This window comes from Stenotrophomonas sp. YJH_SMC_33, assembly GCF_059372295.1.
Genome location: NZ_JCAFVJ010000003.1, coordinates 55,862 through 113,532 on the forward strand (window position 1 = coordinate 55,862; position 57,671 = coordinate 113,532).

At 65.5% G+C, this 57,671-nt stretch carries 44 protein-coding genes and 2 pseudogenes (2 of these 46 running past the window's edge); 25 read left to right on the forward strand and 21 right to left on the reverse strand.

The window, feature by feature from the left end; all coding sequences use genetic code 11:
* Nucleotides 1-339: the 5' portion of a WG repeat-containing protein gene (locus AC5P9W_RS06935; protein ID WP_021203387.1), read on the reverse strand. 207 nt of this gene lie to the left of the window's left edge; only the first 339 of its 546 coding nucleotides appear in the window; the start codon lies at nucleotides 337-339; its stop codon lies beyond the left edge, outside the window.
* Complete coding sequence (locus tag AC5P9W_RS06940; protein ID WP_111102212.1) at nucleotides 336-2,042, reverse strand: alkaline phosphatase; 1,707 nt, start codon at nucleotides 2,040-2,042, stop codon at nucleotides 336-338. The genes AC5P9W_RS06935 and AC5P9W_RS06940 overlap by 4 nt, the downstream gene beginning before the upstream one ends.
* Before the next feature lie 153 nt (nucleotides 2,043-2,195).
* Between AC5P9W_RS06940 and AC5P9W_RS06945 the strand changes: the two genes are divergently transcribed.
* Nucleotides 2,196-3,530, forward strand: a complete 1,335-nt coding sequence (locus AC5P9W_RS06945) for a dicarboxylate/amino acid:cation symporter (protein ID WP_019660634.1) — start codon at nucleotides 2,196-2,198, stop codon at nucleotides 3,528-3,530.
* Nucleotides 3,531-3,750: 220 nt separating this feature from the next.
* Here AC5P9W_RS06945 and AC5P9W_RS06950 read toward each other — a convergent pair whose 3' ends face one another.
* Nucleotides 3,751-4,524 carry a C40 family peptidase gene (locus tag AC5P9W_RS06950; protein ID WP_005414115.1) on the reverse strand — a complete coding sequence of 258 codons (774 nt, stop codon included), beginning with the start codon at nucleotides 4,522-4,524 and terminating at the stop codon, nucleotides 3,751-3,753.
* Nucleotides 4,525-4,655: 131 nt separating this feature from the next.
* Entirely contained in the window at nucleotides 4,656-5,195 is a 540-nt protein-coding gene (locus tag AC5P9W_RS06955) for a C40 family peptidase (RefSeq protein WP_031270212.1), read from the reverse strand.
* A gap of 111 nt (nucleotides 5,196-5,306) precedes the next feature.
* On the opposite strand from AC5P9W_RS06955, the gene AC5P9W_RS06960 reads away from it, so the two are divergent.
* The 7 genes and pseudogenes from AC5P9W_RS06960 to AC5P9W_RS06990 all read left to right on the forward strand — a co-directional run bounded on the left by AC5P9W_RS06960 (nucleotide 5,307) and on the right by AC5P9W_RS06990 (nucleotide 10,830).
* The gene (locus tag AC5P9W_RS06960) at nucleotides 5,307-5,789 is read left to right on the forward strand and encodes an FKBP-type peptidyl-prolyl cis-trans isomerase (protein WP_031270214.1); all 483 of its coding nucleotides are present in this window, start codon (nucleotides 5,307-5,309) and stop codon (nucleotides 5,787-5,789) included.
* 99 nt (nucleotides 5,790-5,888) lie between these two features.
* Nucleotides 5,889-7,133, forward strand: a complete 1,245-nt coding sequence (locus tag AC5P9W_RS06965) for a DUF418 domain-containing protein (RefSeq protein ID WP_021203391.1) — start codon at nucleotides 5,889-5,891, stop codon at nucleotides 7,131-7,133.
* A gap of 15 nt (nucleotides 7,134-7,148) precedes the next feature.
* Nucleotides 7,149-7,292: pseudogene (locus AC5P9W_RS06970) on the forward strand (amino acid dehydrogenase); the annotation flags it as partial.
* Complete coding sequence (gene gorA / locus AC5P9W_RS06975; RefSeq protein ID WP_019660629.1) at nucleotides 7,289-8,647, forward strand: glutathione-disulfide reductase; 1,359 nt, start codon at nucleotides 7,289-7,291, stop codon at nucleotides 8,645-8,647. The pseudogene AC5P9W_RS06970 and the gene gorA, both read left to right, overlap by 4 nt.
* Before the next feature lie 159 nt (nucleotides 8,648-8,806).
* Nucleotides 8,807-9,727: a DMT family transporter gene (locus AC5P9W_RS06980; RefSeq protein WP_019660628.1), complete on the forward strand. Its 921-nt coding sequence runs from the start codon at nucleotides 8,807-8,809 to the stop codon at nucleotides 9,725-9,727.
* A complete protein-coding gene (locus tag AC5P9W_RS06985; protein ID WP_425605136.1) occupies nucleotides 9,634-10,062 on the forward strand; it encodes an MGMT family protein in 429 nt (142 codons plus the stop codon). Before AC5P9W_RS06980 ends, AC5P9W_RS06985 begins: the two co-directional genes overlap by 94 nt.
* 93 nt (nucleotides 10,063-10,155) lie before the next feature.
* A complete protein-coding gene (locus tag AC5P9W_RS06990) occupies nucleotides 10,156-10,830 on the forward strand; it encodes a rhomboid family intramembrane serine protease (protein WP_005410509.1) in 675 nt (224 codons plus the stop codon).
* 104 nt (nucleotides 10,831-10,934) lie between these two features.
* Here AC5P9W_RS06990 and AC5P9W_RS06995 read toward each other — a convergent pair whose 3' ends face one another.
* Nucleotides 10,935-12,518, reverse strand: coding sequence for a phytoene desaturase family protein (locus AC5P9W_RS06995; RefSeq protein ID WP_111098604.1), 1,584 nt, complete (start codon nucleotides 12,516-12,518; stop codon nucleotides 10,935-10,937).
* A gap of 76 nt (nucleotides 12,519-12,594) precedes the next feature.
* Nucleotides 12,595-13,089: a VOC family protein gene (locus tag AC5P9W_RS07000; protein ID WP_021203393.1), complete on the reverse strand. Its 495-nt coding sequence runs from the start codon at nucleotides 13,087-13,089 to the stop codon at nucleotides 12,595-12,597.
* An 842-nt stretch (nucleotides 13,090-13,931) separates the two neighbouring features.
* Here AC5P9W_RS07000 and AC5P9W_RS07005 point away from each other — a divergent pair.
* Nucleotides 13,932-16,961 (forward strand): TonB-dependent receptor, encoded by a 3,030-nt coding sequence (locus tag AC5P9W_RS07005; RefSeq protein ID WP_111098591.1) that lies wholly within the window; start codon nucleotides 13,932-13,934, stop codon nucleotides 16,959-16,961.
* Between the two features lie 132 nt (nucleotides 16,962-17,093).
* On the opposite strand, the gene AC5P9W_RS07010 is transcribed toward AC5P9W_RS07005, so the two are convergent.
* From AC5P9W_RS07010 to AC5P9W_RS07040, 7 genes are all read right to left on the reverse strand, one after another.
* Entirely contained in the window at nucleotides 17,094-19,100 is a 2,007-nt protein-coding gene (locus AC5P9W_RS07010) for a M13 family metallopeptidase (RefSeq protein ID WP_111102211.1), read from the reverse strand.
* A 222-nt stretch (nucleotides 19,101-19,322) separates the two neighbouring features.
* Nucleotides 19,323-21,425 (reverse strand): M13 family metallopeptidase, encoded by a 2,103-nt coding sequence (locus tag AC5P9W_RS07015; protein ID WP_111102210.1) that lies wholly within the window; start codon nucleotides 21,423-21,425, stop codon nucleotides 19,323-19,325.
* Nucleotides 21,426-21,613: 188 nt separating this feature from the next.
* Nucleotides 21,614-24,475: a TonB-dependent receptor domain-containing protein gene (locus AC5P9W_RS07020; protein WP_019660622.1), complete on the reverse strand. Its 2,862-nt coding sequence runs from the start codon at nucleotides 24,473-24,475 to the stop codon at nucleotides 21,614-21,616.
* A 180-nt stretch (nucleotides 24,476-24,655) separates the two neighbouring features.
* The gene (locus AC5P9W_RS07025) at nucleotides 24,656-26,689 is read right to left on the reverse strand and encodes an alpha/beta hydrolase family protein (RefSeq protein WP_134734790.1); all 2,034 of its coding nucleotides are present in this window, start codon (nucleotides 26,687-26,689) and stop codon (nucleotides 24,656-24,658) included.
* Nucleotides 26,690-26,858: 169 nt separating this feature from the next.
* Nucleotides 26,859-29,666, reverse strand: coding sequence for a TonB-dependent receptor domain-containing protein (locus AC5P9W_RS07030; RefSeq protein WP_058981090.1), 2,808 nt, complete (start codon nucleotides 29,664-29,666; stop codon nucleotides 26,859-26,861).
* 381 nt (nucleotides 29,667-30,047) lie between these two features.
* Nucleotides 30,048-32,855 (reverse strand): TonB-dependent receptor domain-containing protein, encoded by a 2,808-nt coding sequence (locus AC5P9W_RS07035; protein ID WP_111102208.1) that lies wholly within the window; start codon nucleotides 32,853-32,855, stop codon nucleotides 30,048-30,050.
* Between the two features lie 353 nt (nucleotides 32,856-33,208).
* On the reverse strand, nucleotides 33,209-36,004 hold the full coding sequence (locus AC5P9W_RS07040; RefSeq protein WP_111102207.1) for a TonB-dependent receptor domain-containing protein: 2,796 nt from the start codon (nucleotides 36,002-36,004) through the stop codon (nucleotides 33,209-33,211).
* A 213-nt stretch (nucleotides 36,005-36,217) separates the two neighbouring features.
* On the opposite strand from AC5P9W_RS07040, the gene apbC reads away from it, so the two are divergent.
* Both apbC and dcd read left to right on the forward strand, forming a co-directional pair.
* Nucleotides 36,218-37,072 carry an iron-sulfur cluster carrier protein ApbC gene (gene apbC / locus AC5P9W_RS07045; protein WP_031270225.1) on the forward strand — a complete coding sequence of 285 codons (855 nt, stop codon included), beginning with the start codon at nucleotides 36,218-36,220 and terminating at the stop codon, nucleotides 37,070-37,072.
* Nucleotides 37,073-37,147: 75 nt separating this feature from the next.
* Nucleotides 37,148-37,720, forward strand: coding sequence for a dCTP deaminase (gene dcd, locus AC5P9W_RS07050; RefSeq protein WP_005410499.1), 573 nt, complete (start codon nucleotides 37,148-37,150; stop codon nucleotides 37,718-37,720).
* A gap of 95 nt (nucleotides 37,721-37,815) precedes the next feature.
* Here the strand turns inward: dcd and AC5P9W_RS07055 are convergent, their stop codons facing one another.
* From AC5P9W_RS07055 to AC5P9W_RS07065, 3 genes are read right to left on the reverse strand one after another with little or no spacing between them, the layout of a single operon-like run.
* Nucleotides 37,816-37,983, reverse strand: a complete 168-nt coding sequence (locus AC5P9W_RS07055) for a LiaI-LiaF-like domain-containing protein (protein ID WP_005410498.1) — start codon at nucleotides 37,981-37,983, stop codon at nucleotides 37,816-37,818.
* A gap of 15 nt (nucleotides 37,984-37,998) precedes the next feature.
* Complete coding sequence (locus tag AC5P9W_RS07060) at nucleotides 37,999-38,421, reverse strand: HIT domain-containing protein (RefSeq protein ID WP_019660615.1); 423 nt, start codon at nucleotides 38,419-38,421, stop codon at nucleotides 37,999-38,001.
* Nucleotides 38,418-39,089: a dienelactone hydrolase family protein gene (locus tag AC5P9W_RS07065; RefSeq protein ID WP_021203402.1), complete on the reverse strand. Its 672-nt coding sequence runs from the start codon at nucleotides 39,087-39,089 to the stop codon at nucleotides 38,418-38,420. Before AC5P9W_RS07065 ends, AC5P9W_RS07060 begins: the two co-directional genes overlap by 4 nt.
* A gap of 228 nt (nucleotides 39,090-39,317) precedes the next feature.
* Between AC5P9W_RS07065 and AC5P9W_RS07070 the strand changes: the two genes are divergently transcribed.
* From AC5P9W_RS07070 to AC5P9W_RS07080, 3 genes are all read left to right on the forward strand, one after another.
* Complete coding sequence (locus tag AC5P9W_RS07070) at nucleotides 39,318-39,620, forward strand: hypothetical protein (RefSeq protein WP_021203403.1); 303 nt, start codon at nucleotides 39,318-39,320, stop codon at nucleotides 39,618-39,620.
* A 218-nt stretch (nucleotides 39,621-39,838) separates the two neighbouring features.
* Nucleotides 39,839-41,200 (forward strand): 30S ribosomal protein S12 methylthiotransferase RimO, encoded by a 1,362-nt coding sequence (gene rimO, locus AC5P9W_RS07075; RefSeq protein WP_111102206.1) that lies wholly within the window; start codon nucleotides 39,839-39,841, stop codon nucleotides 41,198-41,200.
* The gene (locus tag AC5P9W_RS07080; RefSeq protein ID WP_111102213.1) at nucleotides 41,200-42,030 is read left to right on the forward strand and encodes a DUF3025 domain-containing protein; all 831 of its coding nucleotides are present in this window, start codon (nucleotides 41,200-41,202) and stop codon (nucleotides 42,028-42,030) included. The genes rimO and AC5P9W_RS07080 overlap by 1 nt, the downstream gene beginning before the upstream one ends.
* A gap of 157 nt (nucleotides 42,031-42,187) precedes the next feature.
* Here AC5P9W_RS07080 and greB read toward each other — a convergent pair whose 3' ends face one another.
* Together greB and AC5P9W_RS07090 are read right to left on the reverse strand one after the other, a co-directional pair.
* The gene (greB, locus tag AC5P9W_RS07085; protein ID WP_019660611.1) at nucleotides 42,188-42,694 is read right to left on the reverse strand and encodes a transcription elongation factor GreB; all 507 of its coding nucleotides are present in this window, start codon (nucleotides 42,692-42,694) and stop codon (nucleotides 42,188-42,190) included.
* A 93-nt stretch (nucleotides 42,695-42,787) separates the two neighbouring features.
* A complete protein-coding gene (locus AC5P9W_RS07090; protein WP_019660610.1) occupies nucleotides 42,788-44,293 on the reverse strand; it encodes a helicase HerA-like domain-containing protein in 1,506 nt (501 codons plus the stop codon).
* 122 nt (nucleotides 44,294-44,415) lie between these two features.
* On the opposite strand from AC5P9W_RS07090, the gene AC5P9W_RS07095 reads away from it, so the two are divergent.
* Together AC5P9W_RS07095 and AC5P9W_RS07100 are read left to right on the forward strand one after the other, a co-directional pair.
* Nucleotides 44,416-46,020 carry a transglycosylase SLT domain-containing protein gene (locus AC5P9W_RS07095; RefSeq protein ID WP_111102205.1) on the forward strand — a complete coding sequence of 535 codons (1,605 nt, stop codon included), beginning with the start codon at nucleotides 44,416-44,418 and terminating at the stop codon, nucleotides 46,018-46,020.
* Nucleotides 46,021-46,044: 24 nt separating this feature from the next.
* Nucleotides 46,045-46,392: a ribonuclease E inhibitor RraB gene (locus AC5P9W_RS07100; protein ID WP_019660608.1), complete on the forward strand. Its 348-nt coding sequence runs from the start codon at nucleotides 46,045-46,047 to the stop codon at nucleotides 46,390-46,392.
* 107 nt (nucleotides 46,393-46,499) lie between these two features.
* On the opposite strand, the gene asd is transcribed toward AC5P9W_RS07100, so the two are convergent.
* Both asd and AC5P9W_RS07110 read right to left on the reverse strand, forming a co-directional pair.
* A complete protein-coding gene (gene asd / locus AC5P9W_RS07105; RefSeq protein ID WP_021203408.1) occupies nucleotides 46,500-47,342 on the reverse strand; it encodes an archaetidylserine decarboxylase in 843 nt (280 codons plus the stop codon).
* Nucleotides 47,339-47,989 (reverse strand): SCO family protein, encoded by a 651-nt coding sequence (locus tag AC5P9W_RS07110; RefSeq protein WP_197575128.1) that lies wholly within the window; start codon nucleotides 47,987-47,989, stop codon nucleotides 47,339-47,341. Before AC5P9W_RS07110 ends, asd begins: the two co-directional genes overlap by 4 nt.
* 122 nt (nucleotides 47,990-48,111) lie before the next feature.
* Here AC5P9W_RS07110 and prmB point away from each other — a divergent pair, with 122 nt between their 5' ends.
* From prmB to AC5P9W_RS07155, 9 genes and pseudogenes are all read left to right on the forward strand, one after another.
* Nucleotides 48,112-49,041: a 50S ribosomal protein L3 N(5)-glutamine methyltransferase gene (prmB, locus tag AC5P9W_RS07115; protein WP_021203410.1), complete on the forward strand. Its 930-nt coding sequence runs from the start codon at nucleotides 48,112-48,114 to the stop codon at nucleotides 49,039-49,041.
* A complete protein-coding gene (gene aroC, locus AC5P9W_RS07120) occupies nucleotides 49,038-50,141 on the forward strand; it encodes a chorismate synthase (RefSeq protein WP_111102204.1) in 1,104 nt (367 codons plus the stop codon). The genes prmB and aroC overlap by 4 nt, the downstream gene beginning before the upstream one ends.
* Complete coding sequence (locus AC5P9W_RS07125) at nucleotides 50,134-51,171, forward strand: 2-hydroxyacid dehydrogenase (protein WP_206621212.1); 1,038 nt, start codon at nucleotides 50,134-50,136, stop codon at nucleotides 51,169-51,171. Before aroC ends, AC5P9W_RS07125 begins: the two co-directional genes overlap by 8 nt.
* A 90-nt stretch (nucleotides 51,172-51,261) precedes the next feature.
* On the forward strand, nucleotides 51,262-52,290 hold the full coding sequence (locus AC5P9W_RS07130) for an aspartate-semialdehyde dehydrogenase (RefSeq protein WP_019660602.1): 1,029 nt from the start codon (nucleotides 51,262-51,264) through the stop codon (nucleotides 52,288-52,290).
* A 130-nt stretch (nucleotides 52,291-52,420) separates the two neighbouring features.
* The gene (locus tag AC5P9W_RS07135; protein WP_111102202.1) at nucleotides 52,421-54,481 is read left to right on the forward strand and encodes a FimV/HubP family polar landmark protein; all 2,061 of its coding nucleotides are present in this window, start codon (nucleotides 52,421-52,423) and stop codon (nucleotides 54,479-54,481) included.
* A 26-nt stretch (nucleotides 54,482-54,507) separates the two neighbouring features.
* Nucleotides 54,508-54,870, forward strand: coding sequence for a VOC family protein (locus tag AC5P9W_RS07140; protein ID WP_021203413.1), 363 nt, complete (start codon nucleotides 54,508-54,510; stop codon nucleotides 54,868-54,870).
* Nucleotides 54,871-54,902: 32 nt separating this feature from the next.
* Complete coding sequence (truA, locus tag AC5P9W_RS07145; protein WP_019660599.1) at nucleotides 54,903-55,673, forward strand: tRNA pseudouridine(38-40) synthase TruA; 771 nt, start codon at nucleotides 54,903-54,905, stop codon at nucleotides 55,671-55,673.
* Entirely contained in the window at nucleotides 55,670-56,326 is a 657-nt protein-coding gene (locus tag AC5P9W_RS07150; protein WP_019660598.1) for a phosphoribosylanthranilate isomerase, read from the forward strand. The genes truA and AC5P9W_RS07150 overlap by 4 nt, the downstream gene beginning before the upstream one ends.
* Before the next feature lie 68 nt (nucleotides 56,327-56,394).
* Nucleotides 56,395-56,823, forward strand: a pseudogene (locus tag AC5P9W_RS07155) (peptidoglycan-binding protein); the annotation flags it as partial.
* Between the two features lie 48 nt (nucleotides 56,824-56,871).
* Here the strand turns inward: AC5P9W_RS07155 and AC5P9W_RS07160 are convergent.
* Nucleotides 56,872-57,671, reverse strand: the 3' portion of a protein-coding gene (locus AC5P9W_RS07160) for a LysR family transcriptional regulator (protein ID WP_111102201.1). 88 nt of this gene lie beyond the right edge of the window; only the last 800 of its 888 coding nucleotides appear in the window; the start codon falls outside the window, past its right edge — the gene reads right to left on this strand; it ends in the stop codon at nucleotides 56,872-56,874.

Consider the following 57,671-nt stretch of genomic DNA (forward strand, 5'->3'; position numbering starts at 1 on the left):
GCGCAACAGGCCTTCCTGCGGCGTCTCCGGGCCGTTGTCCCAGGTCAGCACCGGCAGGCTGCGGCCCTTGCGGTCGACGTAGTGGAAACCCTGGTCGGCGTACACCACCGCCAGACCGTGGTCGTCGTAGTTCAGGCCCTTCAACGTCTCGGTACTGATCTTCGGCCGGTGATCGATCACCTCGCAGTTGGGCAGCGGCCACAACCCGTGTTCGTCGGTCAGCAGCTTGCATGCCGGTGCCTGTGCCGCTGCAGTGGCGCTGACCAGCATGCCAAGCAGGGCCAGCGACCGCGCGAAGCAGCCGCTGGCAGCGTCAGGGCGGGCCTGCCGTGCGATCACTTGGCCTCGGCCTTGCGCTCGAACGCGGTCGGTGCCGGCAGCTGCACCGGCACGCCCTTGTCATCGCAGGTGCCGGCCTGGCACAGGCGCTCGCGCAGGGCCGGGGTGGCCTGCACGATCATGTGATAGATCGCGTTCTGTTCCAGCGTGCCGCGGATCGCCTTGCTGCCCGGGCCGCGTGCCCAGATGCCGACGTCCTCGCCACCGTGCGATTCGGACTTCATCGGCACCAGCGCTTCCTGCATGTAGTCCGGATGCTCGGTGTCGACTTCGCGCAGGTTCGGGCGGCCGTCGGCCGGTTCGAAGCTGCTCGGGTTGTGCGGATAGCGCTTCGGGCCGGCCGGTTGCTGGTTGCTGCTGCCGGTGTGGCCCGGGCCATTGGCGTAGCTCAGCGTGGTGTACGGCTGGCCGGTGCCGTCCAGTGCGTAGTCCAGCTTGCCGGCGCCATCTTCGCCGCCCTTGTCCTTCACCTTGCCCAGGATCGGGTTGCCGCGCGCCGGGTAGCCGACGAAGTTCAGCGTGTGCGAGTGGTCGGCGGTAACGATGATCAGGGTGTCGTCGGCCGAGGTCAGCTCGCTGGCCACGCGCACCGCATCGGACAGCGCCACGGTTTCGGTCAGTGCACGGTAGGCGTTGCCGCTGTGGTTGGCGTGGTCGATGCGTGCGCCTTCGATCATCAGCACGTAGCCTTCCGGGTGCCTCGACAGATTCTTGATCGCCGCTGCGGTCAGTTCGGCCAGGCTCGGCTCACCGCCCGGATCCTGCGGGCGCTCGTACTCGTAGCGCATGTGGTCCGGTTCAAACAGGCCGAGGATCGCCGGTGCGTTGGCGGCGGCGGCCAGCTGCTTGCTGTTCCACACGTAGGCGCCGTGCGGATGGGCCTGCTGCCATTCCTGCACCAGGCTGCGCCCATCCAGTCGCTGGCCGACCTTGTCGTCGTACTCCGGGTCGCGCTCTTCCACGGTGGTGAATTCCCCGCGCCCGCCGCCGAGGGCGACCAGCGGGCCGCGCCCGTAGCGCGAAGTCGACAGCAGCTGCTGGGCGATGTCCTTGCAGCCGGCCGCCTTCGCCGCTTCAGTCAGGTCGGTATCGTTTTCCCAGTTGCGCTCGGGCGAGTGCGCGTAGGTCGCGGCCGGGGTGGCATGGGTCAGGCGCGCGGTGGACACCACGCCGGTGGCCAGGCCGGCGCTGTCGGCCAGCTGAAGCCAGGTCAGCAGGCCCTTGGACAGGCTGTCGGCACAGTCGGTGCGGCTGCCGGCGCTGACGCCGATCGCACCCATGTGGGTCTTCACACCGGTGGTGATGGCGGTCATGGTGCCGGCCGAATCCGGGGTCTGCGAATCGGTGTTGTAGGTCTTGCTGAACGCCGTGGCCGGGAAGCGCTCCCAGGACAGCAGGTTCTCTTCACCGGAGCCACCCTTGCGCTGGCCCTCGTAGATGCGCGAGGCGGCCACGGTGGTCAGGCTCATGCCGTCGCCGAGGAACAGGATGACGTTCTTGGCCTTGCCGGACATCGCGCCGTTGGCGGCGGCCTGGGCAGCGCCGCTGCGGTACCACCACTGCGGGGTTTCGCCGGCCGGGTGGGCGACGGGATCGACGGCGACCTTCAGGCCGGCCGGGGCAGAGGCGGGGGTGGTGCTGGCGCAGGCGCCCAGCAGCAGGGTGGTGGCGCAGGCGGCCAACAGGGAGACGGAACGGCGCATGGACGCTGGGATCTCACAAACTGTAACGGGACATTCATTATGCCCGCCCCAGCAAGGCACGCCGATGACACACTGATTTGCCGGCCCGGCGGTCGTTCCGCAGGCCGCTTTGGACTATCGTGCCAGCATCCCTTCCTTCCCTCTGGATTGCCTATGAAGCTGGTCTCTGCCTGGCTGCGGATTCCATTCTGGCAGCGCGTGGTCGGTGGCTTCGTGCTCGGTGCGCTGGCCGGCTGGGCGCTTGGCCCGGCCGCAGAAACGTGGTTTGGCCCGCTGGGTGAGCTGTATGTCACCCTGATCAAGATGATCGCCGTGCCGCTGGTGTTCTTCGCGGTCATCAACGCTATCTCATCGCTGCACGGGCAGAAGTCGGTCGCCGCGCTCAGTGGCCGCACCTTCCTGTGGTTCGTGATCACCGCCGCGTTGGCGGTATGCGTCGGCCTGGGCGTGGGTACCGTGCTGCAGCCCGGCGCCGGTGGCCTGCAGCTGACCATGGCCAGCAACTACGTGCCGCGCGAGGTCCCCAGCGTGGTGCAGGTGCTGCTGGACGTGGTGCCGGCCAATGTCTTCTACGCGCTGTCCGGTATCGGCACCAAGGTCAACGCGGCCGGCGAAACTGTGCTGGCCGCCGGCCGTGGCTCGATCCTGCCAGTCATCTTCTTCGCTGGCCTGGTCGGCTTCGCCATCGTCAAGCTCGGCGAGAAGGTGACCGAGGCGCGCAAGCTGGTCGGCCAGATGAGCGACATCATGATCCAGGTGACCCGCTTCGTGCTGGAAGTCACCCCGATCGGCACCTTTGGCCTGATCGCCGGTCTGGTCGGCAGCTACGGGTTCGAGAAGCTGCTGCCGCTGGGGCATTTCGTGCTGGCGCTGTACGTGGCCTGCGCCCTGCACATCGTGGTGGTCTACAGCGCACTGCTGCTGGCGCACGGACTGAACCCGCTGAAGTTCTTCCGTGGTGCGGCGCCGGGCATGCAGGTTGCGTTCGTCAGCTCGTCCAGCTTCGCGGCGATGCCGGTGGCACTGCGTTCGATCACCCACAACCTGGGCGTGAACAAGGATTACGGTTCGTTTGCGGTGCCGCTGGGCGCCAGCATCAAGATGGACGGCTGCGGCGCGATCTACCCGGCGCTGTGCGCGGTGTTCATCGCGCAGTACAGCGGTGTGCCGCTGACTCCGGAGCAGTACGTGGTGGTGCTGATCGCCTCGGTGCTGGGCAGCTTCGGTACCGCCGGCGTGCCGGGTACTGCGGTGATCATGGCCACGGTGGTGCTGAGTGCGGCCAACCTGCCGCTGGAGACCATCGGCTACCTGTATGCCATTGATCGCATCCTGGACATGATGCGCACGATGACGAACGTGACGGGCCAGATGCTGGTACCGGTGATCGTGGCCAAGGAGACCGGGCTGCTTGACCAGGCGGTGTACGACAACCCGTCCAGCAACGTGGGCGTGGATGATCCCGACCCGACACCACCACGCGCCTGAGGTGGTGTGCTGAATTGAAAGGCCCGCCCTGACCGTCGGGCCTTTTGTTTGGGGATGGCCGAGGCGGTGTCGGCCAAGGCGGCCTCCGCTTGATCCACACCATGCATGGATGGAGCCGGTGGCGACCAAGGTCGGCAGCCACCCACCATTACGGGCCCAACAAAAAAGCCGCTGCAGGGCAGCGGCTTCTCGCATCAGGCGGCGCTGTAGCGCCAGCGGGTCAGAGATCCACCCGGCGGGCCTGCATGAACTTGTTGCCCCAGTAGCCACTGAGCAGGGTGTCCACGCGCACATCCTTGCCCGAGCTGGGGGCGTGCAGGAAGCGGCCGTCGCCGACATAGATGCCGACGTGGTCGACGCGGCCCTTGCGGCCGAAGAAGACCAGGTCGCCCGCCGCCAGCGCGGTGCGGTCGTTGATCAGTTCGGCGTTGTCATCGTGCGCCATCTCGCGCGAGACGCGCGGCAACTCGATGCCCAGCGCCGAACGGAACACATAGCCGACCAAGCCGCTGCAGTCGAAACCGCTGTCCGGGTTGCTGCCACCCCAACGGTACGGGGTGCCCAGCAGGGTCATCGCGCGGCGCAGCAGCGACTGCACCTTGCCGTTGTCGGCGGCGGTGCCGACGACGCTGCCATTGGCGGCGCTGCTGGTGTCGTAGTTGGCGAGCAGGCGGCTGAGGTCACCGGCCACCACGGCCGAGCGATCCATCAGCGGAATGGTGTCGTTGGCGGCCAGGTGCGGCAGCAGGGCGGCCAGCGTGGCACTGGCGGCGGCATCGACGCGGCTGCGCTGCGGAGCGGCAGCCTCGGCCTTGGCGGCCGGTCGGGCGGTGCTCTCGGCCACCGGGGCCGGGGTCACATCGGAACGGTTTGGAGCAGTCTGCGACCAGGCCGGAAGGCTGGTCAGGCACAGTGCCAGGCCAAGCAACAGCGGGCGGGCACTACGTGAAGATACGGAAGTCTGGCCTTCGCTTTTCAGGTCGTCAGTCGTCACGCGTCGGTCACAGGAAAAAAACGATGGGGCATCATGCCCTGTAAAAGCGCGGATAAGTTAAAAATTCCGTTATAAAATCGTTATTTATATAGTGACGCATGTCACAGTTTTAGACATATCGCCTGTTCAGCTTAGCGAAGGACACGTTTCGCGCCCGTGTAGTGGTCTTTCCAGTAGGGGCCACTGAGCGAGTCCAGGCGAACCGTACCGCCGGTACTCGGCGCGTGCACAAAACGCCCTTCACCTACATAGATGCCCACGTGGGTGACGCTGCCGCGGCTGCCGAAGAACACCAGGTCGCCGGTGGCCAGGCGTTGCGGATCGATCCTGGGGCCCTGTACCGCCGCCAGGTCGCGCGAGGTGCGCGGCAACCGCAGGTCCAGCATCTCGCGATAGACATAGGCGACCAGGCCGCTGCAGTCGAAGCCCGAGTCCGGGGTGTTGCCGCCATAGCGGTAGGGCGTGCCGACCAGGCTGATGGCCCGCATCAGCACCGAGTTGGCGGCCTCGGGGTTGTCCGGCACGGTCTTGGGCCAGTTCGCCGTCGGCGGGGGCGGCGCCGGGCGGGTGGCCTTGCCGCCGCCACAGGCGGTCATCAACACGGGCAGGGCCAGCAGCAGGGCCGGGGCGAGAAACCGGCGCGGGCCGGACGAAACTGGCGTGATGTGCATGATCTCCGGATAATGCGCCACCTTGGAATGGCCGTCATGATGGCGGCGTCCCCGTCGGGCGACAACCCGCCCCAACCCGCCTGCCTCCGGCAGATCCAGACAGAGTTGCGCATGAAGATCGAAAAAGACCGCGTTGTCCACTTCCACTACACCGTTTCCGAAGTCGGCCAGGAGCCGATTGAATCGTCCAAGGACCGCGGCGAGCCGCTGGCGATCCTGATCGGCCATGGCAACATCATCCCGGGCCTGGAAAACGCCATGATGGACAAGGAAGCCGGCGCGACCTTCAGCGTCGACGTCAAGGCGGCCGATGCCTACGGCGAGCGCCGCGAGGGCCTGTCCCAGCGCGTGCCGAAGAAGCACTTCGGCAACACCAAGCTGGCCCCGGGCCAGCAGGTGGTGCTGCAGACCAACTTCGGCCCGCGTGCGGTGACCGTGCAGAAGGTCGGCATGAGCGTCGTGGACGTCGACCTGAACCACCCGATGGCCGGCAAGGACCTGCACTTCGACGTGGAAATCGTCGATGTGCGCGAAGCCGGCAAGGAAGAGATCGACCACGGCCACGTCCACGGCGACGGTGGTCACCAGCACTGATCGCAGCGCGATCGTGATGGATGCGACGGCCCGCTTCGGCGGGCCGTTGCGTTTCTGGAACATGGCGCGGCCATCCATGGCGCGCGGGCCGGCGGCATAATGGCGGACCTGCCTGACGGACGCCCCGTGAACGCTGTCTCTCCTTCCCTGCAGCCGGTGGCTTCCGGCGAACGCATCGCCGTGCTGGACGTGCTGCGTGGTGCCGCGCTGCTGGGCATCCTGCTGATGAACATCGAGGCCGTCAGCGGTCCGCTGGACCTGGCCTTCACCGGCATTGACGTGCACTGGCGGGGCATCGATTACTGGGCCGACGCCTTCGTCTATGTGTTCGTGCAGGGCAAGTTCTTCACCCTGTTCTCGCTGCTGTTCGGTGCCGGCTTTGCGGTGATGGCGCAACGCGCCGAGGTGGCCGGGCGCGACTTCACCCCGTTCTACCTGCGCCGCAGCGCCGGCCTGCTGCTGATCGGCCTGTGCCATGCACTGCTGGTCTGGTCCGGCGACATCCTGGTGATGTATGCACTGGTCTCGTTGCCGTTGCTGGCCTGCCGCGAGGCGCCGCGCAGCTGGCTGCCGTGGATGGGCGTGATCGTCTACCTCGGCGGTGTAGCGATGATGTTGCTGGTGGGTGCGATGGTGTCGATGGCTTCGGCCGAAGACATTCAGAAGATGCTTGCCGAAGCACAGCAGGCCATCGCGCAGCAGCGCCTGGTGTACGGGCACGGCAGCTGGATGCAGGCCACCGCGCAGCGCCTGCACGAGTTCGGATCGTCGATGGGCGCGCTGCTGATTACCGGTCCGGAAGTGCTGGGCATGTTCCTGATCGGCAGCTGGTTCGCCAGCAGCGGTGCACTGGTATCACCCGAGCGCTTCCCACGGCTGTACGTGCTGTTGCGTTGGGTGGCGCTGCCGCTGGGCCTGGCGGTCACGCTGCTCGGCGTTGCCTGGAAGCCGTATCTGGCACCGGGCGCCTACGACCTGCCGGTGACCGCAGCGATGGCACTGGTGACGATCGGCGGGCTGCCGATGTGCCTGGGTTACCTGGCGTGGATCGTGCGTTGGCGCGCGCGGCTGGGATGGCTGGCGCCGGTGGGGCGCATGGCATTGACCCACTACCTGGCCCAGTCGTTGCTGTGTACCTGGCTGTTCTACCACTATGGCCTGGGCGGGTTCGAGCGGATGCCGCGCAGCGTGCAGTTGCTGTTCGCGCTGCTGGTATTCGCAGCGCAGGTGGCTGTTTCGCACGCGTGGCTGGCGCGCTTCCGCTTTGGTCCGGTGGAATGGCTATGGCGTGCAATGACCTATCGCCAGTGGCCACCGATGCGGCGTGGAGCCGGGCAGGGCTGATCGATGCAGGGCGCGCATCCTCACGTCTGGCTTGCAGCTGGGCATGGCATGCTCGGCATCAGCATGAGCGCCGGCAACGGCCAGCTGATCGCCGATCTCGTCTGCGTCCGTACGCCGGTGATCGACCCTGCCCCCTACCGACCCGAGCGATTCCGATGAGCACTGCACCCTATGACTACGACCTGATCGTCCTCGGCGGCGGCTCCGCCGGCCTGGCCGGTGCGATCCGCGCCGCGCAGCACGGCAAGCGCGTGGCGCTGCTGGAGCCGGGCGAACTGGGTGGGACCTGCGTCAACGTCGGTTGCGTGCCGAAGAAGGCCATGTGGCTGGCAGCTGACCTGCATGAGCGCATCGGCCTGGCCAGTGCGATGGGCTTCGATGTCCAAGCGCGCCCGGCGCTGTCGTGGAAGGAACTGGTGATACATCGCCAGGCCTACATCAGCAATATCCATACCAGCTACCACAAGCGCCTGGACGAAACCGGCGTGGTGCGCATTCCGGCGCGCGGCCATCTGCTCGATGCGCACACCGTGGCCTGCAGCGATGGCGTGCGCTACAGCGCCGAACACATCCTGATCGCCACCGGCGCGCACCCGCTGCGCCCGGACATTCCCGGCGCGGAACTGGGCCTGGTTTCCGATGATTTCTTCGATCTGCGCGCGGCACCGGCCGAGGTGGCGATCATCGGTGGCGGTTACATCGCGGTGGAGCTGGCTGGCCTGCTGCAGGCACTGGGCAGCAGGGTGAGCCTGCTGGTGCGCGGTCAGCGGCTGCTGGATCGCTTCGACTACGAGCTGACCGATCAGCTGGCCGAGAACCTGAAGCAGCAGGGCGTGCGCATCCATTTCGGCTATCGCCTGCGCGAACTGCAGCGCGATGGTGAGCGCGTACGTGCATTCGGCCATGATGGCCCGCTCGACAGCGTGTTCGATGCGGTGTTCTTCGCTGCCGGCCGCCGCGGCAACAGCCGTGGCCTGGGTCTGGAAGCGCTCGGCATCGACATCGGCGAGCACGAGCAGGTGCAGGTGGACGAGTGGCAGACCACCCGTGTGCCGAGCGTGCATGCGGTCGGCGACATCGCCGGCAAGGTCGGCCTGACCCCGGTGGCGGTGGCCGCGTCGCGGCGGCTGATGGACCGGCTGTTCGGGGGCCGCCCGCAGTCGAAGATGGATTACGAGAACGTGGCCAGCGTGGTGTTCTCGCATCCGCCGCTGGGCGCGGTGGGCATGAGCGAGGAGGAAGCGCGCCGGCGTTTCGACCAGGTGAGCGTCTACCACAGCCGCTTTCGCCCGATGCTGCAGGCGCTGGCCAACGGCCCCCAGCGCAGCCTGTTCAAGATGGTCTGTGCCGGCCCGGAAGAACGCGTGGTGGGCATCCACCTGCTGGGCGAAGCGGCCGACGAGATCCTGCAGGGCTTTGCCGTGGCGGTGAAGATGGGCGCGACCAAGGCCCAGTTCGACGACACTGTGGCGATCCACCCGACCTCGGCCGAAGAAGTGGTGCTGATGCGCTGAGCCGGGCCGTTGTGGCGCCGAGCCCTGCTCGGCTGCCTTTCGCCCCGGCCTGGCGAAGCCGAGCGCGGGCTCGGCTCTACAGGGCAGCGGGCGCCCCCATGCGACAATGGGCGTCCCCACGTCTTACCGGGCCGCCCTGCGCGGCCCGCCGTCCTCCTGATGTCCACTCCCGCTTCCCGCATCGCCACTGCTTCCCCGCGCATTGCGCTGGGCGGCATCGGCCTCGCCGCGATCGGCGCCATTGCCGCGTCGGGCAAGGCGATCATCGTCAAGCTCGGCCTGCGCCATGGCGTCGATGCCACCACGCTGCTCGCGTTGCGCATGCTGATGGCGCTGCCGCTGTTCGTACTGATGGCCCTGTGGGCCGCGCGCCGGGCCGAGCCGCTGTCCTGGGCTGATCGCGCCCGCGTGCTGTGGCTGGGCTTCACCGGCTATTACCTGTCCAGCCTGCTCGACTTCCAGGGCCTGCAGTACATCAGCGTGACCCTGGAGCGGCTGATCCTGTACTTGAACCCGACCCTGGTACTGCTGATCAACGTGCTGCTGGCGCGCCAGCGGCCGGGACGCTGGCAGATCGGCGCGCTGGTGCTGAGTTACCTCGGCGTGCTGCTGGCCTTCGGGCACGACCTGCAGCGCGAGGGCGGCCAGATCATCGTCGGCAGCCTGCTGGTGCTGGGCAGTGCGCTCAGCTACGCGCTGTACCTGTTCGGCAGCGGGCAGGTGGTCGCGCGCATCGGTGCAGTGCGGCTGACCGCCTATGCCAGCTGCGTGGCCAGCGTGCTGGTGCTGCTGCATTTCGCGGTGACCCATCCGCTGCCACTGCTGTGGCAGGCACCGGCGCCGGTACAGTGGCTGTCGCTGGTCAATGCCACTGTCTGTACGGTGCTGCCGGTGCTGGCGATCATGTTGGCGGTGCAGCGCGTGGGTTCGTCGCTTGCCGCGCAGGTCGGTATGCTGGGCCCTGTTTCCACCATCGTGATGAGCCTATGGCTGCTCGACGAACCGATGGGGCCGGCGCAGATCGCCGGCACCGTACTGGTGCTGATCGGCGTTCTGCTGGTGACCCGCCTGCGACGCTGACCCCGGAGCAGGCGCGTGCGCGCATCCTGGCGGTGATCCGCGCGATCCCGGCAGGGCAGGTGATGGGCTACGGCCAGGTGGCGATGCGCGCGGGCCTGCCCGGGCGTGCACGCCTGACCGCGCGCATTCTGGGCCAGAACGACGACCCGGGCCTGCCCTGGCACCGCGTGCTGCGTTCGGATGGCCGCATCGCCATGGCAGAAGGCTCGGCCGGCTGGCGCGAGCAGTCGCAGCGCTTGCGTGCCGAGGGCGTGCAGGTGGAAAACGGCCGGGTGCGGATGCCGGCGGCCGATCCGGCGGCGGCGCTGGATGCTGCTGTGTGGGGGCCCGGCTGAGCATCGCTGGCGACTGAACAGGGCATCCCGGGGGCGCGCCAACATCACACGGTGCTGCGGCTATGATGGAGGCCGTTCCATGCCGGTGCTCCCATGTTCCCGCGACTGCCTACCGTCACCAAGGCCCTGCTGATCGCCAACGCGATCCTGTTCCTGCTGCAGCAGCCGTTCCTGCTCGGCATGCAGACCTTCGAGCCGTTCATGCTGCAACCGCTGCAGCAGGGCTTCGATGCGTTCTCGCCGGGCGGCAACTTCCAGCCGTGGCAGCTGCTGACCTATGGCTTCCTGCATGGCAGCTTCGGCCACCTGTTCTTCAACATGCTGGCGGTCTTCATGTTCGGCGCACCACTGGAGCAGACCTGGGGCGAGAAGCGATTCCTGCTGTACTACCTGGTCTGCGTGGCCGGTGCCGGTGTCTGCCAGCTGCTGGTGGGAACGCTGCTGGAGAATCCGGCCACGGTGCTGGGCGCCTCCGGCGGCGTGTTCGGCCTGCTGCTGGCCTACGGCATGCTGTTCCCGAACCAGCGGGTGATGCTGCTGTTCCCGCCGATCCCGATGAAGGCACGCACCTTCGTGATCCTGTTCGGTGTGGGCGAACTGGTGCTGGGCATGACCGGCTGGCAGCCAGGCGTGGCCCACTTCGCGCACCTGGGCGGCATGCTGTTCGGGTGGTTGCTGATCCGCTACTGGCGCGGGCAGCCGCCGTTCAACAAGCGTCGCCCGCCCGGCCCGCCGAAGCGCCCGAACCATCTGCGCAGCGTGAAGTGAGGCGCGATGCGCCTCGCTTCACGCGGGTAGGTGCCAACCTCGGTTGGCACACCTTGGCCAGGATCATCTGACGCGGTAGGTGCCGACCGTTGGTCGGCACGCCTCTAGAGATCCTGCAGCACTACCTGTGCCGCGTTGTGCCCCGGCGCACCGGTGACGCCACCGCCGGGGTGTGTGCCCGAACCGCACAGGTACAGCCCGGGCAGGGCGCCGCGATAGCCGGCCTGGCCGACCATCGGCCGTGCCGAGAACAGCTGGTTGGCGCTCAGTGCGCCGTGGAAGATGTCACCCCCGACCAGGCCAAAGGTGCGTTCCAGGTCCAGCGGTGACAGCACCTGTCGGCCAAGCACGCTGTCGGCGAAGCCCGGTGCATACCGGTCGACGGTCGCGATCATCAGATCGGCCACCGTGTCACGGTGATCATCCCAGTGACGTCCATCGGACAGCACCGGTGCCACGTGCTGGCAGAACAGACTGGCCACATGCCGGCCGGGCGGCGCCAGCGAAGCGTCCAGCGTGCTGGGAATCAGCATCTCCACAATCGGTTCGCGCGACCAGCCGTCGCGTCGCGCATCCAGCCAGGCGCGGTCCATGTACTCCAGGCTGGGCGCCATGATGATGCCGGCGCTGAGGTGATCGCCGGGCCCGGGCAGGGCGCGGAAGTCCGGCAGCCGCGACAGCGCCACGTTCATCCGGAACGTGCCGGAACCGCAGCGCCAGTTCGCCATGCGTTCGCGGGTCGCGTCTGGTACCTGTGCCGGGGCCAGCATCTGCTCGTACAACAGCTTCGGGTTGACGTTGGCGATCACCGCGCGTGCACGCAGGATTTCACCGTTGGCCAGTTCCACTCCCACGGCACTGCCGTGTTCAACCAGTACGCGTCGCACGCCGGCGTCCACGTGCAGTTCCGCGCCAGCCGCGCGTGCAGCGGCGGCGATGGCCTGGCTGATTGCGCCCATCCCGCCGATCGCATGGCCCCACGCACCTTTCACGCCATTGCACTGGCCGAACACATGGTGCAGCAGTACGTAGGCGCTGCCCGGTGTATACGGGCTTGCATAGTTGCCGACAATGCCATCAAAGCCGAACAGGGCCTTGATCGGCTCGCTCTCGAACCAGCGGTCCAGGTACTCGGCCGCCGACAGCGTGAACAGGTCCAGCAGTTCCTGGCGTAGCGAAGCATCCAGCGTTGCCAGTTCGCGGCCGAGGCGGCCCATCTGCCAGAGCGCGGGCAGCGCACGCCAACCGCCTGCTACACCCAGGTCCGGCGGCGCGCGCAGGGCCCATGCGCGCAGTACGTCGGCGAAGATCCCCAGGCGTGCTTCATACGCTGGCAGCGCCTGCGCATCGCGTTCGGAGAATTTCGCGACTTCGGCCTGGGCGCGGCCAGGTGCCGACAACAGGTAGCGGTCGTCGGGCAATGGCAGGAAGTTGTTGACCGGGCGCGCGACAATGCGCAGCCCATGCGCATGCAGTTGCAGGTCGTCGATCACCTTCGGTTGCAACAGCGATACCGTGTACGACGCCACAGAGTTGCGGAAGCCGGGATGGAACTCCTCGGTGACCGCAGCGCCGCCGAGCACACCGCGCCGTTCAAGGACCAGCACTTTCTTCCCGGTCTTCGCCAGATAGGCCGCGCAGACCAGGCCGTTGTGGCCACCACCGATGATGATCGCATCCCAGGACATCAGCACCTCGGGAAAAGGGGACGGAGGGAATTAAGTCGCAATTCGCATTGGGTCACAGACAATGGGGAATAACGACTTAATCCCCTCCGTCCCCTTTTTTGATTGCCGCTTCGATGGTGGCGATGTCGATCTTCTTCATCGGCATCATCGCGTTGAAGGCGCGCTTGGCCAGTGCCTTGTCCTGGCTGGTCACCGCTTCGATCAGCATGCGTGGGCTGATCTGCCAGGAAACGCCCCATCGGTCCTTGCACCAACCGCACTGGCTCTCCTGTCCACCGTTGCCGACGATCGCGTTCCACAGGCGGTCGGTCTCGGCTTGGTCCTCGGTCTGGATCTGGAAAGAAAATGCTTCGCTGTGCTTGAACGCGGTGCCGCCGTTGAGGCCGACGCAGGGAATACCGCAGACGGTGAATTCAACGGTCAGTATGTTGCCCTCCTTGCCGTCCGGGTAGTCGCCCGGGGCGTGGTGGACAGCGGTCACCGCGCTGTCGGGAAAGGTGTTGGCATAGAAGGTGGCGGCCTCCAGCGCTTCCTTGTCGTACCACACGCAGATGGTGTTCTTGTGTGCCATGGTCGGGCTCCGCAGCGGACGAAGGCGCAGCGATAGCACGCCTGGTGTTAATGCGGCATCGTGCTGCAGCGCAGGGGAAAGCAGTTCCCGTCAACGGCAGCACGAAGGACGAAGCGTGCAGCCCCTGATCCTGGATGGATTGGGGTGCTTGGTGGGCGGCTGATCCACCTGCTGACGGACCTGCCGGAGCTGGAGCTGTTGGTGGCCTGGCGTACTCTGGCGCCGGCGCTGCAGGCCGAGCGGCCCGACCCTGCAGACCAAGGGCCGTGGTCGTGGTGACGCGCCGCTGGTCGAGCGTTTCGGCGCGGTCTCGGTCGGCCTTGCGCTGGTGGTGGGTGGGGGCGCCTGCAGTTGATGCCACGATGCTGGCCGCTGCTGGGCATCGCGCTGCCACGCGCACTGCTGCCTGGCGACATCAGCTTCGAGTACGACGTGGACGGGCAGTTCGTGTTCGATGTAGAAAATCGGCGCGCCGCTGGTCAGGTGCATCGTGCCTTACCGGGGCACGCTGCAGCCTGCGTGACGGGTGACGCAGGCGAGCATGTCTGCAGTGGGTGTGTCGGAATCGGAACGACATGCTGTCGCTTTGGACGCTGCATGTTGTGCGTCAGCACTCTGGCGTGACGTATGTTGTCTGTCGTGGCGTGCGTCGTGCATCCGTACCTGTCGTTGCTTGGTCCACTGAATATCCAGGCTTTTCAAGTGCATGGATTGAACCATGGGCCGCGTCGAGGCTTGCATCGTGGCGTATTCCACCCGATTCATCGCCGGTTGCAGCACTGCCTTGCGCGGCAGACCCGTGCCTATAACTCCCCGGTAGTTCCATCAACGGAGAGGAATTCATGGCAGTTGCATCCATACATCGCGTGCTAAAGCGCAGCGCACTTTCGGCAATATTGTTTTCCATCGTTGGCAGCGTTGCCGCGCAGAGCACGACCGGCACGCTGTACGGCAATGCTAGCGGCTCCGAAGGCGCGACCGTCGTTGCGCAGAGCGACAGTGGCCTCAAGCGCAGGGCAGTCATCGACGCCCAGGGGCGCTACAGCTTCGGTGCGTTGCCGGTGGGGCGCTACAGCATCAGCCTGCAGCGCGACGGGCGCATCATCGAACAGCGCGATGATGTGCAGCTGCGCGTGGGCAGCGGTACCGAAGTGAGCTTCGCCGCACAAGGCCCGGCGACCACGCTTGATGCGGTCAATGTCACGGTCGCCCACATGCCGAAGATCGATGTGACCCACACCGTCTCTAAGTCGGTCATCACCTCCGAGCAGCTGGATGTGTTGCCGCTGGGGCGAAGCGCTGAATCCATCGCGCTGCTGGCGCCGGGCGTGGTCGCTGGTAGTGGCTCCTTCAGCAATGGCTCGCGCTCGGTGCTGTCGTTTGGCGGCGCCAGCGTCACCGAGAATGCGTACTACCTCAATGGCTTCAACGTCACCAACCCGCTCAACTATCTGGGCGGCATCAGCCTGCCGTACGGCTCCATCGACCAGCAGGAAACTTTCACCGGCGGCTACGGCGCGGCGTATGGCCGTTCCACCGGTGGTGTCATCAATCAGGTAGGCAAGCGTGGCACCAACGCGTGGCGGTTCGGTGCGCAGGTCACCTGGTCGCCGGCCGGGCTGGCCGAGTCTCCGGCATCGGTGAACTACCCGGACATGACCCTTCCTGAAGGATATGCCTTCGAGAATCCGTCCAAGCCGGGCACGTTGTACCGCTACCGGCGCGGTGACAAGGCAACCACGACGACCTACAGCGGCTATGCCAGTGGCCCGTTGATCGAAGACAGGCTGTTCATCCACCTTGCTGCCGAATCGAACCGTCGCGAAGGCGTTGCAACCGCCAACGAAGCCGCCGCGCAGCAGGTGCGCAACCACTACCGCGTTGACACGCCGAAGTTCTACGGCAAGATCGATTGGAACATCAACGACGGCAATACGCTGGAGTACACCCGCTTCCAGGACACAGATCGTACCGCTGGCTACTACCGGGAGTTCGACTACAAGACACTGTCCGAGGGGGATCGCACCGGTACGTTCCCCAACCTGGTCAAGTCCAGTACCGACGTCGATATCTTCAAGTACACCGGTTACCTCAACGATGCATTGACTTTCAGTGCCGTGTGGGGGCGCGCGCGTACCAGCAACCTTGAATTCAATCCGCTGGACTCGGGCAACCCCTATATCAGTGGTGCCGGCAACCAGGATCCCTCGTTGAACGGTGGCACGCCGATCCGCAACGATCAGCCCGATCTCTACAGCAAGGCACCTGATGCGGGCAGCACGACCCACGGGCTGCGCATGGACCTGCAATACCGCATCGGCAACCACGAGTTGACTGCCGGCGTCGACAACATGACCTACCGGGCCAACAACGAAGGGCAGTCCATGACAGGCCCCGGTCATGCCTGGATCTATTCGCGTGGCAATCCGGGCGCATCGCCCAGCCCGGGCTTCGGCATCGCCCCGCCGGGGGGCGAGGGCTATTTCGTGCAGAAGTACATTTTCTCCACTACCACCAGCATGTCGGTGAAGCAGCGGGCCTACTACCTGGAAGACCGCTGGCAGCTGACACCCGATTGGCTGCTGACGCTTGGCCTTCGCAACGACCGCTTCACCAACTTCAACAGCGACGGCCGCGCCTACGTGGAGAGCGGCGACCAGTGGGCGCCACGCCTGGGCGCCAGCTGGGATGTATTCGGCGATGCTTCGTTGAAGCTGTTTGCCAACCTGGGCCGCTACTACCTGGCGCTGCCCAACAGCGTGGCTATCCGCGGCGCCTCCGCATCGACCTACACGCGCGAATACTTCGCCTATACCGGCATCGACGCCAACGGCAACCCGACCGGCCTCACACCACTGGGGCCGGGTCCGGTGTCGGCCAACGGCGAGTACGGGCAGGCGCCCGATCCGCTGGCCGTCGCGCCGACCGACCTGAAGTCGCAGTACCAGGACGAGCTGATCCTGGGCTTCGAGAAAACCCTGGGCAGCCGTTGGAACAGCGGTGCCAAGGTCACCTACCGCAAGCTGCAGTCGGCCATTGACGATACCTGCGATTCAGACCGCTTCGTCGACAGACTTGCAGGCATGGGTCTGGATGCCGACACTTTCGATCTGCCCGGTTGCGTGATCTTCAATCCGGGTGCCACCAACACTTTCCAGCTACGGCACCGTGATGGCTCCGGCTACACGCCGGTCAGCATGAGTTCGACAGACTGGGGCTACGACGGCAAGAAGGCGAAGCGCCAGTACGTGGCACTGGATCTGTTCATCGAACGTCCGATGTCCGACGGCTGGTCCGGCCGCCTGGACTACACCTGGTCGCGTAGCTTCGGCAACACCGAAGGGCAGGTGAGATCGGATATCGGCCAGAGCGATGTGTCCAAGACCCAAGACTGGGATGCGGCGGCGTTGATGGAGTACGCCGGCGGCTACCTCGCCAATGATCGCCGGCACCAGTTCAAGGCGTTCGGTGCCTACCAGATCGATGACGAATGGACAGCCTCTGCCACGGTTCGGGTGATGTCGGGCATGCCGAAAAGCTGTCTGGGCTACTACGGCAGTGATCAGACCGATCCACTCAATGGCTACGGCTCGGCCTACCACTACTGCAATGGCAAGCCTTCGCGTCCCGGCGACGCGGGCCGGCAGCCGTGGACGGCGCAGCTGGACATGGGCGTGATGTATCGCCCCGGGTTTGCTGACAACCGGCTTGGCCTGGGACTGAACATCTTCAACGTGCTCAACCAGCGGCGCCAGCTGCAGTCCACTGCCAAGTACCAGACCGGACCCGACACGGTCTCCAACATCTACGGTATGGGCAGCTACTTCACACCACCGCGGACAGTGCGCCTGAGCGCCTCATACGACTTCTGACCTGCGCGAACAGCGGTTCTCTCTCGCCGCAAGGGTTGGTTTGGCCCTGATCCGTCAGGGCCTTTTTCCCTCCGTTTCCGCAAAAGAAAGGGCGCCGGAGGCGCCCTTTCATCAATAACAAACCATCAGACCTCAGCGCCAGACCTTGATCTGGTCGGCTTCGCTGCGCTGCATCGGCTGCCCGGCCTTGCAACTGAAGGTAGCACCGAACGCCGGCAGGTTCGCCAGCGTGCCGTTGCTGCGCCACAGGCCCGGCGCGCGGATGTCGGCGGTCAGGCGGCGCGCGGCCTCGTTCGGCGACAGCTGCTGCGCCCACAACGTCGACCAGGCGCGGAAGAAGCCCTGCTGCTGTGCCGGCTTGGCCTTCGGCTCCTGCGCGGTGTATGCGGCCCAGGCCAGTTCCAGGCCGGCGATGTCGGCCAGGTTCTCTTCCTGGGTGAGCGTGCCGTTGACCTTGGCACCCTTCACGCCCGGGAAGTCGTAGGCGCTGTACTGCGCTGCCACGCGATTGCCGAGCAGGGTCCAGGCGGTCTTGTCGGCCGGAGTCCACCAGCTGCGCAGCTCACCCTTGGCATCGACCAGCGCGCCCTTGGCATCGATCGCACGGGTCAGTTCATGGCCGACCAGACCACCGAAGCTGCCGAACTTGTCGGCGGCGTCGGCCTTGGCGTTGAACACCGGGCCCTGCAGGATCGCGGCGGTGACGATCAGGCGGTTCTGCGCCAGGTCATAGGCCAGCGACGGCTGCTGCGGCAGCACGTCCCAGCGACGGTCGGCGTTGCCCTTGCCGATGCGCTTCATTTCCTCGCGATGGCGCCAGGTCGACGCGATCAGCATATTGCCACCGAACGAGCCGCGGCCCATCGGCTGCACGCTGTAGTCCAGGTCGCGCAGTGGAGTGCCGATCTCGATCTTCAGCGCAGCCAGCTTGGCCTGCGCTTCGGTCTTGGCTTCGGCACTCATCCAGCTGCTGTTCTTTACCGCCTCGATCTGTACTTCGCGCACCTTGTCGACGATCCATGCGGCCTGGCGACGATCTTCGGCCGACAGGTAGCGGGCGGCGTACTCGCGGCCGACCATCGGGCCGGCGGCCACATTGATTGCATCCAGCACGGATTCCCAGCGCTGCGGCGGCAGGGTCTGGCCACGCAGCACACGGCCACGGAATTCGAACTCGGCGTCGCGGTAGGCCTTGGACAGGTACGGCGCCATCGAGTCGCCCACGCGCCAGCGCAGGTACGCCTTCCACTGCTCCGGCTTGAGCTTGGTGACCATGCCATCGAGCTGCTTGAACAGGCCCGGGTCGGCCAGCGAGACCAGGTCATCGTCCACGCCCTGTGCCTTCAGGAAGGCATCCAGCTGCAGGTTGCGGTAGCGGCTGTTGAGCTCCTTGGTGGAGATGGGCGCGTAGTTGTTGAACGGGTTGTTGATGCCGGCCAGCGACTGCGCATTGCGTGCCAGTTCGGTTTCCAGCGCGATCACCGCCTGCGACTCGGCATCCAGCTTGGCGGCCGGGGTACCGGTCAGCGCCAGGATCTGCTTGACGTAGTTGCGGTAGCGGCCCATCAGCGCCACGGTGTCGGCGTCGGTGCGGGTATAGAACGCCGGATCCGGCAGGCCCATGCCGCCCTGCATGAAGTAGCCGATGTGACGATCCAGCGCCTTCAGGTCGACGTCCGGGCCGAAGTTGAAGGCCACCGGGATGCCGACCTGGTGCAGCGCGGCGATCGAGGCCGGCACATCCTTGGCCTTCTTGATGGCGTTGATGCGGGTCAGCAGCGGCGCAATCGGATTGGAGCCGTCTGCTTCCACGGCGGCTTCGTCCAGGCCACTGGCCCAGAAGTCGCCCAGCAGCTTCTGCACATTGCCCTGCGGCGACTTCATCGCGGCGTCGAGCAGTTCACGCTGCTGCTGGCGGCTGCGGTCAACCAGCTGTCCCAGCGCGGTGACGGCGCCGGTCTGCGGCACCGGGTTGGCCTTCAGCCAGCCTGCATTGGTGGCGTCGTAGAAGTCGCTGCACTGGGCGCTGACGGCCGGAGCGCGTGCGGCCTTCTTCTTGGCGGCGAACGCATCGTGAGTCGGGACCAGGGTCGCCAGGCAGATGCCCAGGGCGATGGCAAGCGGACGGAAGTTGGGCATGTGGAACGAATCCGTGATGGATTGAGGGCGCGCGCACTATAGCAAGCCAGGCATGGGCGCGGGATGCACGCGTCGCGGTGCATTCGCCGACCAAGGTCGGCAGCTACCGGGGAGCGCCGGGATCAGTAGATCCACGCCATGCGTGGATGAAAGACACCCCGGAAAAACAAAGGCCCGGGAATTCCCGGGCCTTTGCAGGTCTGCAACAGCGTCAGCCAGGACTTACCAGATCACCACCTGCTGCTCGCCGGTGCGGGCCATCGGCGAACCGGCCTTGCACTGGAACGCGGCCGCGAAGGTCGGCAGGTTCGACGGTGCACCCATGGCGCGGAACTGTGCCGGGGCGTGCGGGTCGGTCGCCAGGCGGACCTTGGCGTTCTCCGGGGTGTACTTGGTGCGCCACACGGTGGCCCAGTTGAAGAAGAAGCGCTGGTCGCGGGTGAAGCCGTCCACCTTCGGGTCTTCCTTGCCGGCGCTGGCCTTCTGCAGGGCATCGTAGGCGGTAGCAAGGCCGCCCAGGTCGGCGATGTTCTCACCCAGGGTCAGGTGGCCGTTCACCGCCTGGCCGTCGACCTTGTACTGGTCGAACTGCTTGACCAGCTTGCCGGTCAGGCCTTCGAAGTTCTTCTTGTCAGCGGCGGTCCACCAGTCTTCCATGTTGCCGGTCGGCCCGAAGCGCGCGCCCTGGTCGTCGTAACCATGGGTCATTTCGTGGCCGATCACCGCGCCGATGCCGCCGTAGTTCAATGCGTCGTCGGCCTTCGGGTCGAAGAACGGCGGCTGCAGGATGGCGGCCGGGAACACGATCTCGTTCTGCAGCGGGTTGTAGTAGGCATTGACCGTCTGCGGGGTCATGCCCCACTCGGTCTTGTCCACCGGCTTGCCGATCTTGGACAGGTTGAACTTGTAGTTGAACTCGTTGGCCGCGCGCACGTTGCCCAGGAAGCTGTCGCGCTGGGTCTGCAGGCCCGACCAGTCACGCCACTTGTCCGGGTAGCCGATCTTCGGGGTGAAGGTTTCCCACTTGGCGATGGCCTTGGCCTTGGTCTCCTCGCTCATCCAGCTCAAGCCCTGGATGCGCTCCTTCAGCGCGGCGGCCAGGTTCTTCACCAGTTCTTCCATCTTCGCCTTGGCTTCCGGCGAGAAGGCAACCTTCACGTACAGCTGGCCGAAGGCTTCACCCGCATCGTTTTCGATGGTGCCCAGCACGCGCTTCCAGCGCGGCTTCTGTTCCTTCTGGCCGTTGAGGGTCTTGCCGTAGAACTCGTAGTTTTCCTGCACGAAGGCATCGGCCAGGTACGGCGAGGCGCTGTCCACGGTGTGGAAGCGCAGGTAGGCGCGCCACACCGACGGGTCGGTATCGCCCAGCGCCTTGTTCACTTCCTCATGGAAGGCCGGCATGGCCAGCGAGAACTTCTCCGGCGCGGCCACGCCCTGCGATTTGAAGAACTCGGTCCAGCTGAAGTTCGGGGTCAGCTTGTCGGCATCGGCCAGGGTGACCGGGTTGTAGTACAGCTCGACGTTGCGCGACAGCTCCACGCGCGACTTGGAGGCCTTGGCCAGGCGGGTCTCGAACTTGACCACGTCCTCGGCCTGCTTGGCGGCGTCGGCAGCGGCGACACCGGACAGCTCCAGCACCTTGGCGACGTGCGCCTGGTAGGCCTTCAGCTTGTCGGCATTCTTGGCGTCGGTGTAATAGGTGCTGTCCGGCAGGCCCAGGCCGCCCTGGCTGGCGTAGGCCATGTTCACGGCCGAGTTCTTGAAGTCGGCTTCGGCACCGAAGCCGAACAGGACGTTGTCGCCCCTGGCCGCGCTGGTGCGCAGGTAATCGGCGATGGCCGCCTTGTCCTGCAGGCCGTCGATGGCGGCCAGGTCGGCCTTCAGCGGCTCGATGCCCTGGGCATTGATCTTGGCCTCGTCCATGCCGGTGGCCCACAGGTCGCCGACGATTTTCTCGATGTGGTTCGGATTCTTGACCTGCGCCACCTGTTCGGCCAGCTGGTGCTGCACGGCCACCGAGCGCTCGTCGAGGATGGTGAACGCACCCCAGCTGGTGCGGTCGCCCGGAATTTCATTGGCGGCCAGCCACTTGCTGTTCACATAGTCGCCGAAGGCGCCGCAGGCGTCCTTGGTGGTATCCAGATCGCTGGGCTGGAAAGCGTTGTAGGCCGGCAGCTTGCTTTCGTCCAGCGTGTAGTTGGTGGCTTCGGCCGCGGCCGGCGTGGAGGCGGTGGCGTCCTTGGCCGGGGTTTCAGTCTTGCCGCAGCCGACCAGCGCGGCCGAAACGGCCAGGGTCAGCAGCACGATCTTGGGAGTACGGGTCACTTTGATGGCCTCCAGGCCGAGTGAGTCAGGGAAAGGCCGTGGGACGGCCGTGGGCCGAACGATACGCCGCCGGCCAGACCTGCAAGGGTGTCGAAGGTCATGGCCGGGTGCAAGGGGGCCGCTTGGTGGCCCGGAAAAGACAGACCCGGCAAAAGCCGGGTCTGTCGGGTGTTGCGGTCAGCGGTGGATCAGAACTTGTACTTCAGGCGCACGAACGGGGTGCGACCGTAGTAGTCGTACTGGGTGGCGAACGGGTGGGTGTTGCCGTAGCGCGAAGAGTAGACGCTGCTGGAGATCAGCGGCGGCTTGGCATCGAACACGTTGGAGACGCCCACCAGAATCTGCCAATCGGCCTGCTCGTAGCTCACCGAGGCGGTGTGATACCAGCGGCTGCCAGCGGTGATGTCGCGGTAGGAATTCGGACGGCCCTGATAGGTGAACGTCTCCAGCAGGTCCGGGTCCTTGGTCGACGCGATGTACTGGGTCATCCAGTTGTAGGTCCAGTCGCCACGCTCCAGGCTCAGGCCCAGGTTGCCGACCAGGTCCGGGCGACCGAAATCACCCAGCTGGTCCGACGAGGACAGGCCGCTGGCCGCTGCGCTGTCGAACAGCTCGGCGGTGTCTTCAACCGTGTAGGTGACCTGCGAGTCCAGCGAGAACTTGCCGAAGCTGAACTCGTGTTCCCAGTTCAGGGTCAGATCCCAGCCGCGGGTGCGCTGGCGGTTGATGTTCAGGTACTGCGCATACACCTCGGTGATCATGTTCGCGTTGGTACCCGAATTCGGATTACGACGCATCAGGTCGCAGTAGCGGTTCGGATAGGTGGTCGACTCGTAGCAGCCTTCCAGGATGGACGCTGCACTCAGCGCGGTGATCTGGTCGCTGACTTCGTAGTCGAAGTAGTCGATCGCAACGCTCAGGTCAGCAAATTCCGGGGTGAACACCAGGCCGATGCTGCGTGCACGCGAGGTCTCCGGCTTCAGGTCGCCGCCAGCGCCGCCACGAGTGAAGACGGTGGCGCTGCTGTTGCCTGCGGCGGTGTAGTCGCCCGGGATACCGGCAGCGGCGCAGTTGGCAGCAGCGTTGCTGTTGTTGCCTTCAGCCCAGCGGATGCAGGGATCGATCGCGGTCTGCGCCTGGAAGCCGGTCTGATTGCCAAGGTACAGCTCATACAGGCCCGGTGCACGGTAGGAGGTACCGATGGTGCCGCGCAGGCGCAGCGACGGGATGATCTGCCAGTTGACACCGAACTTCCACACCTTGTCCGAACCGGACACCGTGTCGTACTTGAAGACGCGGGCCGAGCCGTTCAGCGACAGCGACTCGATGCCCGGAACTCCCTTGAAGACCGGCACATCCAGTTCGACGAACGCTTCCTTCACCTTCTCGTCGCCCTTGGTGCGACCGGCGGTGGTCGAACCCCAGATGTCGGCAAAATCGGCACCCGGCTGGTCGTCGATCTTGTAGTTGCGGTACTCCACACCGACTGCGGAAGCCACGGCACCGGCCGGAAGATCGAACAGCTCACCGCTGAACACGGCGTTGACCGTGGTCTGATCGTAGGTGGTCTTGCCCTTGGCCCAGACGCCGAGGATCGAGACCAGCTCGTCGACCTTCGAGCCATTCAGATAGCCCGGGTCGAAGTAGTTCGCAGCTGCAGTGCCGGTACCCGGACGGCCGATGTCGCCGCTGATCGAGTTGCGGATGCCAAGGTTGCTGTACTTGCCACTGGAGTGGCTGTAGTTGGCATTGACTTCCCAGCCCCAGGTGCTGCTGCCGAAGCCGCCATCGAACTTGTTGGCGAAGTAGTAGTAATCAACTTCGGTCTCGGAAGCAGACTTGAACGGCAGCACCGGCTGAGCGCGGGTGGTGGTGCCGGGGATCAGCACTGTCGGGAAGAACTGGCGCCACGAGAAGTTGTCCGTGGTGCGGTTGTTGTAGAGGAACTGGGTCTTCCAGTTGAACGAATCAAAGCCGAAGTCAGTGGCAAAGTAGACCGTCTTGCGCTCTTGGCGGTTGATGATCTGGGCTTGGCCGTAAGCCTGGAAGTTGTACGGCTCCTGATACGTCGCCACGGGGTTGCCGTTGGCATAGGTCTGGTTGGCGCGCGGACGATAGCCCGGGAACGGGCCAACCGTGCTGCCATCGGTGCTCGGCACGTAACGGACGGAACCGACGTCGATGACGTTGTGCAGCATGTTCTGGCAGTTGGCCAGGTTGGTGCCGGCCAGGATGGAGCGGTCGACGCGGTCGATGCGGTTGCCCTTGTCGTCCCAGACGATATCTTCGGCGCACTTGAAGAAATCGCGGTCACCGCGGGTCAGTTCGTTCTGGCGGTACCATTCCACGGCGGCGACGATGCTGCCATTGTCGAAGTTCCAGCCGTTGGCCAGCGACGCCGAGAATACTTCACCGCCGCCTTCGGTCGGAACGCGACCGCTGACGGTCAGCTCGGGACGGTCGAAGTTCTTCTTGGTGATCAGATTGACCACGCCGGCGACGGCATCGGAGCCATAGATGGAGGACGAACCGTCCTTCACGATCTCGGCACGCTGCAGGACGGCGGTGGGCAGCACGTTCAGGTCGAACGCGCCGACCGCGCCGCGGGTACCGGCCGGGCCCGGACGCTGGCCATCAAGCAGGATAAGCGTGCGATTGGCACCCAGGCCGCGTAGCGAGAACGTCTGTACGCCGGTACCACCATTGGTGGTGAAGCCGCCGAACTGATTGGTGATCTGCGTTTCGGCGGCGCCGATCGCCGACTTCTGCAGGAATTCACTGACGCTGGTCTGGCCCTGGGCGGCATTGCGCTCGGTGTCGATGGTGAACACCGGCGAGGTGGTTTCATAGTCCGCGCGACGGATCAGGGAGCCGGTGACCGTAACCTTGTCAAGATCAGTGGCCTTCTTGTCAGACGTCGAAGCACTTGACGCCGCTGCTTCCTCGCGGGTGGATTCCTGGGCCAGCACCGGGGCTGCCTGCAGGCAGGCAATCACTGCCAGGGCGAGCGGCAGGCGGCTGGGCGTAATAAGGCGGTTGGTCTTGCGCATTGTGTCGGATCCCCACTTGTTATGCTTCGGTTAACGGAGTGTATGTACGGCGTAAAGTAAATGCAACATGAACATTCCCCGTATGTACCGCGCTTTTGCTAATGGCGTATTCATGTACCGGTGGGGAGCTGCAGAGCTCCCCAGCTGCGTGGACGACGGCAGGGTGCCTCCCTGGGCGGCCTACAGGCCGCCTGGGCCGCAGTCCTTGGCCAGGAAGTCGGCCATCAGCGGCAGCGTGGCCCGGTAGTGGCTCGGGTACCACGGCATGCTGTGCGGCATGTCGGCGATCAACTCGAACTTCGCCGGAACCTTGCCTTGAACTGCGTTGTAGAACGATCGGGCGTGGAACGCCGGAGTGCGTACGTCACGATCTCCGACGTAAAGCAGTACCGGGATGGTCGCCTTGGCCGTGTTCTGTATCGGGTCCATTCCCTTGACGGTCTGCCCCTGCAGGATGCGCTGCAGGCGGTTCTCGCTCCATGACATGCCGACTCTGCCGAGATCGGTGACGGGCGCTCCGGCAATGGCACACTGGAAAGGCGAGGGGCTGCGGACCGTGGCTGCAGCGGCTGCGAAGCCGCCATAGGAGTACCCGAAGATGGCCAGGCGGTCCTTTGCGGCGATGCCCTGCTGCACCAGCCACGCAGCCGCATCGTCATTGTCGTCCTGCATGGTCAGCCCCCACTGCCTGTCACCCGCGAGCCAGTGGTCGCGTCCAAAGCCGGTTGAGCCTCGATACTGGGGGCGGATGACAGCGTAGCCACGCGAGGTGAAGTAAGGCACCCAGCCAGATGCATCCCAGCCGGCATAGTCACGAGCCCATGGGCCACCGTGCGGGTGCACGAGCGCTGGAAGTGGTTCTCCCCCTTCCTTCCAGCCCGCGGGCAGATCAAGGATGGCGGGAATCTTTCGTCCGTCGCGGGCGGTATAGGTGACCCAGCGTTGCTGGCCGATCTGCCTGCCATCGATCCAGGGTCGCTCACTGCCCAGGGTGGTCACCTGTTTGCGGTCGCTGAGTATGTGATAGGTCGTCGGCGTGTCGGCACTGTTGGTGGTAAAGAGCACGCGGGAGAGATCGTCGTTGTAGCCGGTGATGGCGACGTACTTCCCCGGATAGGCCTGTTTGAGGCCGTCGAAGAGGGCCTTCATCTGCGGGTCGACATAGATCGCTTCGCGCCGCGGCCCATCCACATAGAAGCCCAGAACCTGATTGAAGTTGCTGGGTTTGCTGCCGAGGATGAGGCCGCTGATCGGATACTGCGGGTGGGCGGCCAGCGGCTCCTTGTCGAAGGTCCGGGTTGCTGGGTCGTACAGGCGGGCCTGCACCTGCTCGGAAAATCTGTCGGTGAGGATGTAGAGCTTGCCGGTCTGGTCATCGATGCCGGCCACGTCCATCGTGTAGCGTTCGCTGAGCTTGGTTGTCAGCGCATCGTGCTTCTCGAACTTTCCGCTTGCCTTGTCCTTGATCAGGATCTGCTGTTCGTACTCGCTCGACCCGGCCGGTTCGATCTGGGTCCTTGTCAGGAGTTCGCCGCTGCGGGGATGGAACAACCCGGGCGTCGAGCGCGCGTCGCCACGGAAGAGCAGCTCGGTCTGTCCGGTCTTGAGATTGAACAGGTAGTAGCCTGCCGAGAACGTTGACTGATTGATCTGTGAAATGATGACCTTGTCAGGGTCCATTGGGAGCGAGTGAACCAGTGATGCAGTTCCCGCCAGTTCCAGGCAGCGTTGTGTCTGTTCGCTGATGCCAAGCTTGCGTGAATTGTCGGCGAATGCTTCGTCGAACTTGGTCTGGGAAGTGTCGGTCAGGTAAGCCTTCGATAGGAAAGTCTTGGTGTTTCCCACCGAGTTGCCTTCTCCACAACCGGCCAGCTGCGCGGTAAGTTCCTGGCGGCCGATGACAAGGCTGCGGCCGGCCTTCAATGCGCTGGCGGCGATGAACTTCATGCGGTCGCCGGAGGGCGTGATGGCCACCGGGCCTGCGCCGAGATTGTCCAGGTTCCAGTTGGCGAGCGCGGTGTCACCGTTGTTGCTTCCCGGGGCAGCGATGATCGCAACCAGCTGTTTGCCATCGGGGCTCATGGTGACCGATTGGATGGCGGGAATCTTGGCGAAGTCGTCGACCGGCAGCGGTGTAGCCAGCGCCTGGCCCACGGCCAGGCCCAGCAGCGTAGCAGCAGCGCCCACATGGGCGAAGAGGCGTGTGGCTTTCATGTACAGGGCATCCTTGGCAGTTTGACTGGAAGATGACCTGAAGATGAACGAGGGCGCCCGGTTCGTCAACTTGGCGTGAAATCTACAACTCTGGCCGGCCCTGGTTGCGTTCCAAAGCAGAAGGCCCCGCTGGAGCGGGGCCTTCTGCAGCACAAGTGGCGTCAGCGGATCAGCGGCCACCGAACTCGTACTTGGCCTGCACGTAGATGGCTCGCCCGTAGGCGTTGTACAGGTAATTGTTGTACGGCTGGCCACTGGTGCCGGCGAAGCTGAAGCGCTGGTTGTCCGGCATCCTGTTGAAGACGTTGTTGACCATCAGCGACAGGGTCAGGTTGTCCAGCGCGCGATAGTTCACGCTCAGGTTGTAGGTGGTGTAGGAGCCCCACTTGCCCGCCTTGTAGCCGGAGCTGTGCACATAGTCGTAGCCATTGCCCAGGTATGCCATGTAGTTCGGCGTCTTGCCGATGTAGTTGGCATACAGGGTAGTGGTCCACTTGTCCTTGGCCCAGCCGATCGAGCCGTCCGCGCGCACCTTTGCGTAAGAGTCGTACACCCACATCGCGTAGGGGTCACGCAGCAGGTCCAGGAACTCATCGCCCGGCTGCGGCTGCAGCTCGCGCTTGAGCATGTCGGTGTAGTTGCCCGAGAACTGCAACGAACCGAAGCGACCCATGTCGTGCACGTACTTGAAGCTGGCGGTCAAAGCTTCCAGGTTCTGGCGCGCAACATTCATCTTCGGGGTGTAGATCTCGTCCAGCACGCCGGATGCATCACGGGTGATCCAGTCGTTGACGTTCTGGCAGCTTGCAGAGGTGTTGTTGGCCTGGTCGTTACGGCAGTAGTACTCGGCCAGCAGCAACTGGTCCGAACTGAGGGTGTCGACCTCGTTCTTGATTTTCCAGTTGTAGTAGTCAACCGACAGCGAGAGGTTATTGATCGGAGCCCACACCACGCCCGCGTTCCACACGTCGGCGGTGATAGGCTCCAGGTCCGGGTTGCCCGAACGCGTACCGAACACCGATACGCTGTCATACGGGCAGCCAGCGGTGTTGCTCGGGGCATACCCCAACTGGCCGCAACGGTAGTAGTCGGTGGAGCCGTTGGCATAGTAGCCACTGCGGCCCTGGAAGGCATCGGACAGGGTCGGCGCGCGGAAGGCCGTCCCGTACTTGCCACGGAACAGCAGGCTCTCGATCGGGCGGAACTCGATGCCGATGCTGTAGGTGGACTTGTCGACGGTGTTGCTGCCGATCTTGAAGGCGTCGTAGCGGCCGGATCCGGTCACGGTCAGCATGTCATGCAGCGGCAGGCGCAGTTCGCCTGTCACGGCGTAATTGCTGCGGTGGCCAGCGCCGGAGACCGCCGTGGTGCCCCAGACGCTGCCATCCATCAGGCCCGGATCGGGAGTGTAGTCCCAACCTTCGCTGCCACCCTCGACCACCACCGCCAGGCCGGCGTCGCCACCGGGCAGCTTGAACAGCGACCCGTTGGTGACCTGGGCCCGGGCCAAATTCTGCCAGGTACGGCTCTGGCTGTAGCTGTAGCCGGTGAACGTCTGGAAATCACCTGCCGGCAGTGGCGCATAGAACGCTTCCCAGTTCGGGCTGTAGATGTTGTAGCCCGTGCTGGTAGTACCCAGCACCGGGCCCAGCACACGCTGCTCGAAGTAGTCGTTGATCGGATCGTTCCAGCGCACGAAGTTGCGCTCGGTCAGCTTGTACTCGCCACGGGTGAAGCTGACGCTGTAGTCCCAGTTGCCGGCCGTGCCGCGGCCGCCCAGTGTCACCTGGTAGGCCTTGTTGCGGTCGGTGTTCATGATGTCGCGGTAGCCGGCGCCGCCGATGTCTTCCGGGGCGAACACGCGCTGCAGGTTCATGTACTGGCCGCTGGCCTGGTCGTAGAAGCGACCCCAGCCGGACGAGGTGCCCCACCAGGTGTAGTTGGAGCCGGTCGCATACTTGACCTCTTCCAGGCTGTACAGCGCATCGCCAAACAGCTGCAGGTTGTCATTGAGGTCAAAGGTGGCAGAGCTATAGATCTGTGCGCTTTCCTTGCCGTTCTTGATGGTCTTGTAGCCGGTGCCGTACACCGAGCCGCATGCCTGGCCGGTCGGGCGGGTGCCCAGCACGGTGGTACCGTCGAACTGGCCCGCCACGTTGGCGCAGAGGTTCGGGTCCATCATGGCGTAGCGGTTGTTGGCGGCCGGCAGCAGCACCAGGAAATCGTTGGAAACGTACTGCGGGCTGTAGCCGTCTGGATTGTTGACCTTGGTCAGGTCGCGCTGGTAACCCCAGATCGGGCTGGTCTTTTCGTACTGCACGTTGACCAGCGCGTGGAAGCGGTCATCGACGCCATTGAACCCGTGTGCGCCGCTCAGGCGGAAACTGTTGCCACCGCCTTCGCTGTAGGCGCCGCCACGGACGTTGAGAACGCCGCCGTCCATGCGTTCCTTGAGGATGATGTTGACCACGCCGGCAATCGCATCCGAGCCATACAGGGAGGACTGGCCACCCGGCAGGATCTCGATGCGCTCCACGATGTCGATGGGAATGCCGCTGATGTTGTTGAACGTATCGCCGCCGTTGTACAGCGCTGGATACGAAAGCATCGGGCGGCCATTGATGAGGTACTTGGTGTAGCCCGGGCTGAGGCCGAACATGCCGGCCGCTTCGGCGCCCTGGGTGAACGAGGCCGAGGTCTGGCCGCCCTGGAGGCCGCCCGTGGACAGTGAGGACTGCTGCAGTACGTCGGCCACACTGGTGAAGCCGCGGGTCTGGATGTCCTCGGCGGTGACGGTCAGGACCGGCGTGTGGTTCTCGATTTCGGTCTGTGGAATCAGCGAGCCGGTGACGGTGACGCGGTCAAGCTGGGTCGGTGCGTTGCCGCTTTGCGCCAGCGCGGTACCGGAGGCGAGCAGGGTGCCAAGCAGGGCGAGGGTCAGTGGGTGGCGCAGCGGCGTGGAGCGATGGCAAGACATGATGGATCCCCGTATGAGCGTTGTCGCCTGGCTGACGTCCTCCCTGACAGCTTTCATGATTTGTTCAGTTGCAATCCATTCAGCTGGACCGTAACGCGGCGTTCACGTAGACAAAATAGTCCAGTCACAACAACAGGCTGGCTTTCTCTGAAAAAGTTCTTTTAAATCAAAAGCTAAGGCTGCTTGTTTGGGAATGTTTCAAAATGTTGCGCTGCGGAACGGTGTTGTTCACTTTTACATTCAATATATAAATCAATAGCTTACGTAACGACCGGCATGCTAATGAAATATTAACAAATGGTGTGGATGTGGATTCGTGCAACATTTGTTAAAAAAAGGCCCCGCCGAAGCGGGGCCGTTGGTCCAACAGAGGTGTGCTGCTTACTTCCCGCCGAACTCGTACCTGGCCTGCACGTAGACGGCGCGGCCGTAAGGGTTGTAGATGCTGCTGTTATAGGGAGCGCCGACGTTGCCGGCGTAACTGTGTGCCTGACCGTCGGGCATCTTGTTGAACACGTTGTTGACCATCATCGACAGCGTCAGGTTATCCATCGCCTGATAGTTCACGCTCAGGTTGTAGGTGGTGTATGAGCCCCACTTGCCGGCCTGGTAGCCGGACGGATGCACGTAGTCGTAGCCCTTGCCCAGGTACGCCATGCGGTTTGGCGTCTTGCCGATGTAGTTGAAGTACAACGTGGTAGTCCACTTGTCCTTCGCCCAGCCCACCGCACCGTCGGCACGCACCTTGGCGTACTGGTCGTAGTTCCACATCGCGTACGGGTCGCGCAGCAGGTCCAGATACTCATCGCCCGGTTGCGGCTGCAGCTCGCGCTTGATCATGTTGGTGTAGTTGCTGGAGAACTGCAGCGCGCCGAAGCGGCCGATGTCCTGCACGTACTTGAAGCTGGCCGTTACCGCCTGCAGGTTCTGGCTGGCGATGTTCATCTTGGGCGTGTAGATCTGTTCCAGCTTGCCGGCGCCATCGCGGGTGATCCAGTCGTTTACGTTCTGGCAACTGGCCGAGGTGTTGTTGGTCTGGCCATTACGGCAGTAGTACTCGGCCAGCAGCAACTGGTCGGAGCTGAGCGTATTGACCTCGTTCTTGATCTTCCAGTTGTAGTAGTCCACCGACACCGACAGGTTGTTGATCGGCGCCCACACGATGCCGGCATTCCAGACGTCGGCGGTGATCGCTTCCAGCTCCGGGTTGCCTGACTGCTCGCCGAACACCGATTCATTGGCATAGGGACAACCCACCGTGTCGCTGGGGTTGAAGCCGAGCTGTCCACAGCGGAAGTAGTCGATCGAACCATTGGCGTAGTACCCACTGCGCCCCTGGAACGCGTCGGACAGGCTGGGCGCGCGGAAGGCGGTGCCGTACTTGCCACGGAACAGCAGGCTTTCGATCGGGCGGAACTCGATACCGATGCTGTAGGTCGATTTGTCGACGGTCTTTTCGGCGATCCTGAACGCGTCGTAACGTCCGGAGGCGGTCACGGTCAGCGACTCCAGCAGCGGCATGCGCAGCTCGCTGGTCACCGCGTAGTTGCTGCGATGGCCGGCACCGGCCACCGAGGTTGTGCCCCACACGCTACCGTCCAGCAGGCGCTGGTCAGGGGTGTACGACCAGCCTTCGCTGCCGGCTTCGGCCACCACGGCCAGTCCGGCATCACCACCAGGCAGCTTGAACAGCGAACCGTTGGTGATCTGCGCGCGGCCCAGGTTCTGCCAGGTGCGGCTCTTGTTGTAGGTGAAGCCGGTGAAGGTCTGGAAATCACCGGCCGGCAGCGGCGAATAGAACGCGCTCCAATTGGGGCTGTAGATGTTGTAGCCGTCGTCGGTGATGCCCAGTACCGGGCCCAGCACGCGGTCTTCGAAGTAGCTGTCGATCTCGTTCGCCCAGCGCGCAAAGCTGCGCTCGGTCAGCTTGTACTCACCTCGGCTGAAGCTGGCGCTGTAATCCCAGTTGCCGAAGTTGCCACGCCCTCCCAACGTGACCTGGTAGGCCTTGTTGCGATCAGTGCTCATGGTGTCACGGTAGCCGGCGGGACCGATGTCCTCCGGCGCGAACGCGCGCTGCAGGTTCATGTATTCGCCGCTGGCCTGGTCGACGAACGCACCGAAGCCGACATCACTGCCCCAGAACGCGTAGCCCGAACCGGCGTTGTACTGGACCTCCTCCAGGCTGTACAGCGCATCGGCGAACAGCTGGAAGTTGTCGTTGACATCAAAGGACATCGACGAATAGATCTGGCTGCTTTCCTTGCCGTTCTTCAGCGTCTTGTAGCCAGCGCTGAAGGGCGAGCCGCAAGATTCACCGACCGCGCGCGTGCCCAGTACGGTGGTGCCGCCGAACTGGCTGGCCACGTTGGCACAGCGGCTTGGATCCATCATCACGTAGGCGTTCTGCTGGTCCGGCAGGTAGACCAGGAAGTCGTTGGTCGGAACCTGTGGCGTGTAGCCACGGGTGTTGTTCTGCTTGGTCAGGTCGCGCTGGTAACCCCAGATCGGACTGCTCTTCTCGTACTGCACGTTGACCAGCGCATGGAAACGGTCATCGAAGGCGTTGAAGCCATGCGCGCCACTGACTCGGAAATCGTTGCCGCCACCCTCGGTGTAGGCGCCGCCACGCACGTTCAGTACGCCGCCGTCCATGTGGTCCTTGAGGATGATGTTGACCACGCCGGCGATCGCGTCCGAGCCGTACAGCGACGATTGGCCGCCCGGCAGAATCTCGATGCGCTCGACGATGTCGATCGGGATGCCGCTGAGATTGTTGAAGGTGTCGCTGCCGTTGTAGAGAGCGGGGTAGGACAGCATCGGCCGCCCGTTGATCAGGTACTTGGTGTAGCTCGGGCTGAGGCCGAACATGCCTGAGGCTTCGGCGCCCTGGGTGAACGAAGCTGAGGTCTGGCCGCCCTGCAGCCCGCCAGTGGTCAGCGAATTCTGCTGCAGTACTTCGGCCACGCTGGTGAAGCCGCGGGTCTGGATGTCCTCGGCGGTAACAGTCAGGACCGGCGTGTGGTTCTCGATCTGTGTCTGCGGGATCAGTGAGCCGGTGACGGTTACGCGTCCGAGATCGGTGGGCGTGTTTTCCTGGGCGAGCGCGATCGCGCTGCTGCCGGCCAGGATCAGGCCGCTGAGGACGGCGCGGGTGAGCGGGTGACGCGGGAAGCCATTACGAGACATGCGGTACTCCGTGTGGTCGTGAGAAACGCGTTTTCCCTTTCCTGGGAACTCATGGATGGTTCAGCAGCCTTCAAAACCAGAATGGCGGCGTTTTTCGAACGTAACACACGCTTAACCTGATTTGCGCGACTTTGTAATGTGTTGAGCTGGGGCTGGCCTTGAATAATATTTTTCTTTTACAAAACAATTGGTTGCATTAATCAGTGGACTTTGCCGAATCTGGCTGAATGAATGATGAGTAAATAAATGCTGGCTGGCGGCGGAAGTCGCTGTTCCGCGCTGAATATCGATCCAAAAAAAAGGCCCCGCCGAAGCGGGGCCTGGTCCGGAATCAAACCCGGAAAACGACGGGATTACTTGCCGAAGTCGTACTTGGCCTGCACGTACACGGTGCGACCGTAGACGTTGTACAGGTAGTTGTTGAACGGCGTGCCGGAGGTGCCCTGGTAGCTGTGGGCCTGCTGTTCGGGCATCTTGTTGAACACGTTGTTGACCATCAGCGACAGGGTCAGGTCATCCTGCGCACGGTAGTTCACGCTCAGGTTGTAGGTGGTGTACGAACCCCACTTGCCTGCCTTGTAGCCCGATGCGGCGTGGGTGTACTCGTAGCCGTTCAGGCCTGCCAGGTAGTTCGGGGTGTGGCCGATGTAGTTCGCGTACAGCGTGGTGGTCCACTTGTCCAGCGACCAGGCCACCGACGCGTCGGAACGGACCTTGGCGTAGCTGTCGTAGTTCCACATCGACTTCGGGTTGCCCAGCAGGTCCTGGAAGTCCTCACCCGGCTGCGCCTGCACTTCACGCTTCAGCATGTTGGTGTAGTTGCCCGAGAACTGCAGCGAACCGAAGCGGCCGATGTCCTGCAGGTACTTGAAGCCGACGGTCACGGCCTGCAGGTTCTGCCGGGCCACGTTCATCTTCGGGGTGTACAGCGAGCTCAGGTTGCCGGCCGAATCGCGCACGACCCAGTCGGCCACGTTCTGGCAGGTGGCCGAGGAGCCATTCGGCAGGCCGTTGCGGCAGTAGTACTCGGCCAGCAGCAGCTGGTCGGTGCTGGCCGTATCGACTTCGTTCTCGATCTTCCAGTTGTAGTAGTCGGCCGAGATCGACAGGTTTGCCATCGGTGCCCAGACGATACCCGCGTTCCAGACGTCGGCGGTGATCGGCTCCAGGTCCGGGTTGCCGGCACGCTCGGAATAGACCGAGACGCTGTCGGCGTAGCGGCAGGCGTCGGTGTTGCCCGGGGTGTAGCCCAGCTCGCCGCAACGGTAGTAGTCGGTCGAGTTGGCAGCATAGTAGCCGCTGCGACCCTGGAAGGCGTCGGGCAGGGTCGGCGCGCGGAAGGCGGTGCCGTACTTGCCGCGGAACAGCAGGCTTTCGATCGGACGGAACTCCACGCCCACGCTGTAGGTGGCCTTGTCGACGGTGTTGTCGGCGATCTTGAAGGCGTCATAGCGACCGGAAGCGGTCACCGTCAGCGACTCCAGCAGCGGCATGCGCAGTTCGCTGGTCACCGCATAGTTGCTGCGATGGCCGTTGCCGGCAACAGCCGACGAGCCCCACACGTCGCCGTCCAGCAGGCGCTGGTCGGGGCTGTAGTCCCAGCCTTCGCTGCCGCCTTCGACGACCACGGCCAGGCCCGCATCGCCACCCGGCAGCGAGAACAGCGAACCGTTGGTGACCTGCGCGCGAGCCAGGTTCTGCCAGGTGCGGCTGTGGTTGGTGGTGTAACCGGTGAAGCCAGCGAAATCTTCCGGCGAGATCGGCGAGTAGAACGCGCCCCAGTTGGTGCTGTAGATGCCGAAGCCATCCTTGGTGCCCAGCTGCGGGCCGAGCACCTTGTCGGCGAAGTAGCTGTTGATGGCATTGCCGAAGCGCTGGAACTTGCTTTCATCCAGGCGATATTCGCCGCGGGTGAAGCTCAGGCTGTAGTCCCAGTTGCCCACTGCGCCCTTGCCGCCCAGGGTGACCTGGTAGGCACGGCTCTTGTCGTTGTTCAGGATGCTCTTGTAGCCTTCGCCGCCGATGTCTTCCGGAGCAAAGGCGCGCTGCAGGTTGACCAGCTTGCCTGACGCCTGGTCGTAGAAGCCGCCCATGGTGCTCTTGGTGCCCCACCACAGGTAGTTCGAGCCCGAGGTGTACTCGGTCTTTTCCTTGCTGTACAGCACGTCGGCGAACAGCTGGAAGTTGTCGTTCACGTCGAAGGTCATCGACGAATAGAACTGGCCGCTGTCCTTGCCGTTCTTCAGGGTCTTGTAACCGGCGCCGAACACCGAGCCGCAGGACTGGCCGGTCGGGCGGTTGGCCAGCACGGTGGTGCCGCCAAACTGGCCGGCGACATTGGCGCAGTTGCCCGGGTCCATCATGTACAGCGCATTGGTCTTGGCGTCGATGACGGCGAAGTCGTTCGACGGCAGCTGTGCGGTATAGCCGTGGGTGTTGTTCTGCTTGGTCAGGTCACGCTGGTAGCCCCAGATCGGGTTGCTGCTTTCGATCTGCACGTTGACCAGCGCATTGAAGCGGTCGTCCAGCGCCGAGAAGCCGTGCGCGCCACTGATGCGGAAGCTGCTGCCACCGCCTTCGGTGGAGGTGCCGCCACGCACGGACAGGCTGCCGCCTTCCATGTGGTCCTTCAGGATGATGTTGACCACGCCGGCGATCGCGTCCGAACCGTACAGGGAGGACTGGCCGCCCGGCAGGACTTCGATGCGCTCGACGATGTCGATCGGAATGCCGCTGATGTTGTTGAACGCGTCGCCGCCGTTGTACAGCGCCGGGTAGGACATCATCGGGCGGCCGTTGATCAGGTACTTGGTGTACCCCGGATTCAGGCCGAACATGCCAGCGGCTTCAGCGCCCTGGGTGAACGAGGCGGAGGTCTGGCCACCCTGGATGCCGCCGGTGGTCAGCGAAGACTGCTGCAGCACTTCGGCGACGCTGTTGAAGCCGCGCGACTGGATGGCTTCAGCGCTGATGGTCATGACCGGGGTCTGGGTCTCAACCTGGGTCTGCGGGATCAGCGAACCGGTGACGGTGATCTTGTCCAGGTTGGTGGCCTTGTCCTGGGCCATTGCCGGCGAGGCGGCGACCAGGGCGGAAATCAAGGCGACGGCGAGGGTGTTGCGACGTGCGGAATTGCGAAGGTCTTTCATGTAGTTCCGTTCAAAGAGCAAATACAAATACGGCACTGCGCATGCGCCATCGTGCGTGCAATGAAACAGCGACGCAGCCCAAAACCAGTGCTTAGCGAACGTAACATGAACTTAACAACCTGTGCACGAATCTGTAGCAATCCTGAATTTCAGTCAGCTTGTGTCCAGCTTGTATGATGTTGGGTTATTCCCCCTGACCCGCCGGTGCTCGTTGTGAACAGTTCTCCCCGCCGTCCCCATGCAAGCCAGGTCCAGAAGGGACTCACGCCGCATGCCCGCATCCGCAACGTGATCGCGGTTGGTTCGGGCAAGGGCGGCGTCGGCAAGTCGACCACCGCAGTCAATCTGGCCGTGGCGCTGCAGCAGCTTGGCGCACGCGTGGGCGTGCTTGACGCGGACATCTATGGGCCGAGCGTACCGGCCATGCTGGGCCTGTCCGGTCGTCCGGAAAGCCCTGACAACAAGAGCATCGAGCCGCTGCGCGCGTTCGGCGTGGACACCATGTCGATCGGCTACCTGATCGAAGAGGATACGCCGATGATCTGGCGTGGGCCGATGGCCACCTCGGCGATGACCCAGCTGTTCAATGACACGCTGTGGGATGACCTGGATTTCCTGCTGATCGACCTGCCGCCGGGCACCGGTGACATCCAGCTGACCCTGACCCAGAAGATTCCGCTGGCCGGTGCGGTGATCGTTACCACGCCGCAGGACATCGCCACGCTGGATGCGAAGAAGGCGCTGAAGATGTTCGAGAAGGTGGAGGTGCCGGTGCTGGGCATCGTCGAGAATATGGCGGTACATACCTGCAGCAGCTGCGGGCATGTCGAGCACCTGTTCGGCGAGGGCGGCGGCGAGCGCATGGCCGCGCAGTATGGTGTGCCGTTGCTGGGTTCGCTGCCGCTGCAGATCGGCATCCGCGAGCAGGGGGATGCTGGCACTCCGATCACCGTGGCGCAGCCCGATTCGGTGCCAGCCCAGGCCTACCGCCATGCCGCCCAGCGCCTGATCGAGGAAGTGGGCAAGCGCCCGCGTGCCTCCATTCCGATTCTCTCTTCGCTGCTGTAGGTGCCAGGGCAGGGCCGCCGGCGACGCCCGGCCCCCTGCTAGAATCCACGCGCCCCCTCGTACCCAGGACAAAGCATGAGCATCAAGAGTGACCGTTGGATCCGCCGCATGTCCGAGCAGCACGGCATGATCGAGCCGTTCGAGGCCGGGCAGGTCAAGCAGGCCAATGGCGAGCGCATCGTCAGCTACGGCACCTCCAGCTACGGGTACGACGTCCGTTGCTCGCGCGAGTTCAAGGTGTTCACCAACATCAACTCGACGATTGTCGATCCCAAGCATTTCGATTCGGGCAGCTTCGTCGACATCACGGCCGATGAGTGCATCATCCCGCCGAACAGCTTCGCCCTGGCGCGTACCGTGGAGTACTTCCGCATCCCGCGCGACACCCTGGTGGTGTGCCTGGGCAAGAGCACCTACGCGCGCTGCGGCATCATCGTCAACGTGACCCCGTTGGAACCGGAGTGGGAAGGCCACGTCACCCTGGAATTCAGCAACACCACGCCGCTGCCGGCCCGCATCTATGCCAACGAAGGCGTGGCGCAGATGCTGTTCTTCCAGGCCGCGGCCGATGACATCTGCGAGACGTCGTACCGCGATCGTGGCGGCAAGTACCAGGGCCAGACCGGCGTGACCCTGCCGCGGACCTGATCGCCCGCGTCATTGCATGACGAAAGCGCCGGGCCGTGCCCGGCGTTTTCGCATGGTCCACGCGGTGCGTTCGCCGGGCACGACCCGGCGCTACGTCATTTGCCGCGACCGAACAGCATCGCAATGCCCACGCCCACCAGTGCCACCGGCCACCAGGTCAGCAGCAGCTTGGACAGGTTCAGGTGCGTCCAGCCGAGGTTGCTGGCGAGCATGAACAGGCCGATCAGGATCAGCAGGATGGCGGCAACGAGGTTGAATCGCATCGGGTCGGGCAAGGCTCAGGAACGGGCTGGATATCCTAGCCGTTCCTTCCAGTAGGCGACATGCTGGTCCAGCGCCGCAGGCTCGTAGCGGTGCGCCGGGCCGCTACCCCAGACCGGGCCGGGCCAGGCCGGATCGCCGTCATGGCGGCCGATCACATGGAAGTGCAGCTGGCGCACGATGTTGCCCAGCGCGCCGATATTGATCTTCTCCACGCCGTCGTGGCCCTTCAGGGCCTTGCAGGCGCGGTTGAGCTCGGTGCGCAGCTTGTCCTGCTGCTCGCCGTCCAGCTCGATCCACTCGGTCACCCCGGCCAGGCGTGGTACCAGCACCAGCCAGGGGAATCGTTCGTCGTTCATCAGCCGCACTTGCGACAACGGTCCTTCCGCCACCAGCACGCTATCGGTGGCCAGGCGTGAATCGAGTTCGAATTCGCTCATCCAAGATGCTCCGAGAAGAAGTCCAGGGTGCGTTGCAGCGCCAGGGCGGCGCTGTCTGGATCATACGCATGTCCGACCTCGCGGTTGAAGGCGTGGTCGGCCGGATAGACGAAAGTGGCCATCTGCGGCAGCTTGTCGCGGTGGGCCTGGACGGCCTCCGGCGGGATGCTCCTGTCCTGGGTGCCGAAGTGGAAGATCACCGGCGCCTTGGGTGTCTCATCGAGGAACTGGACGTTGCGTGCGCCGTAGTAGCTGACCGACGGCAGCCCGAGCCGCAGCGCCGACAGCATCGCCACCGTGCCGCCCCAGCAGTAGCCGACGGTGCCGACCTTGCCGTAGGGGGCCAGCCGGGTGGCCGCCGCGCGGACCACTTCCAGCGCCTTCTCCATGCCCAGCGCGCTGACCCTTTCCAGGCCCTGCTTCACGCCGTCGGCGTCGTAGGGCAGGGCATCCGGGTCGGCATCGGGTCCATCGACCAGGTCGAAGAACGAAGGAGCCAGCACCGCATAGCCCTCGGCGGCGAAGCGCTCGGCCACGCCGCGGATGTGCGGGTTGGCGCCAAAAATCTCCTGCACCACCACCAGCCCGCCTCGCGCGGTGCCCTCGGGGAGTGCCTGCCAGGCCCGTACCGCGCCGTGGTGCGTATCCAGGGTGATCCATTCGTTCATCGCGGCTGACTCGCTTTGGAAACTGAAACCCGATTATCCGGTGCGCGTCAGTGCACGTCATGTCGGCAGTTGGGCCGGATCGGTGATCTCCAGCTGCCTGGCGTCTCCAGCCATCTGCGGGCAGGGTTGGAAACCATGGCCTAGGGTGGTTAGATGGCGGGGCACCACTGCGCTTGATCGTAGTTGGCGCCGCACGTGCGTTTTTTCGTCAAATTAACGGAGTGATTGATGAAGAGCATGATCGTGATGGCAGTAATGGGCATTTCATTGCTTGCGGTGATGGGGCCTGCCAAGGCTGCGGACCCTTATCCGAGGTGCACCGCGTGCTCCAGGGGCTGGGCCGAGTGTGTAGCAAACAACGGTGCTGATCACCCGATCTGTCAGCACAAGCAACTCGTATGCGATCAGATCTGCGCATGGGAGATCCCGGTAGTGGGCATCCCATCTGCCTTGGACGCGGGCGGGCGCGAGGCTCCGACAGGCAGGCTGGAGCTTGCTGTGGCGATGGCCAAGCGATTGTCCAGCTCCTGAGGTACAAGGGGCCGAACGACGGCCCCTTCCTCGGGGCGCGTCTCAGGGCGCGGGACGACAGCGGCGAGCCATCAGGCCAGCCCGGTATCCTCACTGGGGCGGCTGGCCGTTCAGAGCGCCGCCGCCAACCCCGGTATACTGGCGCCCTTTCAGGCCCCGGCCCCCAGGACCCCCTGCCATGCCGGCAGGGGCCCAGGCCCCCAGAGTCCCGCGATTCCATGTCCCAGCTGAACCCCAAAGTCGGCTTCGTCAGCCTTGGCTGCCCGAAGGCCCTTGTCGATTCCGAGCGCATCCTCACCCAGCTCCGCTCGGAAGGCTACGACATCGTCCCGTCCTACGATTCGGCCGACGTGGTGGTGGTCAACACCTGTGGCTTCATCGATTCTGCGGTGACCGAGTCGCTGGACGCGATCGGCGAGGCGATGAACCAGAACGGCAAGGTCATCGTCACCGGCTGCCTGGGCAAGCGCCCGGAGCAGATCCGCGAGGCCTACCCGAACGTGCTGGCGGTGTCCGGCCCGCAGGACTACCAGAGCGTGATGGAAGCGGTGCATGAAGCACTGCCGCCCAAGCACGATCCGTTCGTGGACCTGGTGCCCGACTACGGTATCAAGCTGACCCCGCGGCACTACGCGTACCTGAAGATTTCCGAGGGCTGCAACCACAAATGCAGCTTCTGCATCATTCCGTCGATGCGCGGCAAGCTGGTTTCGCGCCCGGTCGACGAGGTGCTGCGTGAAGCCGAGCGCCTGGTGCGTGGCGGCGTGCGCGAGCTGCTGGTGGTTTCGCAGGACACCTCGGCCTACGGCGTGGACGTGAAGTACGCCGAAAAGATGTGGCGCGACAAGGCCTACCAGACCCGTTTGAAGGCGCTGTGCGAAGGCCTGTCGGAGCTGGATGCGTGGGTGCGCATGCACTACGTCTACCCGTATCCGCACGTGGACGAAGTGGTGCCGCTGATGGCCGAGAACCGCATCCTGTCGTACCTGGACATCCCGTTCCAGCATGCCAGCCCGCGCATCCTGCGCCTGATGAAGCGCCCCGGCGCAGTCGAAAAGACCCTGGAGCGCGTGCAGAACTGGCGCCGTATCGCGCCGGACATCACTGTGCGTTCGACCTTCATCGTCGGCTTCCCGGGGGAAACCGAAGCCGAGTTCGAGGAACTGCTGTCGTTCCTTGACGAAGCGCAGCTGGATCGCGTGGGCGCGTTCGCCTATTCGCCGGTAGAGGGCGCCACCGCCAATGACCTGCCCGACGCTGTGCCGGAAGAAGTAAAGCAGGAACGCCTGGCCCGTTTCATGGAGAAGCAGGCGCAGATTTCCGCCGCGCGCCTGGAAGCCAAGATCGGGACCGTGCAGCAGTGCCTGGTCGATGCCATCGAAGGCGATATCGCCGTGGCCCGCTCCAGGGCCGATGCGCCGGAGATCGACGGCCTGGTGCATATCCAGAACGCCGATCAGGTGCCGCTGCGGGTGGGCGAGTTCGTCGACGTGGAAATCACCGAGAGCGACGAGCACGACCTGTACGGCGATGCGCTGCCGGCCAATGCCCGCCCGGCGTTCGACCTCAAGGTACTGTGATCGCAACGGCCGCCGCCGGTGACGGCAGCGGTGTCCGGCGCTTCGTGCCGCCGCCGCGTGCGGCGGTCGATCCGCAGGTGTTCGCGCATCCGTTGTTTGCCGGATTGCAGGATTTCCGGGATCTGCTGCTCGGCCCTCGCTGGCCGTCCATCGCTGCACTTGATGCGCGCCTGGCATTGCCCGGGAAGCGCCTGGTTGAACAGGACGCCGCGCTGCTGGCCGATGGCCTGCACTACGAAGTCCGCATCGCGCAGGGGCGCATCGCCACCCGCGCAGACAACTGGCACGACCTGTTCAATGCGCTGGTCTGGGCCTCATGCCCACAGCTGAAGCGTGCGCTCAATGTGCAGCAGTGCGGGCATATCGAGGCCATGCCGCCCGGCCAGCGCAACCGCGCGCAGGCCGCGTTGACCCAGTTCGACGAAACCGGTGTGATCGTGCGCGTGCGCGATGACTCACTGCGGGCTGCCTGGGATGCACACGACTGGCCCGCGTTGTTTGACCCGGTGAACTGGCAGAGCGATGACATCGCCATCACCGCGGTATTCGGGCATGCGCTGATGGAACAGGCACTGCTGCCAGGGCGATTGCTGGTGGGCAAGTGCGTGGTGGTGTACAGCGATGCCGATGCGGCCTGCGTTGACGCGGTGGCCGTGGCCATCGCCGAGGGCAGGGCGGTGACCGATCCCTTGCAGCTGCGTCCGCTGCCGTTGGCTGGAATCCCGGGGTGGCACGAGGGACAGGATGCCGCCTTCTATCGCAATGCCGACTACTTCCGCCCGCTGCGTGCCGGCCGCGCGTACCCGCCGCCATTGCACGGGGCCATGTAGAGTCGACTGTCAGTCGACTGCTCTTCGTTCCGAGGCCGTGAGCGCCTGACAGATGGCTTTGGCGAGTCATCAACCGCGATGAAGATCGCGGTGCGTTTGCCGTCCCGCTGTGGAGGTTTGTGCCGCGCTTCGCGCGGTAGTCGACTGACAGGCGACTCTACACCGTCTCGTATTCCACGCCGATCACCGCAAAGGTGAACCGCCCGCCGGGCAGCTCCACCGAAAACTCGTCATCCAGCCGCTTCTTCAGCAGCGCACGCGCCAGCGGCGAGTCGATGCTGATCCAGCCCAGGCCTGCGTCAGTCTCGTCCGGGCCGACAATGCGGTAGCGGCTGGTGTCGCCACTGTCCACGTTCTCCAGCTCCACCCACGCGCCGAAGAACACCGCCAGCGGATCGGTTGGCGTAGTGTCGACCACGCGCAGTGATTCCAGCCGCTTGGTCAGGTAGCGCACGCGGCGGTCGATCTCGCCCAGCTGCTTCTTGCGGTAGGTGTACTCGGCATTTTCCGAACGGTCGCCTTCTGCGGCGGCTGCGGCCAGTGCTTTCACCACTTCGGGCCGCCGTACCCGCCACAGGTCATCCAGTTCGGCCTTCAGCCGAGCGTGGCCGGAGGCGGTGATCAGGGCGGTGCTCTTTTCTGCAGGGGGACGCCAGCGCGACATGCAATACGACTTCTTTTCCGGAGGACGAACGGAGGGTGGGGTCAGACTCCGCTCCCGCGGGAAGGGCTCTGACCCCAGCAGCGGCGGATCAGATCAGCGCTTGCCGCCGAAGATGCCGCCCAGCAGGCCGCGCACGATCTGGTTGCCCAGCTTGGTGCCGACCGTGCGCGTGGTCTGCTTGGCCATGGTCTCGATCATGCCCTGGCGGCGCTTGGTGCCGAAAATCGCATCCTTGATCGCCTGGCCGAAACCGCCTTCCTGCGCATCGTCCTGTTCGCGGCTGCGCGCGGCTGGCGCCTGCGCCTGCTCGACGCTCTTCTGTGCGCGCTGGGCCAGCAGTTCGGCAGCCGATTCGCGGTTGATCGCGGTGTCGTAGCGACTGCCGACCGGGCTGCCGGCACGCACCTGGGCGCGCTCGGCTTCGGTGATCGGCCCCATCCGGCAGCGTGGCGGCGCGATCATCGTCTGCTGCACCGGCATCGGCACGCCCTTGTCCTGCAGCGTGGAAACCAAGGCCTCACCGGTGCCGAGCTGGCTCAGTACCTTGGCCACGTCCAGCTTAGGGTTCGGCACGAACGTCTCGGCCGCGGTCTTCACCGCTTTCTGGTCGCGCGGGGTGAACGCCCGCAGCGCGTGCTGCACGCGGTTGCCGAGCTGGCCGAGGATGTTGCCCGGCACGTCGTCGGGGAACTGCGAGCAGAAGTACACGCCCACGCCCTTGGAGCGGATCAGGCGCACCACCTGCTCGATGCGCTGCACCAGCGACGGCGGTGCGTCGTCGAACAGCAGGTGGGCCTCGTCGAAGATGAAGACCAGCTTCGGCTTGTCCAGGTCGCCCACCTCCGGCAGTTGTTCGAACAGCTCCGACAGCAGCCACAGCAGGAAGGTGGAATAGAGCTTGGGCTTGAGCACAAGCTGGTCGGCGGCGAGGATGCCGATCATGCCGCGGCCGTCGTGATTGACCCGCATGATGTCGGCCAGTTCCAGGGCCGGCTCACCGAAGAAGTTCTCGCCGCCATCCTGCGCCAGGCGCAGCACCGACCGCTGGATCGCAGCGATGGACTGCGCGCTGACCAGGCCGTACTCGGTGGAGATGTCCTTGCGCTCCTCGGCCACCAGGCCAAGCAGGGCGCGCAGGTCGTCCATGTCCAGCAGCAGCAGGCCACGGTCGTCGGCCAGCTTGAACACGATGTCGAGCACGCCGGACTGGGTGTCGTTCAACTCGAGGATGCGCGCCAGCAGGGTCGGGCCCATCTCGCTGACCGTGGTGCGCACCGGGTGACCCAGCTTGCCGTACAGGTCCCAGAAAATGGTCGGGCTGGCGGCCGGTGCGTAGTCGGCCACGCCGATCTCGGCGGCGCGCTTGAGCAGGTTCTCGGCGCCGGTGCCGGGCACCGCCAGGCCGGACACATCGCCCTTCACATCGGCCAGGAACACCGGCACGCCCAGCCGCGAGAAGCCCTCGGCCAGGGTCATCAGGGTCACGGTCTTGCCGGTACCGGTGGCGCCGGCCACCAGGCCGTGGCGGTTGCCGAGTTTCGGCAGCAGGGTGACGGCCACATCGTCGGTGATGCCTTTGCCGAGCAGAATCGGATCCATGGTCCAGCCCTTGTGGTGAATAGCCCAATGTTAACCGCCGGCGGTGACGGTCCGAAGGTCGGCTTGCCCGGACCTTGGCGGCGCCGCTACTCTGCCTGCCTGTTTCGCACACAGTGCCATCAATGCCCGTTCCTGTCCTGATTTCCCGCGGTTGGCCGCTGCTGGCCCTGGCCGGCCTGGTTTCCCTGGCGCCCGACGCCCATGCGCAGCGGGTTTCGGCCCGGGACAAGGTGAAGGTGGATGCGCTGCAGCAGCGCATGACCGTCGCCGAGAAGCGTTACAGCGATGCGCTGCTGCTGGTCGCCAATGCCGACCCCAAGGGCAGCAACGAGGCCGACGCCGCGCTGGAGGACATGGAAGACGTTCTCAACGACTGCGTGAAGCAGAAGGGCTGCCAGATGGGCACGCTGCTGGCCAGCTACAAGCGCCTGCTCAAGCACGACGCAGATGCGGCGGGCAGCGATGAGGTGGCCGACGAGGGCGGTGACCGGCTGGAAGCCGACCCCGACCATATCGGCCCGCTTACCGCCGACGTGCCGGAGGCGGCCCGCGCCGCAGCGCTGCTCAACGACAAGCGGCACGCCTTCGACAGCATGGTCGAATACAACCCGGCCGTGCAGGCGGGCATCCGCCGCTGGCTGACCGACATGCGCCCGGCGCTGCTGACCAGCTACGAGAACTACCAGAACCTGCGTGCGGTGATGTGGCCGGAGTGGGAAAAGCGCGGCCTGCCCGAGGCGCTGCTGTTCGGCATCATGGCCAAGGAGTCCAACGGCCGCGTGCATGCCTCCTCGCGCGCCGGCGCCGCCGGCCTGATGCAGTTCATGCCGGCTACCGGCCGCCGCTTCGGCCTTGGCCCGGATGGCACCGGCTTCGACACCCGCTTTGACGCGCGCAGCGCCGCCGAAGCCAGCGCCAGTTACCTCAACGAGCGCCTGCGCGAACTGAACAACAACGTGGAAATGTCGGTGGCCGCCTACAATGGTGGCGAAGGCCGCGCCGCGCGCGTGTTCAAGCAGAGCGCCGGGCAGAGCTTCTGGACCGACAGCGTCTACAACCAGTTCCCCGGCGAGACCAAGGACTACGTGCCGATGGTGATCGCCGCGGCCTGGATCTTCCTGCACCCGCAGCAGTACGGCGTGGAATTCCCGAAGATCAGCGCGCAGCCGGCCACGCTGCGCCTGGCCAAGTCCACCACCATCTACGAACTGACCATCTGCCTGGGCAGCCACGGCACCCGCGATGGCTACATGCGCGCGCTGCGCAACCTCAACCCGCGCTATGAAGCCGACGGCTGGATTCCGGCCGGCACGCTGATCAACGCTACCACCCGCATCGCCGGCCTGTACCAGCGCAACTGCGTCAGCGGCCCGCGTGCCGACCTGGCCCGTACCCTGATCACCGCCGACCTGAACGCGGCGATCAAGCGCCCGGCCGCCGCCGGCTACACCGGCAGCGTGGCCGTGGGCGGCGTGGTGCCGGTGGCCGACGCCGCAGCCTCCACCAGCGTGCCGACCACCCCGGTCGCTCCGGTGGCCGCGCCGCGCCCGGCCGCACGGCCAAAGCCGCCGCGCAGCCACAAGGTGGGCCGGGGTGAAACCCTGGGCGCCATTGCCGCGAAGTTCCAGTGCGATGTGCCGACCCTGGCCCGCGCCAACGGCCTGAAGGCCCCGGCCTACAGCCTGCGCCAGGGCCAGACGCTGAAGCTGCAGGGCTGCGACAAGTAATTCCCACGACCGCTGGAATCTGCAATGGACCTCGAAGACACCCGCAACCTGTTCGCCAACCTCCGCGAAAACACCGACTGGGACATCAAGGGCCCGTTGCTGTGGGGGTACTTCTTCGTGCACTCCACCGCTGAGCCGCTGCAGGCGCTGGCAGAGCACCTGCAGGCGGAGGGCTATACCTTCGTGGAATTGTTCGAGCAGGAGCCGGAAGAGGGCGACGCGCCGTTCCACGTGCTGCATGTAGAGCGCGTGGAGATCCACGACGAAGCCTCGCTGGACCGCCGCAACCAGGAATTCGCAGCGCTGGCCGCGGAGAAGGGCGTGGAAGACTACGACGGCATGGACGTCGGTCCGGCCCCGGTCCTGCAGTGACGCGCTTCTGGCTGTAGAGCCGAGCCCATGCTCGGCTTCCTTTGCCCACAGAAATGCATGGCCGGTTGCAGCCAGTAGCCGAGCATGGGCTCGGCTCTACATGTACCTCAGCGCAGCTTCGCCAGCGCCTGGCCCAGCTGCACCGGGCTTTCAGCGGCCAGCTGCGGGGCGAACTCAGCCACGCCCGGCGGCAGCAGCACGATCACGGTCGAACCGTAGTTGAAGCGCGCCATCTCGGCGAAGCGCTCCAGCCTGATGCCCTGGCCGCGGTAGTCCTTGCGCGTGATGCGGTCGCCATAATGCGGAATTTCCTCGCCGCTCCACACGGTTTCGACGCCCGATACCAGCAACGCACCCACCATCACGCTGACCATCGGGCCGAAGCTGGTGTCGAAGTGGCAGACCAGGCGCTCGTTGCGGGCGAACAGGCGCGGCACGCCGTTCACTGCGGCCGGGCCGACGCTGAACAGGCGGCCCGGCACGTGCACGGTCTCGCGCAGGGTGCCGGTCCACGGCATGTGCACGCGGTGGTAGTCGCGCGGCGACAGATACACAGTCGCGTACAGGCCGTCGTTGTACGGTTTGGCATCCTCGTCACTGCCCAGCAGTTCGGCGGCGGTGAACGATTGGCCCTTGGCCTGGAAGATGCGGCCGGCCTCGATCCTGCCGAGCTGGCTGATGCGGCCGTCGGCCGGCATCACCAGGCTGCGCGGATCGGCGTCGGCCACGCGCGCGCCCGGCTTCAGCGCGCGGGTGAAGAACTGGTTGAAGGTCGCATAGCTGCGCGGGTCCGGGTTGGCCGCTTCGTCCAGGTTCACGTTGAACTTGCGGGTGACCGTGTCGATCAGCCAGCGCGACACGCGCGGATCGTCCGAGTACGCCAGCGAACGCGCCATCGAAGACAGCAGGCGGTGGGGCAGGGCGTACGTCAGGGCGGTGGTGAGGCTCATGGGGAGGTTTTCTCGGTCAGCTTCTGCAGGTCGCGGGCGATCGCCGGCGCGTTGAACGGGGGGCGTACCAGGCCGGCAAGGCGGCCCTGCGGGTCGAGCACGGCCAGGCTGGCCGAATGCTCGACGGTGTAATCCTCGGGGTTCTCGTCGAAGTGCTTGCCCGGCACCTTCTGGAACACGAAACCGAGCGAGGTGGCGAAGCGCTCCAGCGACGGGATATCGGCGGTGGCGGCCAGGGTGTCCTTGTGGAAGCCGTGCGCGTATTCGCCGAGCCGGGTGGCGCTGTCACGATCCGGGTCGACCGAGATGAACAGCACGCGCGGGCGCAAGCTGTCGGGCAGGGCCTCCCACTGGTTCTGCGCGCCAGCCAGCTCGGCCAGGGTGGTCGGGCAGACGTCCGGGCAGAAGGTGAAGCCCAGGAACACCAGCGTCCAGTGGCCCTTCAGCTCGCCCGGTATCAGGCGGGTGCCGTCGGACTGGGCCAGGTTGAAGTCGGGCAGTTCGCGCGGCTGCGGGTACAGCGTGATCGCTTCGGTGGCCGGGGCATTGGCCGGCGGCTTCGGCGCAAACACCTGCTGGGCGGCCAGCAGGCCCAGGCCCGCCGCCAGGGCGATCAGCAGGATGATGCCGGCATTGCGATTGAACATGGGTGCCCCCGCGCGAAGTGGGCTCCATCATACCGGGTGAGGCCGGATCGTTTCCGCCGCAACGGATGCTGCCGCGGGCGCCAGCCCCTATAATCGGGGCCCACTTTGCCCGCAGTACCGCCATGACCGCTGAAACGGCCGCCGAACTCCACACGATCATCGATCTGATCCGCTACGGCACCAGCCGTTTCAACGAAGCCGGGCTGACCTTCGGTCACAGCTACGACAATGCGCTGGACGAGGCCACCCAGCTGGTGCTGCACAGCCTGCACCTGCCGCACGATCTGGGCCCGGCCTATGGCCAGGCGCGCCTGCTGCAGGCCGAAAAGCTGCGCGTGCTGGAACTGTTCCAGCGTCGCATCGATGAACGCATCCCGGCCGCCTACCTGACCGGTGAGGCCTGGTTCGCCGGCCTGAGCTTCAAGAGCGACAAGCGCGCGCTGGTGCCGCGTTCGCCGATCGCCGAACTGATCGAATGCGGCTTCGAGCCGTGGCTGGCCGGCCGCGATGTCAGCCGTGCGCTGGACCTGTGCACCGGTTCGGGTTGCATCGCCATCGCCATGGGCCACTACTACCCGAACTGGGAAGTGGATGGCGTCGACCTCAGTGACGAAGCACTGTCGCTGGCCGAGGAAAACAAGGAACGCCTGCAGGCGCACAACGTCACCCTGATCAAGTCGGACCTGTTCAACGGCCTGACCGGCCGCCACTACGACCTGATCGTCACCAACCCCCCGTACGTCACCAACGACGAGACCGACGCCCTGCCGCAGGAATACTCCTACGAGCCGGAGATGGGCCTGCGTGCCGGCGACGACGGCCTGGACCTGGTGCTGAAGATCCTGCGTGACGCGCCGCTGCACCTGAGCGAGGACGGCCTGCTGATCTGCGAAGTGGGCGAATCCGAGCAGCACCTGATCAAGCTGCTGCCGGAAGTCGATTTTTCCTGGATCGAGTTCAAGGTCGGCCAGATGGGTATCTTCGCGGTCGAATGCCGCGAGCTGATCGCCCACAGCGCACGCATCACCGAACTGGCGGCGCAGCGCCCGTGAGCTCCAATTCGTTCGGCAAGCTGTTCACCGTCACCACGTTCGGCGAGTCGCACGGGCCGGCCATCGGCTGCGTGATCGATGGCTGCCCTCCGGGGCTGGCGCTGGACGCGGCCGAATTCACCCACGACCTGCAGCGCCGTGCCACCGGCAAGAGCCGGCACACTTCCGCGCGGCGCGAGGCCGACGAGGTCGAGATCCTCTCTGGCGTGTACGAGGGCCTGACCACCGGCACCCCGATCGCGCTGCTGATCCGCAACACCGACCAGCGCAGCAAGGACTACGCCAACATCGGCCAGCAGTTCCGGCCGGGCCATGCCGACTACAGCTACTGGCACAAGTACGGCATCCGTGACCCGCGCGGTGGCGGCCGTTCCTCGGCGCGCGAAACCACCATGCGCGTAGCCGCCGGGGTGGTCGCCAAGAAGTGGCTGGCCGAGCGCTTCGGCGTGACCGTGCGCGGCTACCTGTCGCAGCTGGGCGACATCACCCCGGCCGGTTTCGACTGGTCGGCGGTGGAAGACAACCCGTTCTTCTGGCCGCACGCTGCACAGGTGCCCGAACTGGAGGCGTACATGGACGCGCTGCGCAAGTCCGGAGATTCGGTCGGTGCGCGCGTGGACGTGGTCGCCGACAACGTGCCGCCGGGCTGGGGTGAGCCGATCTACGGCAAACTCGACGGTGAACTGGCTGCCGCGCTGATGAGCATCAACGCGGTGAAGGGCGTGGAGATCGGCGACGGTTTCGCCAGCGCCGCGCAGAAGGGCACCGAACACCGCGACCTGCTGACCCCGCAGGGCTTCGCCAGCAATCACGCGGGTGGCATCCTCGGTGGCATTTCCACCGGCCAGCCGGTGGTCGCCTCGATCGCGTTGAAGCCGACCTCCAGCCTGCGCCTGCCGGGCCCGTCGCTGGATACGTCCGGCAACGTGGTCGAGGTGGTCACCACCGGCCGCCACGACCCCTGCGTCGGCATCCGCGCCACCCCGATCGCCGAGGCGATGGTAGCGATGGTGCTGATGGACCAGGCGCTGCGCCACCGCGCGCAGTGCGGCGATGTCGGCACGGTCACCCCGCGCATTCCCGGGCAGATCGATGGCTGACACGCGGCCGATCGTGTGGGTGAGCCAGCCGCTGATCGACGCGGCCATCGCGCCGCTGCGCGATCGCGTGCAGCTGCGCAGCACCGACACCGTCACCGCCTGGGCGCCGGACCAGATCGCCGAACAACTGGCCAGCGCCGACGGCGCGATCATCACGCTCAACGAGCGCATCGGCGCGACCCAGGTGGCCGGCGCCCCGCAGCTGCGGGTGATCGCCAATGTCGGGGTGGGCTTCAACAACCTGGATGTGGACGCGCTCAGCGCGGCCGGCATCCTGGCCAGCAACACGCCGGACGTCCTGACCGAAACCACCGCCGATCTCGGTTTCGCCCTGCTGATGGCCACCGCGCGCCGCATTACCGAGTCCGAGCGCTGGCTGCGCGAAGGGCAGTGGCAGCAGTGGTCGTTCCAGACCATGCTCGGTGCCGATATCCACGGCAGCACGTTGGGCATCCTTGGCATGGGCCGCATCGGCCAGGGCATCGCCCGTCGCGGCGCGCACGGTTTCGGCATGAAGGTGCTGTACCGCAACCGTTCGCAGCTGCCGGCGGCGACCGAGGCGGAATTGGGCGCGACCTATGTGGATCTGGATACGCTGCTGGCACAGTCCGACCACCTGCTGCTGGTGCTGCCGTACACGCCGGCCTCGCATCATCTGATCGATGCCGCCGCACTGGCGAAGATGAAGCCGTCGGCGACGCTGGTGAATATCGCCCGCGGTGGCCTGGTCGATGAGATCGCGCTGGCCGACGCGCTGGCCAACGGTCGCCTGGCTGCGGCGGGCCTGGATGTGTACGAGGGCGAGCCAACGGTGCGCCCGGAACTGCTGGCGCTGCGCAACGTCGTGCTCACTCCGCATATCGGCAGCGCCTCGCTGGCCACGCGCACGGCGATGGTACAGCTGGCCGTGGATAACCTGGTTGCTGGGCTCGGCCTGGACGGCGGCCCGTCGCGCATGCCGAGCGCGATCAACGCTGATGCGGCGATGGCCGCGCGCGTGACGCTGGGCAAAAAAACCGGGAAACGATAGGGAACCTCCGCGCGCCCCGCTTGAGGAGGTTCCCCGAACCCAGCTGTCGTGCGTGTTTTTCCCCATTCCCGTTTTCGTGAGAGTTCCCCCATGAGCAATGCACAGCGCAGTTTCCACGTCGCCGTCGTCGGTGCCACCGGCGCCGTCGGCGAGACCATGTTGTCGATCCTGGCCGAGCGTGATTTCCCGGTCGGCACCCTGAGCGTTCTCGCCTCCGAGCGTTCGGCCGGCGGCGAGATCGAGTTCAACGGCCAGAAGGTCAAGGTCCAGGACCTGGCCACCTTCGATCCCACCGGCGTCGAGATCGCCCTGTTCTCGGCCGGTGGCAGCGTGTCCAAGGAGTACGCACCGAAGTTCGCCGCAGCAGGCGCGGTGGTGATCGACAACTCCTCGGCCTTCCGTTACGACGATGACGTGCCGCTGGTGGTGTCCGAGGTCAACCCGGAACAGGTCGCCAACCGTCCGCGCGGCATCATCGCCAACCCGAACTGCTCGACCATGCAGATGCTGGTGGCGCTGGCACCGCTGCACCGCAAGTACGGCATCGAGCGCATCAACGTCTCCACCTACCAGTCGGTGTCCGGCGGCGGCCGCTCGGCGATGGAGGAACTGGGCAAGCAGACCGGCCAGCTGCTCAGCTTCCAGGAGATCGATCCGCAGCGTTTCCCGGTGCAGATCGCCTTCAACCTGATCCCGCACATCGATGACTTCCAGGACAACGGCTTCACCAAGGAAGAAATGAAGCTGATCTGGGAGACCCGCAAGATCCTCGGCGATGACAGCATCCTGGTGAACCCGACCGCGGTGCGCGTGCCGGTGTTCTACGGCCACTCCGAGTCGGTGGCGATCGAGACCCGAGACAAGGTCACGGTCGCCGAAGCGCGCGCGCTGCTGGAGCAGTCGCCGGGCATCGAAGTGGTGGATCGCCACGAGGCCGGTGGTTACCCGACCCCGGTCACCCACGCCTCAGGCACCGACGCGGTGTACGTCGGCCGCATCCGCGAGGACCTCTCGCACCCGCGTGGCCTGAACCTGTGGATCGTGTCGGACAACGTGCGCAAGGGCGCAGCCCTGAATGCCGTACAGCTGGCCGAGCTGGTTGCCGCCGAGCAGCGTTGATGGAGAGGCCGGGCAATGCCCGTCCTTTTCTGTAGAGCCGAGCCTACGCTCGGCTCAGGCCATGCAGCCGAGCATGGGCTCGGCTCTACATGGGTGCGGACCTTGGTCCGCACGCTTTATAGTGTCGCCCATGAATAAACGGGCCAGGGGCGCAAAGCGCCCGCTCACCTATCTGTCCGCAGCGCTGCTCGCCTTGGCCAGCAGTTCGGCGCTCGCCCTGGGGTTGGGCGACATCCGCGTCCTGTCCAGGCCGGGCCAGCCCCTGCTGGCAGAAATCCCGGTCGTTTCGGCCGATCCGTCCGAGCTGGAAAACCTGCGGGTGGCCTTGGCCTCGCCGGTCACTTTCGAGCGTGTCGGCCTGCAGCGGCCGACCGGACTGGTCAGCGAACTGCAGTTCGAGCTGACCCGCGACACGCAGGGCAGAGCGGTGGTGCGGGTGACCTCGCAGGCACCGGTGGAGACGCCGTCGCTGAGCTTCCTGATCGAAGCCGACTGGGGCCAGGGCCGCCTGGTGCGCGAGTACTCGGCGCTGGTCGATGCGCCGCCCAGTGCGCTGGCCGTGGCCGAGCCGGAAATCGTCGCGCCGGCAGGCACGCTCTCCAATACGATCGTGCGCGAACCTGCACCGGCTTTGGCAACGGTGCCAGCCGCAGAGGCGCCCGCTGCGCCGCCATCTGCGGTGGCGGCTGCAGCAGCACGCCCGCGTGCGGCCTCCGCGCCGGTCGCTGCACCGGCGGCCGATGGCAGCGTCACCGTACAACGCGGTCAGACCCTGTCGCAGATCGCCAGGGTGGTGGCGCGTGGCAACCAGGTCAGTCGCGACCGCGCGATGATCGCCCTGCTGCGTGCCAATCCCGAAGCCTTCATCCGTGGCAACGTCAACCTGCTCAAGCAGGGCGCGGTGCTGCGCATGCCGGGCAGCGATGCGCTTGCGGCGGTCGACGCCGCCGAAGCGGCGACGCTGGTGCGCGAGCACGCCGCGCAATGGCGTCAGGCGCGTACCGTGCCGCAACCGGCGGGCATGCTCGCACCGGTTGCCAGGGCGGCAGCCACGAACGCTTCTTCCCCGGCTGCGGCCAACGGGCCACGGCTTGAGATCGCTCCGGCGCTGGCGTCAGACGCCGCGCACGCGGGCACAACCACCGGCACAGCTGCCGGCAGCGAGGGCGACATGCTGGGCAACGAACAACTGCGTCAGGCGCGTGAGGACATCGCCACCCGTGATGCCGAGATCGGCGAGCTGAAGCAGCGCGTGGCCGACCTGGAGAAACTCAGGGAACAGCAGCAGTCGCTGATCGCGATGAAGGACAACGACCTGGCCGCTGCGCAGCAGCGCCTGGCGCAGGCGCCGGGTGCTCGTGATGCGGCGACACCGTGGTACTGGCTGGGGCTGCCGGTACTGCTGCTGGTGGCGGGGGCGGCCTGGCTGCTGCGTCGTCGCAAGCCGTCGCCGTTGCCGCCGCTGCGTGAGGAAGACGATGCCGCCGGCCTGGCCGCAGCGGTGCCGGCAGGTGCCGCGCTGGATGCGCTGGCCGAGCAGTCCTCGTGGTCGTCGCCTGATGCCGGCAACGGCCGCCAGGAACCGGCGATGCCTGCGTGGGCGACCGGAACCGAAGTGCACGACGTGGTGGTCGCCGAACCCACCGCTGAGCACGCGGTGCGGGCCGACCAGGAGGCCGACACGCTGCGCGACCAGGACGCGGTGGCATTGCCCGAAGCGTTGACCGATCTGCCGCGCTGGGACGATCCCGCAACCACCGGCGACGAGGTGGTCCCGGCCGAGCCGCTGCAGGACGATAGCGTTGTACCGCAGGTGCCGGCCGAAGTGGTGGTGCCAGACTACGCACTGCATGCCGAACGGCAGCCGCAGTTCCGCGGGGTGTTCGATCTGCCGGCCGACGCGCATGAGAACCCGTCTCCGGCGGATGCCGCAGGTCCCGAAGCCATCGACGGCATCGACCGTGGCAGCACCGAGGCTGCTCATTCCGACGACACCGCGTCGAGCGCACCCGCGCCTGCCGATGACGCGGGCTGGTCGCCACGTGCCGGCCAGGAGCGCCTGGAACTGGCCATTGCCTACCTCGATCTGGGTGACGCGCAGACGGCGCGCACCTTGTTGCTGGAAGTGGCCGAGGGCGGTGACCTGCACAGCCAGGCGCAGGCCCGCGAACTGCTTGCCCGCCTGCCGTGACCGAACCCGCCGACAAGGACCCTGCCATGAGCCGCGAGCGCCGTATCGACTACGTTGAATTCGCCTCCAGCGACCCGGCCGCCAGCCGTGCCTTTTTCGAAACGGCGTTCGGCTGGTCATTCGTCGACTACGGCAGCGACTACACGGCTTTCGACGATGGCCGCCTGCAGGGCGGCTTCTTCCGTGGCCAGCCGCAGCGGGCCGACGACAGCGGTGCACCGCTGCTGGTGCTGTATGCCGACGATCTGGCTCCGGTCGAGGCCGCCGTGCGCGACGCCGGCGGCCAGATCGTACGCCCGGTGTTTTCCTTCCCCGGTGGCAGCCGCTTCCAGTTCGTCGAGCCCGGTGGCAACGAACTGGCGGTCTGGTCCGAACGCGATCCGGCCTGAGCGCCGCCCCACCCGCAACATCGAGGTAGCACATGCGTTATGCGCTTGGCGTCGAGTACGACGGCAGCGATTTCAGGGGCTGGCAGAACCTGGGCGAGGGTGGTCCCAGCGTGCAGGCCAGCCTCGAGCAGGCCCTGTCATCGGTGGCGGATGCGCCGCTGCAGGTGGTCTGCGCCGGCCGCACCGATGCCGGTGTGCACGGCCAGTGCCAGGTCGTGCATTTCGACACTGACGTGGTGCGTGACCCGCGCGCCTGGATGCTCGGCACCACCACCCGCCTGCCGCGTTCGATCGCGGTGCGCTGGTGCGTGCCGGTGGCCGATGATTTTCATGCGCGCTTCTCGGCACGTGCGCGCCGCTACCGCTATCGGCTGCTCAACCGCGAGGTGCGGCCCGCGCTGGACCGGCAGACCCTGAGCTGGGAGCGCCGCGCGTTGGACGAGACCCTGATGCACGCCGCCGGCCAGGCCCTGCTCGGCGAGAACGATTTCAGCGCGTTCCGTTCGGTGCAGTGCCAGGCGCTGCATGCCCGGCGTGAGCTGCAGTCATTGCAGGTCAGCCGCCAGGGCGAAGTGATCGAAGTCGCAGTGCGTGGCAATGCATTTCTTCATCACATGGTCCGCAATATCGTCGGATCGTTGATCCTGGTGGGCAGCGGCGAAAAACCGGTGGAATGGATCGCCGAACTGCTGGCTGGGCGCGACCGCACCGTAGCTGGTCCCACCGCACCGCCGCAGGGCCTGGTGTTCCTTGGGCCCCTGTACCCCGACAACTGGCATCTGCCCGCCGAGGTCACGCTATGAGCCGTTCCTACTACCGTACACGCATCAAGTTCTGTGGAATGACCCGCGCCGGCGATGTCCGTCTGGCCGGTGAGCTGGGCGTGGACGCAGTGGGTTTCATCTTTGCCCGCGAGAGCAGCCGCCGGGTCGCGCCTGCCGAGGCGCGCGCGATGCGCCAGGCAATCGCGCCGATGGTCGACGTGGTTGCGCTGTTCCGCAACAACAGCAAGGAAGAAGTGCGCGAGGTGCTGCGCACGGTACGACCGACGCTGCTGCAGTTCCATGGCGAGGAGGACGAGAGCTTCTGCCGCAGCTTCAACATGCCGTACCTGAAGGCGATTGCCATGGGGGGGCGCGAAGAGGTCAATGCCCGCACCCTGCAACTGCGTTATCCCAGCGCTGCCGGCTTCCTGTTCGACAGCCACGCGCCGGGTGGCGGTGGCGGCACCGGCGTGGCGTTCGACTGGGGCCGCGTCCCGACCGGATTGCATCGGCCGTTCCTGCTGGCCGGTGGCCTGAACCCGGAAAACGTCTACGACGCCGTGCTGGCGACGCTGCCGTGGGGGGTGGACGTCTCCAGCGGTATCGAACTGGAGCCGGGCATCAAGGACGGTTACAAGATGCGCACCTTCGTCGAGGAAGTGCGGCGCGCCGATTGCACCGTCCTGGAGTGATCCGCGTCACCTGAGGGGCGCCGGGATGTCATCGTCGACGGTGAGCCTTGCAGCAGACCCTCAACCAGGGACTGTCCGCCGACGGCATCGTCGGTCGCCACACCGCTGCCGCCCTGGCGGCGGGGCATGTGCAGGGTCATGAACCCGCAGCGGCTGTGTCCAAAGGGCCGTCGCTCAACGATGCATCGCATCCGGACCACGCACTGCACAACGCTGGCCGCAGCAAGCTTCCCAGCGTGTTTTCCGAAGAGGCTGCGGCCAATATCACCCTGCATGCAAAGCAGGACGGTATCGACGCGGCCCACAAGCTGCAGAGCATCACGGTGCAGGATGGCAAGCCGTTCGTGATGGGCACGACGCCGGGCTTCCGCACCGCTGTCGATCTGGCCCAGGCGCCGCCGTCGCTGGAGCAGACCAGTGCCAAGCTGCTGGCAGATCCGTCGCACCAGCAGCAGGTGCATGAGGAGCAGCAGCGGGTCGCGATGGGCGGTCGCTGAGGCCTGCGTTGCCGGCTCCGGGAGGTGAATGCCGCCCGGGGCCTCGTCTCATCGCAGTTGCGCTGCTGCCCAGTCGGCCAGGGCGTCTACCCGTGCATCGGCCGGGCCATCCGGCCGCGCCAGCACCCAGAAGCCGCCGGTGGCCGCAAACCCCCACGGTGCGACCAGCCGGCCTGCTGCCAGATCTTCGGCCACCAGCGGCTCGGGCGCGATTGCCGGGCCCAGCCCGGCCACGGCTGCTTCCAGCAGGTAATAGAGATGTTCGAAAGCGGTGCCCAGCTGCAGCTTTGACGGGTCCAGGCGGTGTGCCTGCGCCCAGGCGGGCCAAGCCTGTGGACGTGACGTGGTGTGCAGCACGGTTTCCTGCAGCAGTGCCGAGGGCGGTGCCTGCCGCAGGCGCTGCGCCGCCGGATGTGACGGGGCCACCACCACACCGACCCGTTCCGGTGCCAGCTCGCGGACCTGCCAGCCGCGTGGCCACGGTCCCTGCGCCAGCAACAGCACGGCGTCCAGCGCCGCCTGCGCTTCGGTGAAACTGCCGTCCAGCGCCGACCACTGCAGGCGCACGCCGGGCAGGGCGGCCTGCAGCACGGGCAGGCGCGGAATCATCCAGCGCGCCAGAACGCTGCCGCTGCAGCCCAGTACCAGTGCTGGGGAGGCCGCGGGCCGCCGCAGCTCGCGCACGCAGCCTTCGATCCCGGCGAAGGCCTCGCTGCACGCTGCCTGCAGGCGCGTGCCCGCAGCGGTCAGGCGCAGGCCGCGACCGGCACGCTGGAACAGCGCCAGGCCCAGATGATCCTCCAGCAGCTTCAGTTGCCGGCTGACCGCGCCGTGGGTGACGTGCAGGT

Coding starts and splice junctions, on each gene's coding strand:
- AC5P9W_RS06940 (WP_111102212.1), bottom strand. CDS start 2,042: ATGCGCCGTTCCGTCTCCCTGTTGGCCGCCTGCGCCACCACCCTGCTG.
- AC5P9W_RS06945 (WP_019660634.1), top strand. CDS start 2,196: ATGAAGCTGGTCTCTGCCTGGCTGCGGATTCCATTCTGGCAGCGCGTG.
- AC5P9W_RS06955 (WP_031270212.1), bottom strand. CDS start 5,195: ATGCACATCACGCCAGTTTCGTCCGGCCCGCGCCGGTTTCTCGCCCCG.
- AC5P9W_RS06960 (WP_031270214.1), top strand. CDS start 5,307: ATGAAGATCGAAAAAGACCGCGTTGTCCACTTCCACTACACCGTTTCC.
- AC5P9W_RS06965 (WP_021203391.1), top strand. CDS start 5,889: ATGGCGGACCTGCCTGACGGACGCCCCGTGAACGCTGTCTCTCCTTCC.
- gorA (WP_019660629.1), top strand. CDS start 7,289: ATGAGCACTGCACCCTATGACTACGACCTGATCGTCCTCGGCGGCGGC.
- AC5P9W_RS06980 (WP_019660628.1), top strand. CDS start 8,807: ATGTCCACTCCCGCTTCCCGCATCGCCACTGCTTCCCCGCGCATTGCG.
- AC5P9W_RS06985 (WP_425605136.1), top strand. CDS start 9,634: ATGGCTGCTCGACGAACCGATGGGGCCGGCGCAGATCGCCGGCACCGT.
- AC5P9W_RS06990 (WP_005410509.1), top strand. CDS start 10,156: ATGTTCCCGCGACTGCCTACCGTCACCAAGGCCCTGCTGATCGCCAAC.
- AC5P9W_RS06995 (WP_111098604.1), bottom strand. CDS start 12,518: ATGTCCTGGGATGCGATCATCATCGGTGGTGGCCACAACGGCCTGGTC.
- AC5P9W_RS07000 (WP_021203393.1), bottom strand. CDS start 13,089: ATGGCACACAAGAACACCATCTGCGTGTGGTACGACAAGGAAGCGCTG.
- AC5P9W_RS07005 (WP_111098591.1), top strand. CDS start 13,932: ATGGCAGTTGCATCCATACATCGCGTGCTAAAGCGCAGCGCACTTTCG.
- AC5P9W_RS07010 (WP_111102211.1), bottom strand. CDS start 19,100: ATGCCCAACTTCCGTCCGCTTGCCATCGCCCTGGGCATCTGCCTGGCG.
- AC5P9W_RS07020 (WP_019660622.1), bottom strand. CDS start 24,475: ATGCGCAAGACCAACCGCCTTATTACGCCCAGCCGCCTGCCGCTCGCC.
- AC5P9W_RS07025 (WP_134734790.1), bottom strand. CDS start 26,689: ATGAAAGCCACACGCCTCTTCGCCCATGTGGGCGCTGCTGCTACGCTG.
- AC5P9W_RS07030 (WP_058981090.1), bottom strand. CDS start 29,666: ATGTCTTGCCATCGCTCCACGCCGCTGCGCCACCCACTGACCCTCGCC.
- AC5P9W_RS07035 (WP_111102208.1), bottom strand. CDS start 32,855: ATGTCTCGTAATGGCTTCCCGCGTCACCCGCTCACCCGCGCCGTCCTC.
- AC5P9W_RS07040 (WP_111102207.1), bottom strand. CDS start 36,004: ATGAAAGACCTTCGCAATTCCGCACGTCGCAACACCCTCGCCGTCGCC.
- dcd (WP_005410499.1), top strand. CDS start 37,148: ATGAGCATCAAGAGTGACCGTTGGATCCGCCGCATGTCCGAGCAGCAC.
- AC5P9W_RS07055 (WP_005410498.1), bottom strand. CDS start 37,983: ATGCGATTCAACCTCGTTGCCGCCATCCTGCTGATCCTGATCGGCCTG.
- AC5P9W_RS07060 (WP_019660615.1), bottom strand. CDS start 38,421: ATGAGCGAATTCGAACTCGATTCACGCCTGGCCACCGATAGCGTGCTG.
- AC5P9W_RS07065 (WP_021203402.1), bottom strand. CDS start 39,089: ATGAACGAATGGATCACCCTGGATACGCACCACGGCGCGGTACGGGCC.
- AC5P9W_RS07070 (WP_021203403.1), top strand. CDS start 39,318: ATGAAGAGCATGATCGTGATGGCAGTAATGGGCATTTCATTGCTTGCG.
- rimO (WP_111102206.1), top strand. CDS start 39,839: ATGTCCCAGCTGAACCCCAAAGTCGGCTTCGTCAGCCTTGGCTGCCCG.
- greB (WP_019660611.1), bottom strand. CDS start 42,694: ATGTCGCGCTGGCGTCCCCCTGCAGAAAAGAGCACCGCCCTGATCACC.
- AC5P9W_RS07090 (WP_019660610.1), bottom strand. CDS start 44,293: ATGGATCCGATTCTGCTCGGCAAAGGCATCACCGACGATGTGGCCGTC.
- AC5P9W_RS07095 (WP_111102205.1), top strand. CDS start 44,416: ATGCCCGTTCCTGTCCTGATTTCCCGCGGTTGGCCGCTGCTGGCCCTG.
- AC5P9W_RS07100 (WP_019660608.1), top strand. CDS start 46,045: ATGGACCTCGAAGACACCCGCAACCTGTTCGCCAACCTCCGCGAAAAC.
- asd (WP_021203408.1), bottom strand. CDS start 47,342: ATGAGCCTCACCACCGCCCTGACGTACGCCCTGCCCCACCGCCTGCTG.
- AC5P9W_RS07110 (WP_197575128.1), bottom strand. CDS start 47,989: ATGTTCAATCGCAATGCCGGCATCATCCTGCTGATCGCCCTGGCGGCG.
- prmB (WP_021203410.1), top strand. CDS start 48,112: ATGACCGCTGAAACGGCCGCCGAACTCCACACGATCATCGATCTGATC.
- AC5P9W_RS07125 (WP_206621212.1), top strand. CDS start 50,134: ATGGCTGACACGCGGCCGATCGTGTGGGTGAGCCAGCCGCTGATCGAC.
- AC5P9W_RS07130 (WP_019660602.1), top strand. CDS start 51,262: ATGAGCAATGCACAGCGCAGTTTCCACGTCGCCGTCGTCGGTGCCACC.
- AC5P9W_RS07135 (WP_111102202.1), top strand. CDS start 52,421: ATGAATAAACGGGCCAGGGGCGCAAAGCGCCCGCTCACCTATCTGTCC.
- AC5P9W_RS07140 (WP_021203413.1), top strand. CDS start 54,508: ATGAGCCGCGAGCGCCGTATCGACTACGTTGAATTCGCCTCCAGCGAC.
- truA (WP_019660599.1), top strand. CDS start 54,903: ATGCGTTATGCGCTTGGCGTCGAGTACGACGGCAGCGATTTCAGGGGC.
- AC5P9W_RS07150 (WP_019660598.1), top strand. CDS start 55,670: ATGAGCCGTTCCTACTACCGTACACGCATCAAGTTCTGTGGAATGACC.